Here is a 56566-nt window from a genome sequence, read left to right on the forward strand (position 1 = left end):
GATTTACTACGCTGGCCCGGCAAAAACACCGGAAGGTTATGCCTCGGGGTCGCTGGGCCCAACCACCGCAGGGCGTATGGACTCCTACGTCGACCAGCTTCAGTCGCAAGGCGGTAGCATGATCATGCTGGCGAAAGGTAACCGTAGCCAGCAGGTCACCGACGCGTGCCACAAGCACGGCGGTTTCTATCTGGGCAGCATCGGCGGCCCGGCGGCGGTGCTCGCGCAGAGCAGCATCAAAAGCCTGGAATGTGTGGAATATCCTGAACTCGGGATGGAAGCCATCTGGAAAATTGAAGTTGAAGACTTCCCGGCGTTTATTCTTGTCGATGACAAGGGGAATGACTTCTTCCAGCAGATTCAGGCCTCACAGTGCACCCGCTGCGTAAAATGAGTTAGCCGCCCTACGGGGCGGTTTTTTTATGCTTAAAGGCGTAAAACCTTCCATAATTAAAAATGGTTTGCATGAGCAATGTCACTTCACAATCACTTTGTTATCAAGGAGAAAGTAATGACAACGACACGCCGCGAGAACGATTCAATGGGCGCTATTGATGTCCCCGCCGAGAAACTATGGGGCGCACAAACCCAACGATCGCTGGAGCATTTTCGAATTTCCACGGAGAAAATGCCGGTCTCGCTGATCTCCGCTCTGGCGCTCACCAAGCGTGCGGCGGCGAAGGTAAACCAGGATTTAGGGCTGCTGCCGACGGAAAAAGCCGATGCCATAATCCGCGCAGCGGATGAAGTGCTGGCAGGCAAGCATGCCGATGAGTTTCCGCTGGCTATCTGGCAAACCGGTTCCGGTACGCAAACCAACATGAACATGAATGAGGTACTGGCTAACCGGGCAAGTGAACTCCTCGGCGGTGTTCGTGGCATGGAGCGTAAGGTTCACCCCAACGACGATGTGAACAAAAGCCAGAGCTCAAACGATGTATTCCCAACGGCAATGCATGTTGCGGCGCTGATTGGCCTGCGCGAACAGTTGATCCCGCAGCTAAACGAGCTGAAAGAGACGCTGAAGCAGAAGTCGGATGCTTTCCAGGATATCGTCAAAATTGGCCGTACTCATCTACAGGACGCCACGCCGTTGACGCTGGGGCAAGAATTCTCTGGCTGGGTGGCGATGCTGGAGCACAACCTGAAGCACATTGAACTCAGTTTGCCGCACGTCGGTGAACTTGCACTGGGCGGCACGGCGGTCGGTACGGGGCTAAATACCCATCCCGAATATGCGGTACGCGTGGCGAAAGAACTGGCGGAGTTTACCCATCAGCCGTTTATTACTGCGCCCAATAAATTCGAAGCGCTCGCGACCTGTGATGCGCTGGTTCACGCCCACGGGGCGCTGAAAGGCTTAGCGGCGTCGCTAATGAAAATCGCCAACGATGTGCGCTGGCTGGCCTCTGGCCCGCGTTGCGGCATTGGTGAAATTGCTATTCCTGAGAATGAGCCAGGCTCGTCCATCATGCCGGGCAAAGTCAACCCGACGCAGTGTGAAGCGATGACCATGCTCTGCTGTCAGGTGATGGGCAACGATGTCGCCATCAACATGGGCGGGGCATCGGGCAACTTTGAACTGAACGTCTACCGCCCGATGATTATCCATAATTTCCTGCAATCCATCCGTCTGCTGGCGGACGGCATGGAGAGTTTTAACGCGCATTGTGCGGTGGGCATTGAACCGAACCGCGAGCGTATTAATCAGTTGCTTAATGAGTCACTGATGCTCGTCACCGCGCTGAATACGCATATTGGCTACGATAAAGCCGCTGAAATTGCCAAAAAAGCCCATAAAGAGGGGCTGACGCTGAAAGCTTCCGCGCTGTCGCTGGGTTACCTCACAGAAACTGAGTTTGATAGCTGGGTGCGTCCGGAGTCGATGGTCGGAAGTATGACCGCAAAAGGTTAATCGGTCGCCAGCCATAAGTGCAGCCGCGGAATAATCAATTGCAGCGGCTGTGCTTGCGGTTTGTGACGATACTGCACGTTATCGGCATCGTAATTTAGCAACTCACCTAAATCGGGGACGCTGACCGCTCCCTGACCGGAAACCAGCGCAATCAGCGATGCAGGGCAGGCGTACTGTACTTGCTTTTGTTCTCCGGCATACCACACCCGCGCGATAGGTTGCACTTTCACCGGGCGCTTAATCTTTAGCCGCGCTTTTTGCGGTAACGCAGCAACGTCCTGATACTCACGTTCCAGCTTCGCCTGCCACTGCTCGCGCGTCCACGGTGGCACCGCGCGTGGCGATTGCAGGCTTTTTTCTAACTGCGCCAGTACTTCGTCGCGAGTTAAATTCTTGATGATATGTTTATTTGCCCAGCCGAATCGAATGGTACTGGGGTCATCAAGCAATGTCAGCGTGCGATAGGCATTGAGTGTGATAAGCCCCGGAAGATGGCGATGAACCCAGTCGAAGCGGGCGACGGACGGGAGCCCGGAATCAACCGTAATAATCTTTTCAAACGCGCCCTTCAGGGTATTTACGCGCAAAATGCGTTCACGCAGTGCTTCATGTTGTGACGTTGTCACGTTAAGGCAGATGGCACCAGGCAGGCGCACCGCGGCTTTACTGCTGCGGGTTTCCGACTGCTGCTGAATAAACAGATGCCCGAAATGCGACAGCGCCATGGCCAGCGCAGTTTTACCGATATGCTGTACCACCTGAATTTCCGACAAAGGGGCGTGCTCGTCTTCTTTACGGATCTCCGGCAGTTCAAAAATGCGGGCAGCCAGCAAGCGGCATTCGGCGAGTTGCTCGCGCACCGCGAGCAATTCGCGCTCAAGCTGACGAAATGTGCTGGTCAGGCGTTCAACAAGATCATAGTCAGCCATTTTACCACCTTAGTTACAACATACTTTTTAATTATTGCACTATAGCCCGGCATCGGGCTACGTGCAAATCTGCGTCAGGCAGCGGGGGGAAAGGTGATGTGGTGATAAACGGGCCAGTGAAGGCTGAAGTTCGCGCCGCCCAGTTCGCTATCGTCGCAACGGACTTCACCGCCCATCGCCACCGCAATGGAGTGTACAATTGCCAGACCCAGCCCACATCCACCGGTGGCGCGATCGCGGCTGGGATCAAGGCGCACAAACGGCTCGAAAACCCGTTCCCGTTCGGACGGCGCGATGCCGGGGCCATCATCCTCTACGCGTAAACAGGCGCGGCTGCCGTCAAGCGTCAGGCTAATTTGAATCTGCTTCTGGCTGTAACGCAGGGCATTATTAACAAGATTATCCAGTACACGTTCCATCAGGCGCATATCCAGCGCACCATAGTCACCTGGCATCAACTGCTTCAGCGAAAGCGTTCGCTCGGGCGTGACGGCCTGAACGTCTTCCACGTGCGATGCAATCCAGACGGCCAGGTTAGGCGTAGTGAGCGAAAGCTCCGTTTTAGGGCGGTCGAGACGGGCGTAAGTAAGCAGTTCTTCAATCAGCGCTTCCAGTTGACTGATATCACGGTTCAGCGCCTGGGATTCGGCGTCGCTCAGATTTTCGCTCATCTCCAGACGATAACGCAGTCGCACCAGCGGCGTACGCAGTTCGTGGGCGATCCCGTCGATAAGCTGTTTCTTACTGGCAATCAGCGCGTTGATGTTATCGGCCATCTGATTAAAGGCCACGCCCAGGCGCTCAAAGCTGGACATACTGTCAAAATGGATGCGTTCGCCAAGATGGCCCTCGCCAAAACGTTGCGCGGCGCTCTCAAGGCGCAACATATCCTGCCAGTGCGGACGCATCCAGATGAACACCGGAAAGGCCAGTGAGATGGCGATAAAGGCCATCAGCGCCACATCGAACAGACGCATCTCATGCAGGAAATAGAGATAGGGCACCGGGCCGACCGCCAGAACATAATGGCTGCGCGGAATTCGCTGAATAAAGGTGTACTGATCGTCGAGCGCGACGATATCGCCTTCTCGCAAGTGTTTCATCGACACCTCAGCGAGGTGGAATTTATTCAGTGGCTCAATGCGCAAATCAAAGGAGAGATTAAGATCCAGCTCTTTTAACGTTTTGCTCCAGTCACGCGGCGGGATTTCGCGCAGTTCGCTGCGCATCAGATAAAGCGAGCTTTTCATCAAATCGTCCAGCGACTGTCGGCCTGCACGTTCGGCGGTGAATTTATACACCAGCCCAACCAGCATGGTCATCACCAGAAAGCAGACAAACAGCAGCAGGTAAAACTGCACGAACAGTTTTTTCACGATCAGTTATCCCAGGCGTGTGGTGCAAACAAATAGCCTTTATTGCGAACTGTTTTAATCCGATAAGGCTCGGTCGCACTATCCAGCAACTTTTTACGCAGCCGCGAAATCGCCACGTCAACGCTGCGATCCATGCCATCATAGCTGACGCCACGCAGATTTTTCAGCAGCGCGTCGCGGTCCATAATTTGCCCCGCATGGGTCGCAAGCTCCCACAGCAGGTCAAAATCGGCGGTAGAAAGGGCAATGGTATCACCGCTCAGTTCCACCTGACGGTTTACCGGGTCGATGAACAGCGTGCCAAAGCGAATCGCTTTATGCGGCGTCATGGCGGGTTGTGGGGCAATTCCGGCCGAGGAAGGTGCGTGCTGACGCAGATGCAGACGTACACGCGCGAGCAACACAGCGGGCGGGGTGGTTTTCAGGATGTAATCGCTGGCACCCATTTCAAGCGCCAGAATATGGTTCATGTCGCTGTCGAGCGAGGTGAGCAAAACGATCGGGCCCGGAAACTGACCACGCAGGTCGCGGCACAGAGTCATGCCATCTTTACCGGGTAGCATGATATCCAGCAGAACGAGATCGGGTTGCTCTCGGGCAATGGCTGCTTCGGCAGTATCACCGCGGGGTTCGACCACAACATCCATATCGTGCTTTGCCAGATACGCGGCGATCAGCGCGCCAACGTCTGGATCATCCTCTACGAAAACGATCTTATTCATGTGCTCAGATGTACTTAAAAGAATTAACATACACCTGCAGTGCGTAGCCTTCCATTAATCATTCATAAACAACATAAATTCAGCTATGCTGCGAACACATCTTGTTGGTTGGCTGAAGAAAAATGGCACTGCTGATTAAGGCGCTATTGGGTGCGCTGGTGGTCTTGCTGATAGGGATTTTGGCAAAAACAAAAAATTACTATATTGCCGGGTTAATCCCGCTGTTTCCTACTTTTGCGATGATCGCGCACTACATTGTCGCCAGCGAGCGCGGCACGGAAGCGTTACGTGCCACTATCGTTTTCGGCATGTGGTCGATTATTCCTTATTTTCTCTATCTGCTGTCGCTGTGGTATTTCACCGGCTTTCTGCGACTGCCCCTGGCGCTGGCAGGAGCGGTAGTTTGCTGGAGCGTGAGCGCCTGGCTGCTAATTCTGGTCTGGAGCCGCTTTCATTAAGCGAGCGGTCGCCCGCCATCGACGGCAAAGGTTCGTCCGGTCACGTAGCAACTGGTGAGCAGGTAATCGACCAGATCGATAATCTCTTTCTCGCCTGGGGCAATTTTCATCAGTGATTTATTCAGTGCCTGCTGACGATAGGCCGCGTCATCGCTTTCATTGAACAGGATCAGCGATGGCGCGATGGCATTCACTTTGACTTCTGGCGCCAGTTTTTTGGCAAAAGAACGGGTCATATTGTCGAGCGCCGCTTTGCTGGCTGCGTAAGCGATGTGCTTTTCGCTGCCGCGTTCCACCACGTAATCAGTAAAGTGGATAATATCGCTGGCTGCATGCCCATGGCCGCGCAGCAGGCTTTCCAGTGCGTGGTTCAACAGGTAAGGGGCATTGACGTGTACCTGCATCATGGCGTGCATCACGTCGCTCAGCGGCTGACGTGGATTTTCCGGTATCCATGCGCTGGCATTATGAATCACCGCGCGCAGGCCTCTACAGCGACTTTTCACCTCTTCGGAGAACGCGATGATACCGCCATCGGTTGAAAAATCAGCCTGAATGCACTGTGCACCGGCTTTCTCCAGCACATCAATGGCGGGAAGATGGGTTCGATAACTGACAATCACCGGTTGCTGTTGATTAAGCAAGTGGTGGGCCAGCGCCAGGCCAATGCGACGGCCTGCGCCGGTAATGAGGATTGGGCGCGAAAGCGTCTCTCCCATCGTCGTCTCCTTATCGTTTAACGATGGGGACATCTTTACCCCATCAACAGCCACGTTGCCGGGATGGCGGCAACCAGTAATAAGCCAATCAATGCCAGTTCGCGACGTTTTAGCAGCACATTATCGACATGAGTGCGACGCGCATAGAGAAACACCAACAGCCCGGGCGCGTAGAGCACAACGGATAACAGCAGATGCATCGGCCCGGACGCATACAGTAACCATAAGCCATAAATGCACGCACCGATACCCACGGCTTTATGCAGCGGTCGGGTGGCAATTTTCAGCAGAAACGCGCCTACGAGGAAATAGGGTACCAGAATCATCTCGGAGGCGATGGTCAGCAGTGTATTGTAATCCGAGCCCGTCATCCAGATAAGCACCAGGCTCACCTGCACGCTAATGTTAGTCAGCCAAAGCGATGCCGACGGCGCATTGTTGGCATTCTGGCGAGCAAACACGCGTGGAAAAGCTTTATGCGTCGCCGCCAGCAGCGGCACTTCCGCCGCCATAATCGTCCAGCTCAGATAAGCCCCGCACACGGAGACAATCAGCCCGGCGGCAATGACGATTTCACCCCAGGAGCCCATCATTTTGACCATCAATCCGGCCATCGATGGATTACGCATTTCCGCCAGTTCCGGACGCGCAACCACACCCAGCGACAGTAGCGTCACCAGCAGATAAACCCCGAGAGCGGAAAGCACCGCCAGCAGCGTAGCGCGGCCTACATCTTTCTTGTTACGTGCGCGTGCAGAAACCACCACCGCGCCTTCCACGCCGATGAACACCCACAGGGTAATGAGCATGGTGTTTTTCACCTGCTCCCATACCGGCACGCCCAGTTCAATGCCGCTAAAATCGAGCGAGAAGGTGTCCATTTTGAAGGCAATAGCCGCGAGAACGATGAACAGACCGAGCGGTACCAGTTTTGCCAGCGTCGCGACAAGATTAATACCCGCCGCCGTTTGTACGCCGCGCAATACCAGGAAGTGAACGATCCACAGCAGAACAGAGGCGCCGACAATCGATTGCCAGGTATTTCCGTCGCCAAACAGACGCAGTTCTGGCGTATCGGTAAAAAAGCTCAGCGCTGAGAAGACAATAACCAGATAGGAGACGTTGGCGATAACCGCACACAGCCAGTAGCCCCATGCAGAGCAGAAACCAATCAGTTCGCCGAAGCCTTCACGGGCGTAGGTAAAAATACCGCCGTCCAGGTCCGGGCGAATGCGGGTCAGGATTAACATCGCAATTGCCAGAAACAGGATCCCAACCCCGGTAATGGCCCAGCCAATAAGCAGCGCAACCGGGCTGGCGACAGCCGCCATATTCTGTGGAAGGCTGAAAACACCCGCGCCAAGCATGGAGCTCAAAACAAGGGCGGTCAGGGCGCTAAGGCCAAGTTTCTTTTCCATGAGGATCCTGTTGTAAACGACATCAAACCAGAATATTTATTTGGCGAAATCGCATAAACATGGAAGATTGCGCCAGGCGCGCGATTTTACGGAGTGTGGGGAGTGCATGCAATGAGTTCAGGCATAAAAGCGTAAAAAAGGCGGCAAGCGCCGCCTTTATGCACAACCTAAATTACTTATAGAGGTCGGCGCTGATGGTGACGTTCCCGCCACGTTCCTGCCACTGGCGCGTAATATGGTAGTACTTCGCACCTTTTTTGGCTGCGCGTTTGGCAACCTGGTAGGAGACTTCAGACATATTGCCGTAGTTGCCGGTGAACTTCACGCTGTCGAACGGAATCATCTGCGCGGCAGTGATTTTGTTCAACTCTTCAACTTTAGTGCCATCCGGCAGCGTGACAGTGTAACGTCCGCCTTTAGATGACTGTGTTTCGAAGAAACGACCTACACCGGTACCGGCGCCCACGGAAGCAGTGGTTGCCACGCCAGGGATCTCCACGGTTTTGGCTTCTTCGCCACCTTTCGCCAGTTTTGCACGACCTGCTTCGGAATCAGCCGGGATCGCATCCGGGCTTTGCAGCACGCGTTTTTTGGCATCTTCTTTATAGATGAAGGCGGTAATGCGCTGATTGCCGCCCTGGTTGGCATCAACCTGACGCACGATATAGAACGAATATGCTCCTTTAGCTTTTGCCGCTTTGGTGATGGCGTCGTTCACTTCCGGCTGGCTGCGGTAGAAGCCCTGGATAGTCACGGTATCGTACGGTTCGAGAGTCACGGCCTGATCTTTTGGCAGTTCCATCACGCCGTTAATGATGCGGTTATTCGGGGCATCGGCTTTGGCAGCATCCTCTTTGTAGAGATCGGCTGTCACGCGCCAGTTACCGCCATTGCCATAATCGGAGGTATCAACCACATAAAAAGAGGCAGCGCCTTCTTTATCTGCTTTACGGGAAACGGCCTGAACGGCATCGCCAATCGCATTAAAGCGGCCGGTAACCACGACACGGTCGTAAGGTTTCAGTGCGGCTGCTTGCTCCGGCGTCAATTCTGTCGCTGCGTGAGCGGACACAGCCGCGGCAGACAACAGAGCGGACACGAGGAGAGTGTTCTTAAGCTTCATAAAAATAATCCTTCGCCTTGCGCAAACCAGGTACTGGTGTTGTTGTTGACTGAAAACCCAATGATTATTGCATTTAATTCGACTCACTGTCTGCGTGATTTTTCACATCAGATGCGAAGCGGATAACTGTTTTGCATAACTTTTCGCGATATGTTGAAAAAACAGGCTCTTGACCGGAAAAGCGGGTCATCGATATCACTTTTTCAAGTTAATATATTGTTAAATCGCTTCATCACTCTGGCGAAAAATCATGTTTTGCCGCTTCGCTTAAGCGAATTATCAGGCCTGGCTATCAATTTCAGGTAAATATCCCTGACCTGCTTATGCAAAGTAATTTTTCCTGCATAAAATCAAAAATAGTGTTTTCAGGTTGTAGATCACAACGGGTATTTTCAGTAGGTTATAGAAAGTTTGTTACTGTTTTATTTTTGGGTTGATGAACGACTGTGCGTTTATTGCGCCAGCGGTTCTGACCTGGTATGACGGCAAACCATCATTAAAAACCGATGGAAGGGAAAACTATGCGTATTGGTGTACCAAAAGAGAGGTGGCCCCAGGAGACGCGAGTGGCGGCAACACCGAAAACGGTGGAACAACTGCTAAAACTTGGCTTCAGCGTGGCGGTGGAAAGCGGTGCGGGTAAACTGGCAAGTTTTGAGGACGACGCGTTTACTCAGGCGGGCGCAGAAATTGTCGACGGTGATAATGTCTGGCATGCCGACGTTATTTTGAAAGTTAATGCGCCGCTGGAGGAAGAAATTGCGCTGCTCAATCCGGGCACGACGCTGATTAGCTTTATCTGGCCGGCCCAGAATCCGGAATTAATGGAAAAACTGGCCGCGCGCAGTATTAACGTGATGGCGATGGACTCCGTGCCGCGTATTTCGCGTGCGCAGTCGCTTGATGCCCTGAGCTCCATGGCCAATATCGCCGGTTATCGGGCGATTGTCGAAGCGGCGCATGAATTTGGTCGTTTCTTCACCGGGCAGATTACTGCCGCAGGTAAAGTACCGCCGGCAAAAGTGATGGTCATTGGTGCTGGCGTAGCGGGTCTGGCGGCAATTGGCGCAGCTAATAGCCTTGGCGCGATTGTACGTGCCTTCGATACTCGTCCTGAAGTGAAAGAGCAGGTACAGAGTATGGGCGCGGAGTTCCTTGAGCTCGACTTCAAAGAAGAAGCGGGCAGTGGGGACGGCTATGCCAAAGTGATGTCTGATGCGTTTATCAAAGCGGAAATGGCACTCTTCGCTGCACAGGCAAAAGAGGTCGACATTATTGTCACCACGGCATTGATTCCGGGCAAACCGGCACCGAAGCTCATCACCCGCGAAATGGTTGACTCCATGACGCCGGGCAGTGTGATTGTTGACCTCGCGGCGCAAAATGGCGGTAACTGTGAATATACGGTCGCCAATGAAGTGGTCACCACCGCGGGCGGTGTGAAAGTGATTGGTTATACGGATTTACCCGGTCGTTTGCCGACGCAATCGTCCCAGCTTTACGGGACTAATCTGCTGAACTTGCTGAAACTGCTGTGCAAAGAGAAAGAGGGTTCTATTACCATCGATTTCGAAGACGTTGTTGTGCGTGGCGTGACGGTGGTACGTGAAGGAGAAGTCACCTGGCCTGCGCCGCCGATTCCCGTTTCCGCTCAGCCTCAGGCCGCTGCGAAGACTGTTGAAGCGCCAAAAGAGCCGGAGAAACCCGTCTCCCCGTGGCGTAAATACGCCATGATTGCCCTGGCGATAATTCTGTTTGGCTGGCTTGCCAACGTTGCGCCGAAAGAGTTCCTCGGTCACTTTACCGTCTTTGCGCTTTCCTGCGTGGTGGGTTACTACGTGGTGTGGAACGTCTCACATGCACTGCATACCCCGCTGATGTCGGTCACTAACGCCATCTCGGGGATTATCGTCGTCGGCGCGTTGCTGCAAATTGGCGACGGTGGTTGGGTAAGCTTCCTGAGCTTTATCGCGGTGCTGATCGCCAGCATTAATATTTTTGGTGGATTCACCGTCACTCAGCGCATGCTGAAAATGTTCCGGAAGAACTAAGGGGTAGCACATGTCTGGAGGATTAGTTACTGCTGCATACATTGTTGCCGCAATCCTGTTTATTTTCAGTCTTGCCGGGCTTTCAAAGCACGAGACATCTAAGCAGGGGAATACGTTTGGTATCACGGGGATGGCGATTGCGCTAATTGCCACTATCTTTGGGCCGGATACGCATAATGTGGTGTGGATTATTATCGCAATGGCGATCGGCGGCGCGATTGGTATCCGTCTGGCGAAGAAAGTCGAAATGACCGAAATGCCGGAACTGGTGGCGATTCTGCACAGCTTTGTCGGTCTCGCCGCGGTGCTGGTGGGCTTTAACAGTTACCTGCATCACGATGCTGGTCAGGAACAGATTCTGGTCAATATCCACCTGACGGAAGTGTTCTTAGGGATCTTTATCGGTGCGGTGACCTTCACCGGTTCGGTGGTGGCCTACGGTAAATTGTGCGGCAAAATCTCGTCTAAACCGTTGATGCTGCCGAACCGCCATAAACTGAATCTGGCGGCGCTGGTGGTTTCCTTCCTGCTGCTGGTGGTTTTCGTTCGCACGGATAGCGTCGGTCTGCAAGGGCTGGTGCTGGTTGTCATGACCGCTATCGCGCTGGCCTTTGGCTGGCATCTGGTGGCATCCATCGGTGGGGCGGATATGCCGGTGGTGGTGTCAATGCTGAACTCCTATTCTGGTTGGGCGGCAGCGGCAGCGGGCTTCATGCTCAGTAACGACCTGCTAATCGTAACAGGCGCGCTGGTCGGTTCTTCCGGTGCGATTCTGTCGTACATCATGTGTAAAGCGATGAACCGTTCATTCTTTAGCGTGATAGCGGGCGGCTTCGGCTCCGACGGTTCTTCGACCGGCGGCGATGAAGAGATGGGCGAATACCGCGAAATCACTGCGGAAGATACCGCGGAAATGCTGAAGAATTCGCATTCAGTTATCATCACCCCAGGCTACGGCATGGCGGTGGCGCAGGCGCAGTATCCGGTGGCGGAAATCACCGAGAAGCTGCGTGCACGCGGGGTTAACGTCCGTTTTGGTATTCACCCGGTTGCCGGGCGTTTACCGGGGCACATGAACGTACTGCTGGCGGAAGCCAAAGTGCCGTATGACATCGTGCTGGAAATGGACGAAATCAACGACGACTTCAGTGATACAGACACCGTGCTGGTCATTGGCGCTAACGACACCGTTAACCCGGCGGCGCAGGACGATCCGAAGAGTCCTATCGCGGGCATGCCGGTTCTGGAAGTCTGGAAGGCGCAGAATGTCATCGTCTTCAAACGTTCCATGAACACGGGTTATGCCGGCGTACAGAACCCGTTGTTCTTTAAAGAGAACACGCAGATGCTGTTCGGTGATGCGAAAGCCAGTGTCGATGCGATTCTGAAATCTCTGTAAGAGTCATGTCAGAGAAGCCGTCTCTTTCGAGAGACGGTTTTTTTTTGCACAGGATTGCTTTTGGTCAAAAAACAGACACTGCAATGTGATATACTTCACAGGTTCCTTCAAAAACAGAGGCTTTTATGGATACCGAATTGACCCCCGCACAGCTGGCTATTGAATATCTTCGTCGTGATACCACTGTGCTTACGCCCGCGCAATACCTCAAAAAACTGAAACAGCTGGAATTAGAATTCGCTGACCTGATGGCGCTTTCTTCTCTTGAGCTGAAAGAAGAGATCGACCTTGCCTGGCGCTACGGTATTCATTAATGCAGCGCGGCTGCAAAAAATAAACCCGCCGTAATGGCGGGTTTATTGTTTCTGACGTCAGTGTTATCCCTTAATCGTCTTCGTCGTCATCCAGTTCGACAGGTGTCTCATAGTCGTTCGGTTTAATGGCCAGCAAATCACAGCGCAGATGATCGATAACTTGTTCCGCTGTATTGCCCAGGAATGCCGCAGAAAGCCCGGTACGACCGACCGTACCCAACACGACAACCCCCGCTTCAAGATGCTCTGCGAGATCGGGGATCACTTCTTCAGGTAACCCCTTTTCGACGTGGGTAAACTTCTCATCGATACCATATTTCTGACGTAATGCTTTCATTGCCAGCAAATGCTGACCACGAATCGCATCGTTATAAACGCTTGGGTCAAAATCGGGCAGTTCAATGGCAATATTGATCGGCGTAACAGGGTAGGCACCCACCAAATGCACTTCTGTATGATTTACCAGTTGCGCCAGTTCCAGCGTTTCTTTAACCAGTCTGTCGTTTAACGCATTATGATAGGGCTCTTCGCTGGCGAGGTTGACCGCTACCAGCGCTTTCCCGCCTTCCGGCCACGGTTGGTCTTTCACCATCCACACCGGGCACGGGCATTTACGCAGCAGGTGCCAGTCGGTTGGGGTGAAAATAACGGATTCCAGTTTGTCGTGCTGATGCGCCATTTTCAGCAGTAAATCGTGACCGCCGCTAATGACTTCCTGAATGATGGCTTCGAAAGGACGGTTGTGCCAGACCACTTTGATTTCAATGGGCACGCCTGCTTCAATGTAATATTTCGCCTGCTCGCGGATCCATGCGGCACGTTGGCTAATGACCCCCTGGCGCATGGCTGTTCGCTCGTCGGGAGACAGCAGCGTCGTCATTTCATACGAAAAATCATAGATAGGCAAAAATGCCTTAATGGTGCCACCAATCCGTTGATGTAGATAAACGGCACGCCGCAATGCGGGCTGATCGTCCTGGTTAGGATCGATGGCTACCAGCATGTTTTGATACTTGGCCATACAGGGTCTCCTTACAACTGTAACCTCAGTTCGTCTTTAAAAGATAACTCATATGGAGTGAATGAAACAGGGGAGAACCTTCGCAAGATCAATAAATGAGGGAAATTTAATAAAGACGGGAGGATAAATCTGAAGGGAAATAAAACAGTGAGAAAAACGCGCTTATCCCGGAGAGGAAAGTCTAAACAAAAAGGCCGCATCGCTGCGACCCTGATATTTCCGCCCTTACGCGTGCAGAAACGCTCTCATCACCCATGCGACCGCGATGCAGCCCAGGGTCCATTGCACAACAAAACTCATACTCTCAACCAACTTATTCTTTTAACGGCCCGTTTGGCCAGATACTTCTTTCCACGTTAACGCGCAGATACTGACTCTTAAGGTACTGCTGACTGTGATCAAGATCCACTTTTTTGACATGTTTTAGGAAACTTAAACATGAATTTTCTTCAAGTTTACTGAAATTTTCTCGTTTGCATACGAACGTTTGTTGTGTGATTGTGGACGTATAGCCATCCAGAAGTCTTTATTCAAAAAACAAATAATCACGTTCAGCAATGGTTAACTGGACGTTATGGAGATCACATGCAAAGTCAACACGCTCCGTTCCGCGCCGATGTCGTGGGCAGTTTTTTACGACCGGACACCATTAAGCTCGCCCGCCAGCAATTTGCGCAGGGGGAGATCACTGCACAGCAACTGCGTGCGGTCGAAGATGAGGCGATTCGCCACGTAGTGGAACAACAATGCTCATGCGGTTTGCATATCGTTACCGACGGTGAATTCCGCCGCGCATGGTGGCACTTCGACTTCTTCGATGGCCTTCAGGGCGTCGAACGTTATGATTCAGAGCAGGGGATTCAGTTTAATGGCGTGCAAACCAAAGCGCACGGGGTTCGCGTGACGGGTAAGTTAGGCTTTGGTGAACACCCGATGCTCAATGACTTCCGTTATCTGAAGAGCATCAGCGGTAACGCGACGCCTAAAATGACCATTCCCAGCCCCAGCGTGCTGCATTTTCGCGGTGGTCGTAAAGATATTGATGCGGATGTCTATCCCGATCTTGAGGCTTATTTTGACGATCTGGCGACCACCTGGCGCGATGCGATTCAGGCGTTTTATGCAGCCGGCTGCCGTTATTTACAGCTTGATGACACCGTATGGGCCTATTTATGTTCAGATGCGCAACGTCAGCAAATTCGTGAGCGTGGGGACGATCCGGATCAGCTCGCGCGTATTTATGCTCGCGTGATTAATAAGGCGCTGGAGAATAAACCGGCAGACCTGATAATTGGCTTACATGTTTGCCGTGGTAATTTCCGTTCGACCTGGATTTCAGAGGGCGGCTATGAGCCTGTAGCGGAAATATTATTTGGCAGCGTCAATGTCGATGCTTTTTATCTGGAATATGACAATGACCGTTCCGGGGATTTCGCACCGCTACGCTTCGTTCGTCCCGGTCATCAGCAGGTCGTGCTTGGGCTGGTGACTACCAAAAATGGTGAGCTGGAAAACCCAGAAGGAATCAAGGCTCGTTTGGAGGAAGCTTCTCAGTTTGTGGCGAAAAATCAAATTTGCCTCAGCCCACAGTGTGGTTTCGCTTCAACAGAAGAAGGGAACAGCCTGACACCGGCACAGCAGTGGGACAAAATCAAATTAATTACCGAAATAGCTGAACAGTTCTGGTAATTCACTATCGTATCTCATGAAGCCGCACAATGCTGCGGCTTTTTTTTATTTTTAAGAAATACCCTGGAAAAATTATACGGCTGAAAGAACCATATCACTAATATAACAGGATTGGGTCGAGTTGATTAAAATGATTAATCCGATAGTTATTTACGAATATACATAATGGTGAGTGCGGCGTAATTTTACTCCTGACCCGCAGAGGTTGGCACATATAAAAAGGATGGCAGGAAATACATCAACGTTTTTCCCATCGACTATACTGCATCTGACCCAAACAGATTCCCAGTGCTTCAGGCAATGGGCTGGTGCGGTTTTAGCAGTACCTTCATCTACCTGCGTACCACTTTACGTTAACGGCATTTAATCGACACAAGGGGTTCATTCTATGGCATTCGTAACGACTAAAGATGGCGTCAATATTTTCTTCAAAGACTGGGGCCCGAAAGAGGCACAACCGATTGTTTTCCATCACGGTTGGCCGTTAAGCGCTGATGACTGGGACAACCAGATGCTGTTCTTCCTCGCTGAGGGGTTCCGGGTTATCGCTATCGACCGTCGTGGGCATGGCCGTTCCGATCAGGTGAGTGAAGGGCACGACATGGATCACTATGCTGCAGATGCTTCAGCCGTTGTTGAACATCTCGACCTGCACAATGCTGTGCATGTCGGGCACTCAACCGGGGGCGGTCAGGTGGCGCGTTATGTGGCGAAATTTGGTCAACCGCAGGGACGTGTAGCGAAAGCTGTACTGGTGAGTTCCGTTCCTCCGTTAATGGTTAAAACAGAGGCTAACCCTGGCGGTACGCCGGTTGAAGTATTTGATGGCTTCCGTAAAGCACTGGCGGCAAACCGCGCGCAGTTTTATCTCGACGTCGCGTCCGGCCCGTTCTACGGCTTTAACCGTGACGGCGCGGAAGTGTCTCAGGGGACGATTCAGAACTGGTGGCGTCAGGGGATGACGGGTAGTGCGAAGGCGCATTATGAAGGTATCAAAGCGTTTTCAGAAACCGATCAAACGGAAGATCTGAAAGCGATCACCGTACCGGTTCTGGTACTTCAGGGCGATGATGACCAGGTTGTGCCGTACAAAAATGCGGCCATTTTGCAGGATAAACTTCTAAGTAACAGCACGCTGCGTATTTATCCAGGCTACCCGCATGGTATGCATACCACGCATGCGGACGTGATTAACGCGGATATTCTGAAATTTATTCGTGGCTAATTGCCTGATAAGCTGAATAAAAAAGGGAAGCGAATAGCTTCCCTTTTTAATGTGTAAAACAGAAGGAAATCAGGCGACGTTACGCGTGTGCCCCGCGAGAACCGCCAGCGCATCGCTGTTCTCGATGGTGATGTATTTCCCTTTCACCGCCAGCATACCGCTTTTCTGGAAACGCCCCAGAAGACGGCTGATGGTTTCAACGGTCAGGCCAAGATAGTTACCAATATCGCCACGCGTCATGGTCAGACGGAATTCACGCGGAGAAAAACCACGCTGCGCAAAACGACGAGAAAGGTTATAGATAAACGCCGCCAGACGCTCTTCCGCATTCTTTTTGGAAAGCAGCAGGATCATGTCCTGATCGCCTTTGATCTCGCCGCTCATCAGACGCATCATCTGCTGACGCAGGTTAGGCATTTTCCCGGAAAGATCGTCAAGTGTCTCGAACGGAATTTCGCAGACCATTGAGGTTTCCAGCGCCTGCGCAAAACTCGGGTGGTGCCCGGTGCCGATGGCGTCGAAGCCAACCAGATCGCCCGCAAGATGGAAACCGGTAATCTGTTCATCGCCTTGTTCGGTGATGGTGTAGCTCTTGATTGTGCCTGAACGGATCGCGTACAGAGACTTCAGCTCGTCACCCGCTTTGAACAGGGTCTGACCCTTCTGGATGGGCTTTTTACGCTCGATAATGTTATCCAGCTGATCAAGCTCATGTTCATTAAGAGTGAACGGGATGCAAAGCTGGCTGATGCTGCAATCCTGACAGTGGATAGCACAACCGCCAGATTGAATGCGTCGTATAATTCGCTTTTCCGGGATCATAAGTCTGCTCAAGCCGTAATTGATATTGGTCAATTTTAACATCTTTTTGGAGAGCAGGTAAGTAGCGAAGTCCTGATTCACCCAATATTAAAAAGGTAAATAGTTTACGCATTTTATCTTATTGATAATTAATATATTATTTGGAGCCTTTAGGCTCTCTTGCAGTTAATGGTTCCGGAAAACGGCACATAACATCAAAGAAGAAGATAGCCTTCGTGGCGCAAAAGCCACTCTTTACGCTGAACACCCCCCGCATAACCGGTCATGGTGCCGTTTCGCCCAATGACCCGATGACAGGGAACCACAATACTGACCGGATTCGACCCGTTAGCAGCGCCAACTGCCCGCGCAGCGCCGGGGCGACCTAACTGCGCTGCCAGTTGACCATAGTGCATAACCTGACCGCAGGGAATGCTGCGCAACGCCTGCCACACTTCGCGCTGAAATGGGGTGCCTGCTGTGGTGGTGGGTAAGGTTTCGATAACGCTCAGGTCACCTTCAAAGTAGTCCGCCAGTTTTTGACTCAGCCCGCCAGGGTTTTGCGCCGCAACGCGTGCATAGCCCTCGACGCGATAGTGAATATCCAGCAACTGTTCCATCCGATCGCTGTGCTCTTCCCACTCAACGGCACGCAGGTGAAATGTTTCATCACAGAGTATCCACAGCGGCCCAAGCGGTGTGGCGATTTTATCTTCAAGCAAGGTTAGCATTAATTCTCTACCTGTTGTTAAAGCACAAGTTTTGTTCAGAATATCATGGGCCCTGGGCGAGAGGTATACTCCTGAATTGTCAATTGCGATGCATCGTTGGCGGGATAGAGACAGAGAAGAAAAACAGGGATTCGACGACATCCTCGAATCCCATAGTCAACAGCCGGGCGTTTCCAAACGGTTTCCGCATTTTTATCCGTCGTGCAGATAAAATATTTATAACGGTTTTTGGCGTGATTGCCAGAAAACCAAGGTGACATATTTCACATAATAGCAACAAAAACAAAACATTAGTGACGTTAACGTATTAGTTAAGCGCTGTTGAAATCTTCCACGGATGGGGCAGGGAATAATCAGTCAGGCGCGATGATACAGGTCTGATGGGAAAACGCATTGAGACGCGTGTTCTGCGTCGCTATAGTAGGACGTCCGATGCAAACTGGGAGATCCTCATGAACCTTGACGACAAATCGCTGTTTCTTGACGCCATGGAGGATGTTCAGCCACTAAAACGCGCGCAGGATGTGCACTGGCAGCCCGCCCACAATGCGCGTGCGCCACAGCGCATCGACACTCTGCAACTTGATAACTTTCTCACGACTGGTTTTCTTGACATCATCCCGCTCTCCACGCCGCTTGAATTTAAACGGGAAGGGCTACAAACCGGCGTGCTCGATAAACTCCGGCAGGGCAAATACAGCCAACAGGCGAGTCTGAATCTGCTGCGCCAACCGGTTGAACAGTGTCGACAGAATCTGTACGCGTTTATCCTGGAGGCGCAAAAAGAGGGGTTGCGTAACCTTTTGATTATCCACGGTAAAGGCAAGGCAGAAAATTCACATGCCAATATTGTACGTAGCTATCTGGCGCGCTGGCTGACGGAATTTGATGACGTCCAGGCCTTTTGTAGCGCGCTACCGCACCATGGCGGTAGCGGGGCGTGCTATGTGGCGCTGCGTAAATCGGAAGCCGCCAGGCAGGAAAACTGGGAGCGCCACGCCAAACGTAGCCGTTAACGCAGCAGCAAAGAGAGTTCTGTGGCGGCTTTTTGCAGTTCCGGCAGAATGCGCGACAATAATTCTTCCGCCGACACCTGGCCTGCATGCACGCCGACATTCAGTGCGGCTTCTACCTGGCCTTGCGGGTTAAACAGCGGAACCGCCAGAGAACGCAGCCCCATTTCAAGCTCCTGATCGTTTAACGCATAGCCCTGCTGGCGCACCCGTTTCAGCTCGCTTTTCAACTTACTCACTGAAGAAATCGTCTGCGGCGTATAGCGGATCATGGTGATGCGCGCCAGCATATCATTGAGTTTCTCTTCCGGTTGATAGCTCAGAAGGACGCGGCCCATGGAGGTCGACCAGGCGGGCAGGCGACTGCCGATATCCAGATCAATCGTCATAATCCGCGAACTGGACGCCCTGGCAATATAGAGAATATCGTCACCGTCCAGCGTGGCAATGGAGCACGATTCATTGAGCATGTCGCTTAAGTGTTTCAGCACCGGCTGCGCTGAGCGCGCGAGCGGCGTTGACGCCAGCCAGGCGTGGCCGAGCGACAAAATCCGCGGGCGAAGCTGAAAGTTTTTGCCATCTTCCGCGTAGACAAACCCCAGTTTGCCTAGCGTATACAAACAACGACGCACGGCAGCGCGTGGAATGCCGGTTTTCTGGCTAATCTGGGAAATGGACATCAAACGTCGTTGCGGGGTAAAGGCCTGAATCACTTCCAGGCCGCGCGCCAGCGACGCCATAAAATTCGGATCGCCCTTAAACGGATCGCTATCGCCCGTCAGAATATCGTCTGGATGTTTCTCCATTTTTCTCTCCCTATTTGCCATCGATCACATTCTTTCGCTAAAGATACATGATGTTCGATTATCGCACCATATTTCGATTATCGCCCTTGACCGACATCGTTAACCGGGTCACATTTTGTTCGAACAACGAATAAAAGTGCGATAACCGCACATCAAGGAGCAACCTTATGATTGATAAAAGTGTATCGACACTGATCGATGCCGTGGCGGGGATCCCCGATGGGGCGACCATCATGATTGGCGGTTTTGGCCCCGCCGGACAACCGACCTACCTGATTGACGCGCTGATTGAACAGGGCGCGAGCGATCTGACCATCATTAACAACAACGCGGGTAACGGTGAGATTGGCCTGGCGGCGCTGCTCAAAGCGGGCCGTGTGCGCAAAATGATCTGCTCATTCCCGCGCCAGGTCGACTCGCAGATTTTCGATGATCTCTATCGCCGTGGCAAAGTTGAACTGGAACTGGTGCCACAGGGTAACCTGGCGGCGCGCATTCAGGCGGCAGGTTCCGGTCTTGGGGCGGTGTTTACCCCAACCGGCTACGGTACTCCGCTGGCCGAAGGCAAAGAAACGCGTGAAATCGATGGGCGTCACTATGTCCTGGAATATCCGATTAAAGCGGACTACGCGCTGATAAAAGCCCATCAGGCGGATCGCTGGGGCAATCTGGTGTATCGCAAAGCGGCGCGGAATTTCGGGCCGATTATGGCTACGGCGGCAAAAACCACCGTAGCAGAAGTCTCGAATCTGGTCACGCTCGGTGAACTGGACCCGGAAAACATTATCACCCCGGGGATCTTCGTACAGCGCGTCTTCTCGCTGGAAAATCTCACCGCACACGCGCAGCGCGCATAAGGAGCCTCCAATGCAAAAATTGTCTCGTGACGATATGGCGAAACGCGTCGCTCAGGATATCCCGGAAGGGGCTTACGTGAATCTGGGCATTGGCCTGCCGACCCGCATTGCTAACTATCTGCCGACAGATAAAGAAATTTTCCTGCACAGCGAAAATGGCCTGCTGGGCATGGGGCCAAAACCACAGCCGGGCGAAGAAGATCCTGAATTGATTAATGCCGGCAAAGAGTATGTCACACTTTTGCAGGGCGGCTGCTTTTTCCATCACGGCGACTCATTTGCCATGATGCGCGGGGGGCATCTGGATATCTGCGTACTTGGCGCGTATCAGGTTTCTGCCAGCGGGGATCTCGCAAACTGGAGCACCGGCGCACCGGATGCCATCCCGGCAGTTGGCGGCGCGATGGATCTGGCTATCGGCGCGCGTCAGGTCTTTGTCATGATGGACCATCTCACGCGCGACGGTGAGTGCAAGCTGGTTCAGCACTGTACCTATCCGCTGACCGGCGTGGGCTGTGTTAGTCGTATCTATACCGATCTTGCCGTCATTGATATCACCGCAAAAGGCCCGGTGGTACGCGAAATTTTCAATGACCTCTCTTTTGACGAGTTACAACGCGTCACCCCGGTCAAACTGATCAACGAACAAGTGGCGGAAACCGCGTAAGGAACTATGATGAATCAAGCATTTATCTGCGATGCGGTGCGGACACCGTTTGGCCGTTTCGGCGGCACGTTATCCAGCGTTCGCGCGGACGATCTCGGTGCATTGCCCCTTAAAGCCCTGCTGGAACGCAACCGCGGCCTTGACCCGGCGCGTATCGACGATGTGATTTACGGCTGTGCTAACCAGGCGGGGGAAGATAACCGCAACGTGGCGCGTATGGCGCTGCTGCTGGCCGGTTACCCGGAAACGGTGCCGGGCAGCACCATTAACCGTCTGTGTGGTTCAAGCCTCGATGCCATCGGTGTGGCGGCGCGCGCCATTAAAAGCGGTGAAACGCAGCTGATGATTGCGGGTGGTGTAGAGAGCATGTCACGTGCGCCGTTTGTGATGGGCAAGGCGGAAAGTGCCTTCAGCCGCAGCATGAAAATGGAAGACACCACTATTGGCTGGCGATTCATCAATGCGCAGATGAAAGCACGCTACGGCGTCGATTCGATGCCGGAAACAGCGGAGAACGTGGCGACGGAATTTAATATTTCGCGGGCCGATCAGGATGCCTTTGCGTTACGCAGCCAGATGCGTACCGCACAGGCGCAGGCGAACGGCATGTTTAGCGACGAGCTCATTGCGGTTTCTATCCCGCAGCGTAAAGGCGAGCCGCTGAGTTTTACCCAGGATGAGCACCCGCGCAGTACTTCACTGGAGGCGCTGGCGAAGCTGAAAGGCGTAGTTCGCGTTGACGGTACCGTGACGGCGGGAAACGCCTCGGGCGTGAACGACGGTGCCTGTGCGCTCCTGCTGGCGAGCGAACAGGCGCTGGCGCAGAACGATTTACAGCCGCTGGCACGCGTGGTCGGCGTAGCGACGGCGGGCGTAGCGCCTCGCATTATGGGATTTGGCCCGGCACCAGCAGTGCGCAAAGTTTTGGCACAAACCGGGTTAACGCTCGGTCAGATGGATGTGATAGAACTGAATGAAGCTTTTGCCGCACAGGCGCTGGCGGTGCTGCGCGATTTAGGTCTGCCGGACGATGCGGCGCACGTTAACCCGCATGGCGGCGCGATTGCACTGGGTCACCCGCTGGGCGCATCCGGTGGTCGTCTGGCGATGACGGCGGCGTACCAGCTGCGCCGGACAGGCGGGCGTTACGCGCTGTGCACCATGTGTATTGGTGTGGGTCAGGGGATTGCGCTGATCATTGAACGCGTTTAAGGAGCTGGAATGAGTTTGTTGACCCCGTTATTGCGCGCTGGCGCACTAACGCATCTCTTCAGCGATGAACAGGTGGTTCAGGGGATGCTGGAGTTTGAGACTGCGCTGGCGCGGGCTCAGGCTCGGTGCGGTGTGATTCCGACCTCCGCGGTAGAGCCTATCGTTAATGCCTGTCAGTTCCACAACATTGACTTTCCGGCGCTGGCCGAGGCAGCCGCAAATGCTGGTAATCTGGCGATCCCGCTGGTTAAGCAGCTTACTCAGGTGGTGAAAGCGCAGGATGCTGAGGCCGCCCGCTACGTACACTGGGGTGCAACCAGTCAGGATGCCATTGATACAGGGCTGGTACTGCAATTACGCGCGGCGTTAACGCAAACCGACCGCGATCTCGCGGCGCTTACCGCCATACTGGCGCAGCAGGTTGAGCGCTATCGCACCACGATTATGCCGGGGCGTACCTGGATGCAGCACGCGCTGCCCATCACCTTCGGTCTGAAGCTCGCCGGAACCCTCGATGCGCTTTTGCGCTGGCAGGAACGGTTAACCCAGCTCCGATCACGTGTACTGGTGCTTCAGCTTGGCGGAGCGGCGGGCACGCTGGCATCGCTAAAAGCCGCGGGGCCGCAGGTGGGCGATGCGCTGGCGCAAACACTGGATCTGGCGCTTGCCGACACGCCGTGGCACAGCCAGCGCGACCGCTTGCTGGAAGTCGGCGCGTGGTACGCTGGGCTTTGCGGCACGCTGGCGAAATTTGCAAACGACTTCTCGTTATTAATGCAAACCGAAGTGGCGGAAGTCAGCGAGCCTATCGCCGAAGGGCGCGGCGGTTCATCGGCGATGCCCCATAAACGTAACCCGGTAAGCTGTGCGGCGATTCTTACGGCGGCACAGCGCACCCCAGGATTAATGGCGACGCTCTATGCCAGCCAGATACAGCAGCATGAACGTGCGCTTGGCGGCTGGCAGGCTGAGTGGGAAGTCCTTCCTGAACTGATTTCGCTAGTGGGCGGGGTCATCGCGCAAAGCGAATACCTGCTGCGCGGGATGCAGGTCAATGCAGCCAAAATGCGTGCTGACCTGGCGATTACCCACGGCCTGATTATGGCGGAAGCCGTCACGCTGGCACTAGCGGAATTTATCGGTAAAGCCGATGCCCATCATCTTGTGGAACAGCATTGTCATCAGGCTATCGATCAGGATCGTGCGTTGATTGAACTATTACAAAATGATCCCCGGATAAACCAACATCTCTCGGCGTCGACGCTGGCGCAACTGCTTGACCCGGCTACCGCGCTGGGCAGCAGTGACCATTTTGTGCGCCAGGTACTGGCGCGTTACAAGGAGCAGTGTCATGAACCTTCACTATCAAATTGACGGGCCACAAGACGCGCCTGTGATTGTCCTGTCGAACTCCCTTGGCACGTCGCTTTCTATGTGGGAGCCACAGGTTGCGGCGCTCACGAAACAGTTTCGCGTCCTGCGTTACGACACTCACGGCCATGGTCAGACAACGAAACGAGGAAAAGTGACTCTCGCCCAACTGGGCGAAGATGTCATTTCGCTGCTCGATCACCTGAATATTGCGAAAGCCCATTTTTGCGGCATCTCAATGGGCGGCCTGACGGGTATCTGGCTGGCGCGTTTTGCGCCGGAGCGCTTCATCTCCATTACAGTGGCCAATACCGCGGCGAAAATTGGCGAACAGTCAGCCTGGCTTTCGCGTGCACGTACGGTGCGGGAAGAGGGCATGGAGGTGGTGGCGGCAGGTTCAGCAGAGCGCTGGTTTACGCGCGCCTTCCGCCAGCATGAACCTGAAACGGTCGAGCAACTGGTGCATCAACTCGCCCGATCGGAAGCCGAAGGTTACGCTGAGTGCTGTGAAGCGTTGGCTGCGGCCGATTTACGCGGTGAAGTGGCAGCGATTCGTGTCCCCATGCTGATCATTGCCGGTGAGCACGATCCGGTAACGACCGTAGCCGATGCGGATTTCCTGCATCAACATATTTCTGGCTCACAGGAAATAACCCTTGCGGCATCACATCTCTCTAACGTCGAAGCGGCTGCTGCGTTTACAGAAGCCTTAACGGCCTTTGTTCGGGGGCAGAATGGACGATAAATCACATTATGAACTGGGTATGAACGTGCGGCGCAAGGTGCTGGGCGATTCTCACGTGAACCGTACGCTGGATAACCTTAATCCGTTCAACAGCGAGTTTCAGGATTTCATCAGCCGCTACGCATGGGGCGAAATCTGGACGCGTCCCGGCCTGGATCACCCTATGCGCAGCATGATAACCATCGCTATGCTGATTGCGCTTAATCGTGAGGCAGAGCTCAAAATGCACCTTCGCGCCGCGTTCAATAACGGTGTGACCCGTGACGAACTCAAAGAGTTGATTATGCATTCGGCGCTGTACTGCGGACTGCCCGCGGCCAATGCCACGATGCATCTGGCGCAGCAGGTCTTTGATGAACTTGACGCAGAATCTCCCTAAGCGCGCGTAAAAAAGCCAGCCCGTAGGGGCTGGCATTATCATGGCGCGACAGGTTATTCCCTGTTATCGACGTGCAACTGATGATGCGCCGTAGCGCTTTCGCTATCAGTGGCGATGGTCAGATAGTGGTCCGCAACGCCCGCTACTACAATCAATAGCAATAACACGATGGATGCTAATTTTAACCGCCTTCTCTCCCTGATTCGGCGCTGATCTGTCGTGTTAATAACCGGTTCCGCCAGGCGTTCGTGAAGCGACGCTCCACAGGTTGGCAGATAACCGAGTGCTCATGCTCATCATGACTTCATTAAACCCAGTTCGTAACGCGATGGGGCAGGTTTGCTCTACGGCAATTCATTAGTTTGGTGAATGCTCCACGAAAACGACGGCGATGTCCATATTTAGCTTAAGTATCATTCCCGCTACCCTTTTAATTGCACATCAAACAGGCACTTTTCCTGGTTATTGCGCGTGTCACCGTTTTGTGATCGTCCGGGAGTTGCAGGGTAAAGGAATAACGCATAGTACGCGCGACGGTCAGCACGGAGGCATGAACAAAAATGACGATGTTTGAAAAAATGATGGTGATATATCTGATAATTGGCGTCGTAAGTGGCCTGATTACCTGGCATCTGGCCCGCGATAAGCCGGGGATACGTTTAATTTGCGCACTGCTTATTGGTGCTACATGGCCGTTGAGCTTCCCCGTGGCGTTGCTGTTTGCACTCTTTTAATCCTGAACCGCCGTTTTGACATATCAGGAACAACGTGCGAGGATCCGCGCCGTTATTCAATTTGGTATTGAAATTAGTTATGAATAAGACGGTATTTTGCGCCATTGCATTAATGGCAGTTATCGGTGTCGGAACCCATGTTTCCGCTCAACGCGCGGTGGAATGTACACAACAGGGTGGCGCGGAAGCAGCATGCGTCGCCTCCGCATGGGATATGGAAAAGGTGAATCCTCTGCCGCAGTACAATCCGGATAATGGCGCACTGGAACCTGCGTCAAACACCGTATATCGCGCAGACTTTTCAGGACGCTAAGTAGCAAAAATCAAAAGCAGACAGCACACTGCTTTTGATTTTTTGCCGCTAAACCTTAAGAGAGCCAGCTAAAGCGCGCGAGCAGCAACGATGCCAGACCCACTGCTGCGACGACATTAATCAAGACAACGGTTTTGCTTGAGACGTCCATTATGATGCCCTTTGTGAGTTAACCAGAGGATTTATAGTTCGCATTTATCAGTTTCGCAATACTATTAAATGATGGTTATGATTATTAAGCGGGGAACGAAACGGTGAATACTCCTTTCGTACTCCGTTAGTCGAACTTGATCTACATCAAAAAAAATAGCATATTGCGCGCGGTTGTTAATTTATTATGCGGGCAATTTGGATGACGCTGTACCAGAATATGCTGATTTTCTACGCCGTGATGGCGACGCTATGTGCTTTTATTACCTGGTTCCTGACCAAAGAAACCCCCACCGTTCGCCTGATGGCGACCGTTTTGATCGGCGCGACCTGGCCGTTCAGTTTTCCCGTTGCCCTGATGCTTTCACTGTTCTGATTTCGGACAATTCGCTGGTAAACTCATGAGGAGAGCTGTATAAAAATACAGTTGTTCATCAGGAGATTACCTATGAAGCATTTTAACTCGATGATTGCCGGTGCCACGGTACGCTTTCATGACTTACCGGGTCAGGGCATCCCTGTTGTTTTTATTCACGGCCTCGGCTGCGCTTCTTCTTACGAATACCCCCGCATTGTTGCTGACGACGCCTTCCGTAACCGTCGGGCGTTGCTGATTGATCTCCCCGGTAGTGGTTACAGTGATAAACCTGCCGATTACTCATTCACCGTCAGCGCGCAGGCTCAGGTCGTCGCGGAGCTTCTTACCGGTCTGCACATTGATTCCTGCTATCTGTATGGTCACAGCATGGGAGGTAGCATCGCCATTGAAGCAGCGCATCTCCTGGGGCATCGTGTGCGCACTCTCGCGGTTTCCGAACCCAATTTTTATCCCGGTGGCGGTATGTTCAGCCGCAAGATTGCTGCACAAACAGAATCGGAATTTATTGCCAGCGGTTTTGCCCAGTTAATCGCGGCGGAAACGACACCGTGGAAGGGGTGTGTGCAGAATACGGCACCCTGGGCATTGTGGCGTGCCGCGAAGAGTCTGGTCGACGGCGTATCGCCAGACTGGATGTCACGTTTCCTGGCGCTGAGGTGTGAAAAAGCGCTGATTTACGGTGCGTATTCACTTCCCGCTTCGGATGCGGATGAAGTGGCCGCCGCGGGTATACCCTTGCGCATTATTTCTGATGCCGGGCACTGTATGTCCTGGGAAAATCCGTCCCAGTTGGCGAAATCGCTGGATGCCATCTTCTCAGGAACCCGGAACAAACACGCCATGTCGTTCGGCGTGTGAGCAGACTCGGCAACACGTTTTCTCTCTAAAAAAAGGGTTCATTCCGCCTGAAGAATCTGCTGCAGCGCCACCCGCTCGGCGGAAGGGACGTCAAAAATATCGTTCCGACATTCACCCGCACGGGTGTAAAGCGCCACCAGCCAGTCGTAAACGTAGCGGCTGGCGGCGTGTACAGGTTTCTCGTCGAGCTGTGTCAGGCGCTGCAAAGTACGGGCAGGCGGGTTGGCAAAAATGGCGTGACCGATAGCCACCCGGCTGGTGGGTCTTTCGCTGGGGTTGAGTTCGTTATAACCGAGCCAGCAGATAAAATTGCCTATCATGGCGCGAAGCTGCGCAGGGCTCGCCTGATGCTGAGTGGCCGCGAGGCGTAATTGCTCTGCCAGCCTGAGTGAGTGACTGATGGCGATCAGCGTATCGCAAAGCTGTTGCAGGGTTTCTGAGGATAATCCCAGCCTCGAAGCACTGGCTGGCTGACGGCTCCAGTGGCGAAGATGCTGGCACCACACACGATAAGCCTGTATGCCAACGTCGTGCGTTCGCTGCTGTGGCAATGTCCGCGATTCAGGGGGGGCAAACAGATCGACATCGACATGGATCTGAGAGGTAACGCGGGCTTCACGGGAATGCTGTACTTCACCAATGCCAGCGAAATGTTCGAGAGAAGGGAGTAACCCCTCCAGCAATTCGCCATGATGCGCCGCCTGGCGTTGAAGCGCGCGGATCAGTGATTCGCTTTGTACCGAATGATATTTCGGCCCGTTTACGATTGGGCTAATCAGCAGTTGGATCGCTTGCTGGTGTTGTAAGGCCAAGGTATCAAAACGCTGCTTTCGCGTTGCCGTTGACGTGGCGCGTGCAAGCCAATCAATCAGGCGCGCCAGACTATTGCTGTCAAAGGCGTGTAGCGTACCCCAGCGCTGGCCTGGTTTACCCACTAAATGCTGAATAGCTTCATCATGCTGCACAGTATGCGCGTCACGGTCATCTTGAGGGGTGATGGCCCATACCAGCCCCGGCATGCCGCTGTCCTGTTGTGGCTGAGTCGCCTCGATCCACTGGCTCAGGTCTCTGGCAATACGCGGGATGGCGCTTCGCTGGCGGGTAGCGTGACAGATGACCAACACATCAGGCTGCCTTTGTTGGCGATAGGCTTCAATCAACCAGCGACACTTGCTGGCCTGCAATGTGCCTGACTCGTCGAACGGCGGTACAGGTATATCGAGGATATCGACATCGCCTAGCACCCCGGATGGGCTGGATAAAACCAACTCGAAGGTCAGGAGCGCCAGCGTAGCACGAGAAAGATTGACGGTTTGTGGGCCGGGTAGTTGTACAAGAACCGAGGGATCGTCTTCGTTTCCAACGAATAAAAAACCTTCTGCTGGCAGCAAGAACGTATCGACCAGCAGACTTAGCGGTGCAAAAATTTCGTCCGCGTGACCCAATAAATGCAAGGCATGTGACAGCGTTTGCCACTGATGCGTAAGCTCAGGACGATCCCCCCACAGCAGTGACCACGCGCGAGTTCTGGCGTTAGGATCCAGTGACGGCAGCAGTTCGACAAAACTATACCACTCGCTATCGCTAACCTCCTGCTGCGCGGCGGGCACCAGCGACTGCCAGTAACGTACCGCACTTACAATTTCTTCAGCGCTAACCGCAGCGGTCATCTGCGGCTGGCGCAGGTTTTGCAGTAAGGCCAGACGCTGGCGAAACGTCTCTGCCCGTAAGGGATGGCTTTCTGCATGGGCAATAAGTACCTGCGCCAGCTGTGCCTCCCGCAGTATGCGCAAACGCAGCGGAAAAGCATCGTCGGCAGAGGAATTATCATGCGTAAAACGCAGCGCCATCTGGCAATGTTGATGACCCGGATTCATGTGGTTGAAGTAGTCGAGGCGTTTCTCGCCCAGTGTTACCGGCAAGCGACCATCACCATCGCCGCACAGGGCGTTCAACAGCCAGGCTTTGGATGCCTGTGAATGACCGAACAACGCCAATGTGCCTTGTTGCTGCCGGGCTGCCTCCAGCGCATGCTTTTGTGCGCTAAGCCCCAGCAGATGAATCAACAATGCATCCGCTTCCATGTCCAGACCGGGAGCCTTTTTGCGCGTCGTGGAAATCCATGCCATTACCGCCTGTTCTGTATTCATGCTAAGTACACGCTCCCGCTATCGATCCAGTAATGGCTCCCGCGATGTCGGCGGTCGGCCAGGGTATTAAGTTTCAACGTCAGAGCCTCAGGTGATACCGGCGTGCCGTCGGCAAGCCAGGCATCGCTGAGGCTAAATGAGAGAGCGCCTTGCGTAGTCGTGCCTCCCTGAAGCGTTAGCCGCACGTGTAATACGCCATCACCGGCGATGGTTTTCGCAAGCTCCGGCGAGTTGATGCTCAGGGTATACAACGGGGTAGCAGGCCAGCGTGCGTTGGCAAGCTGGCGAAAGCCCAGCGTAACGCTGCCGCGCAGCGGGAAATGAAGACGCGCATCAAGCGTCGCGCCAGGCTTGTCGAGATCCAGTTCCCGATACCAGATATTCTCATCGCGCAGGGTATTCACCGTTTTATCCAGTACGCCAAGATAGCGGACGGTGGAATAGGCCTCGATATCTGCCGCTTTAAAGTTAAAGTGCGGCAGGCGTAAATCGAGCGCCAGGCTGCACAGCATCGCACCCACCGCGGCGGTGGATTTAGGATTGCCAATGCGTCCCTGTTGGTTAAAGGGATACCATTCATGAACCGGGTAACGGTCGAGCCAAACCATGCGGCTAACCGGCACCGGCTGTAAATAGCGAATCAGCGCTTGTACACCGGGCAAACACCCCGGTCGCCCGGTAATGAGCAGGACATCGCAGGTATAGTGGGTGATGGCTTCACACAGGGCGTGCAGCGGCGAGGCGAGGGTAAACTCCCCTGCAAGCATGGCCTCGTGCAGATCGCGGAACGTTACCGCCAGCGGTACTGACATTACATCAAAGGTTTTGCTTTCAGCGGGTAACGCGTGCTCTACGGCCTGATTGATGTAATTCAACACATTGCGGGTGAGCGGTTGGTCGAGCAATTCGCCAAAGGTGGCGTGTAGTCCCGCTAACGGATCGGCGCTATCGCTCTGCTCCCATGCAGCGAGAATGGCATGCCCGATGGGGATAAACAGTTGCAGTGTGGTCTGCTGGCGCAGGACAGCCAGCGCATCCAGACGTCCTGAATCGCCAAAAAGTGTCGCCATTAGCGCGGCGGCATCATTCACGCCTGCGTGTTGCAGATGCATTTGCAACGCAGGGAGGACGCAACGCTGAATGATATCCAGCAGGACGTCGTCGCCTGCCACTTTGAAGCCTTCGCGAAACAGCAACCGAGGCGTAATCTTGACGTTGCCGGCCGAACCATCATCCAGTTGGTACTGGGTAATGGCCATGTCGGTGGTTCCCCCGCCCAAATCAATTGAAGCGACGCGTAGCGTGCGCTTGCGAGCAATCTCAGGATCTTCAGGGCGATCCGGACGGGCGAGCGCAGCAAACAGCGCCTCTGTTTGCCCGGAATAATGGGCAATCGCTTCGTTGTACAGCCAAACCAGCTGGCCGCAGCTGGCTTCATCCCACGCCATTTGAATCTGCGGCAACGGTACCCGGCACTGGCGAGCATCAAACTCATCATTCTGCGGATGCCAGTCTAACGCTTTCCACACCAGCGCCAGCGCGTCAGACATCCTGCGGCGGAAGATTTCACGCTCCTGCTTTGGCATCGCCGAAGGCAGGGTAAGGATCAGGGTTCGCAACTGGCGGGGCGATGCCGGAAAGCCGAGGCGTAGCCGGGTGGCGACGCTATTGATTTGCCCCAGCGACTGCGCCAGTAATTCACACAACATATGCGTCATCAGCGTGCTGCGGCTGTAATGCGGCGTAAATACGGGCATCCGTTCATCCTGAGGTAGGTTGAACAGCGGTTCGCCGTCGTCGTTCAGCAAATTCATCAGCGGGAAGGCAGTCGCCAGCGGTTCACGTTGTGATTTAGCGTTTAATTGACTGAAGCGCCAGCTGTGTACGGTTGGCGTTTCATCCCAAAGATAACGCCGGGGACTGGAAATCCCGCTGTAGCCTTCTGTTCCGCTACGCTGCATCGCCAGCATGCGTGCTTCATCACCAACGCGAACTAATGATGGCCAGATAAATGCGTTTTCACGGCCGCTTTCAACGGAAAAGTGCTGTTTGCCAAACCGCGTTTGCGCAAACTCCACCCGGCTGGTAAACATCGGTGCATTTAAGAATTGCGGCTGACTCAGCGAGCGTACCTGAACTTCAGCTGTCTGCCGCAGTCCATCATTGGCATCGCCATGATCTTCAATCAGTACACCGCAGGTGTGTGTATTGCCGACATCCAGAATCAGATCAACAGGAATAGCAGGGGTGCTAAGTGTCGTGGTGACTAACTTGACCTCCGGAACGACCAGTTGTTCGCCGAGCAACGCAACAATATTCAACCAGTGTCCCTGGTATTCAAACAATCGCATGGCTTGCGCCAGATCCTGCTCACTGCGCGCTTCATGCTGATTGATCGCCTGAATAAAGGCCTCGCGCAGCCAGCCATCGATCCACGTCTGATCGAGAAAATCGGCCAGTTCGTCATCCTGCCAGGCCAGCGCAAAGCGCGTGCCGTTCAGTACGTCGTTCTCTACTGGCGCGAGTGCCGCAGCGTCGTGGCTGCACGTCTGGGTATCGAAAGCTAACGTCACGCGATGGCTATTACCGGCGCTATCGGGCGTCGCAAGCTTGCGAATTTGCACGCGAGCCCAGTTGTCTGGCCCCTCAACGAAGGTGCGTGGCGGGTTAAAACGTAAAAAAGCCAGGGGCAGCCATACGCCATTCAGCAGGTCTAGCGAGTGGTGTAAATCCAGTGTGCTCTCCGGTTTAACCACTTCGGGTTGATGCAGGGCATCACCCGCCAGCGTATAGCGCAGATGGGCGGCATCCCAGTTCAATCGCAGCAACGGGCCATTGGCGGTTTTACGCACAAAGCGGCCGACACCCGGCGAGCTTTGCGGCGTTAAGCCAAAATCAAGAAACTGCACGCCGCTGTCGGCAATCAGCGTAACGCTTTGTTTATAGTCGCAAAGAGTGACCAGCATCGTCAGGCTCCGGTTTTCTTAAAGGTGACAGGCACAACTTTGTCCGCGCTATAACGCGCGATACAGGCGGCCACATCAAAGCTGTCCGCTTTGCAGCTAATCTCTGGCATCGGGAAACGCGTTCCATCGCTACAGCGTGCCGTACCCCGGCTTTTAATCAGCAGCTCGCCGTTCTGGTGCAGCCCGGCGAACAGTGCCACCCGGCAGATAACATTGTCGCCGTGCACCAGACGGGCGGTACCTTTGTTGTTTTCAATCTGATAGCGCAACGACGGGGCATTTTTCATGTCAAGTAAAAGCCGCCAGTTGCCATTCAGGAAACGTGTAGTGCCGGCGCGAACCTGGTTGGACTCCATGACCAGCGCATCTTTAGCAATCGGAGCCAGCACAATGTCTTTAACAGGGGCAGGCTGTTCCGTATGGCTGGCTAGCTGTAAGGGCAGAGTGGGGGTTAGCGTCGGCAATGGCGGGATTACGGATGCGGGGGTGTGCGCCAGTGCAGGCGTTGGCGCTGATGGCCAGAATAGCGATGCAACGGCTGCCACGATGATTGCCGCCGCGAGGGGCAGCGCCCAGCGCCAGCGGCCACGCGGCGCGGTAGGGCGATGAGACGTGGGGGCCTCTTCGCAGGCCGACGCGGGGTCGTCAAGCAGCGGAATATCGGCCTGTGCAAAGGCTGGCTTCGGTTCTGTTGGCGCTTCTTCGGCAGGAATATGTTCAATGAGCGGCTCACACTCAGCGATACGCAGGCAGGCGAATGCATCGTCACGCGCGCTTTCGTTAAGGTTTACAAAGCCCCAGAAGCAAATCACCGGTTTGTCATTTACCAGAAAAAGGTGATTCTCACCCGGAAACTGTAATGTGTTTTCCAGCAGTGCGCCGAAGAGTTGTTGCGCAGGTTTGCCTGATTGCTGACAGTTGCCAGAGAGTGTCCACACCGTTTGTTGAAGAGCATCAAGATAACGCAGGGCACCTTCGCGCTGCGCCGTGCTGGCGGCCTTCCAGCTTACAATTGTACCCTCAACAGGCGAATACCAGTCAACGCGGTCGCCATCATCATTTAACTGGGGGATTGCCAGACTGTCGCATACGGCGAATTGTTTACGCAGGCGCAGGGCTTCGCGCACCTGATTCGCCGAATCAAACACGACCTGTCCGCCGCCGCCCACCGCCTGAAAATCATCGAGATTCCCGCTGCGTAAAAGAGTTTTTGCCACATTATTGCCCTTTAGACTTCTTCACACCGTTACTCTACGCAATAGGGCATGGCCACAAAGGGTGAAAGAGAGGGGTAAAATGGGTATTTCTCGGCGTATTAAGTGAAATTGAATCGCGGTGGTGAAGAAAGCGGCAATCTCCACGACTTTTGCATATCCTGAGATAAATTGGTTATTTGCCAGTCCTGACACCCTGTGCTGTTATTAAACCCCATATAATAAAATCGAAAGGCTTATAACCATGTCTACAGGGAAAACACTTCTCGCGCTGGCGCTAAGTGCATTATTACCGGCAAGCGCGGCGTGGTCCGCGAACAACGACACGCTGATCTATTGTTCAGAAGCGTCGCCAGAATCTTTTAACCCGCAAATCGCCAGTTCTGGCCCGTCCTTTGTTGCCAGTTCACAGGTGCTGTATAACCGTTTAATCAATTTTGATCCGGTGAAAAATACGCCGATTCCGTCGCTGGCAACTGAGTGGAAAATTTCACCGGACGGGCTGACCTATACGTTTACCCTGCGTCAGGGGGTGAAATTCAACAGTAATAAATTCTTCAAACCCACCCGCGACTTTAACGCTGATGATGTGGTGTTCTCCGTACTGCGCCAGAAAGACGCCGATCATCCGTACCATAACGTCTCGCAGGGCAGTTATGAATACTTCCATGATGTGGGCCTGGATTCACTGATTAAAGAGGTGAAAAAGGTCGATGATTATCACGTTCAGTTTGTTCTTAATGAACCTAATGCCGCGTTTCTCGCTGACTGGGGCATGGATTTCGCGTCAATTCTTTCCGCTGAATATGCCGATGCGATGCTGAAAAAAGGCACGCCGGAAAACGTTGATAACTGGCCGATTGGCACCGGGCCTTATGCGCTGCAACAGTATAAAGTGGATTCGCTCATTCGCTACGTTGCCAATCCGAACTACTGGGATGGTGAAGTCCCGACCAAACATCTTATTTTCTCAATTACGCCAAATGTCCAAACGCGCCTGGCGAAACTGCAAACCAACGAGTGCCAGATTATCCCAGCGCCATCGCCAGTCCAGTTCGACGAAATTAACAAAAATAAAGATCTGACCCTGCATAAAGTCGATGCGCTGAACGTGGGTTATCTGGCATTTAATACCGAAAAAAAACCGTTTGATAATGTGCTGGTGCGCCAGGCGCTAAACTACGCCACCGATAAGCAGGCCATTATTAAAGCCGTATTTTTGGATTCCGGTACGGTCGCGAAGTCACCGATTCCACCAAATATGCTGGGCTTTGACAAAAATCTGAAGGACTACAATTACGACCCGGAAAAAGCGAAAGCGCTGCTGAAGCAGGCGGGGCTGGAGAAAGGCTTTGAGGCCACCTTATGGTCGATGCCGGTGCAGCGCCCTTATAATCCGAACTCGCGTCGTATCGCGGAGATGATCCAAAGCGATTGGGCGAAAGTGGGGGTAAAAGCCAAAATTGTGTCGTATGAGTGGGGCGAATATCTCTCCGGAATGCGCAAAGGCGAGCACGATACGGCGCTGTTTGGCTGGATGTCGGACAATGGCGATCCGGATAACTTTGCCGGTACGCTGCTGGGGTGTAGCAGTATTAAATCCGGTTCCAATGCCGCGCGCTGGTGTAATAAAGAGTATGATGGCATCGTGAAAAAAGCACTGCTCGCAAGCGATCCGGCCAAGCGCGCCGCGCTCTATGGTCAGGCGCAGGAGATTTATTACCAGCAAGCGCCGTGGATTGCGCTGGCGAATGGTAAAACGTTCTACGCGACACGCAGTAACGTGACGGGCTACAGCGTCAGCCTGATGGGCAGTGATTTTTCGAAAACGAAAATCAATTAAGGAGTGTGTATGTCACATCTGGATGAAGTCATTGCGCGGGTTGACGCCGCGATTGATGAGAGTGTGATCGCTCATATGAATGAACTGCTGGTGGTGCTCAGCGATGATGCAAAGCTTAGCCGGGACGATCGCTATACGCAGCAGCAGCGCTTGCGTACAGCGATTGCGCATCATGGTCGTCAGCATAAAGAGGACGAAGAGGCTCGTCGCGACCAACTCACCCGAAGCGGTACTATTCTGTAACGCTCAAAACTGGCGTCTGGCCACCAGCCAGGCGCCGACCACCAGCATTATCGCACCGCATACCGGGCCGATGAGCGCGCGCCAGGGAATGCCCTGACTTTTCACAATATCCATCACCAGCCCGCCAATCAATTGACTGGCGACCAGCACCGCAATCGTGGTTGCGGCGCCCAGATACTGATAACCGCTGATACTGGCAAAAACAAAAAAGGATCCCAGCAGGCCGGGGATCAATGTCCACCACTTCACCGCTGAAACCAACTCACTCGCGCCCGCCAGCCCGTACTTCACCAGCAGAATGCTGACAAACAGCACGATGCCGACCAGCGAGTTCAGCAGCATGGCGATCAGAATGGTTGAGGAGGTCTGAGTGATGCGCACCATGAGGGTATTCTGAATGACCAGGCCAATGCCTGCGGCAACCAGAAACGCTAAGGTGAGGGTGCTGTTCATGCTTTTCCGTCCGGATCCATGCGGTTATCCAGTTGCAGTTGCATGAAGGTGAGATCCAGCCAGCGGCCAAATTTGGTGCCCACCTGTGGCATCTGCCCGGTCGTAACGAAACCTAAGGTTTCATGCAAATGCAAAGAGGCAGCATTTTGCGCTTCGATACCCGCCACCATCACATGCTTTCCGCGACGACGCGCTTCCTCGATCAGTTCCGCCAGCAGCGCGCGGCCAAGGCCTTTACCTTGATGATCCGGATGAACGTACACTGAATGCTCCACCGTATGACGAAAACCATCAAATGCCCGCCAGTCGCCGTAGGAGGCGTAGCCTGTTACCACGCCGTTTTCTTCGCTCACCAGCACCGGGAAATGAGCAAACTGGCGGGCCTCAAACCAGGCGATTCGGTTATCGGTGTCCACGGTTTTGTCGTTCCATATCGCCGCGGTATGCACTACCGCATGGTTATAGATTTCGGCGATTGCCGCACAATCTTCTTTCGTTGCAAAACGAATGCTCATGACTTGAACCTCAGAGAATGTTCACTATAGTATTACGATATGAATACTATTGAAGACAATTTAAATCAACGGATCGGTGCAAGAATTCGTATCGAACGCGAATCCCGCGGCTGGTCTTTAAGCGATCTGACCGAGCGCGCGGGCGTCTCTCGCGGCATGATCCATAAAATCGAACGCGGCGAGAGTAGCCCGACAGCGGCGCTGCTGGCGCGTCTGTCCGGTGCTTTTGGTATTAGCATGTCAACGCTTATCGCGCGAGCCGAAATGCAGGAGGGCAAACTGCTGCGCTTTGCCGATCAGCCCGTGTGGCACGATCCGCAAACGGATTATCTGCGCCGTCATGTGTCACCACGCAGCGATATGCCGATTGATCTCGTTCAAATTGAACTGCCAGCGGGCAGCGATATCCCGATGCCAGCCTCGGCTTATGCGCTGGCGCGACAATTAATCTGGCTGACGCAAGGCGAGCTGGTTTTTGTCGAGGGCGATACGCGCCACGAGATGAAAGCGGGGGATTGTCTGGAGCTGGGCCCACCGAACGACTGCCGGTTTATTAATGAGACGAAAGAAGCCTGTACCTATCTGGTGGTCAGGCTTAACACGCCTCCGACCTGATGCGCCGCATATTGTTAAACGTAAAGTGTGAATCAACGCTACGCTCTTAACTGGTTTTTCAAAAAAGGCACAGGTTATGACCAAAGACACATTACGCCAGCGTCGCTGGGTTCTGGCTTCACGTCCGCACGGTGAGCCGGTGGCTGATAATTTCCGTCTCGAAGAGACGAATGTTCCTGAACCCGCAGAGGGCGAAGTGCTGCTACGCACAATCTATCTTTCACTCGATCCTTATATGCGTGGGCGAATGAGCGATGCGCCGTCTTACTCACCGCCGGTCGAACTGGGTGCGGTGATGGTGGGCGGCACCGTCAGCCGGGTAGAAGAGTCGCGTCATCCGAACTTTAAAACGGGCGAATGGGTACTGGGTTACAGCGGCTGGCAAAGTTATGATGTATCCAACGGTGATGGGCTGGTGAAACTGGGTGATGCGCCGGAACATCCTTCCTGGTCACTCGGTATTCTCGGCATGCCGGGCTTTACCGCCTATATGGGGCTGCTGGATATCGGCCAGCCTAAGGCGGGTGAAACGCTGGTGGTGGCTGCCGCCACGGGCCCGGTTGGGGCGACTGTGGGGCAAATCGGTAAACTTAAAGGCTGCCGCGTGGTGGGTATCGCGGGCGGGCCAGAGAAATGCCGTCATGCGGTTGAGGTATTAGGGTTTGATCTCTGTATCGATCACCGGGCGGCGGATTTTGCTGAACAGCTTGCCAGTGCGTGTCCGTCAGGGATTGATGTGTACTACGAAAACGTCGGTGGAAAGGTGTTTGATGCCGTATTGCCGCTACTGAATACCTCGGCCCGCGTACCGATTTGCGGCCTGGTAAGTGGCTATAACGCGACCGATCTTCCTGACGGCCCCGACAGACTGCCACTGCTGATGGGCACCTTGTTGAAAAAACGGATCCGCATGCAGGGGTTTATCATCGCGCAGGATTATGGTCATCGGATCGGCGAGTTTCAGGAAGAGATGGGGCGCTGGGTTCAGGAAGGAAAAATAAAATACCGTGAACAAATTATTGATGGCCTGGAGAATGCGCCTGCAGCGTTAATCGGGTTGTTAAAAGGTGAAAATTTCGGCAAGGTCGTTATTCGACTTTCTGACGAGAAGTAAAGATTGAAACGGCGTAATCATTACGCCGTTTTTTTTCGTGCAAAAATATCATAAACCGCTTTAATATAGTGTAACAGAAGCGTTTATATAAAACGCTCAGCAAAAAGCATGATTTTTACGTAATTGATTCTCTCGCCATCATCAGGAAATGCAACACCGTCAGTTAGTCAATAACCGTATTTGTGATATGGCCCTATGCGGGGTCATGACGATGAGAGCGACCATTATTATGTTAGATTTTGCCAAAGCGCAAAGATTGAGTCTGACTCAACAGGTAGAACAAAACTTAAAAAATGCATTAATTATTGGTGCGCTAAAACCCGGTGCGCGCCTGGTGACTAAAGATATTGCAGAAAGTCAGGGGATCAGCATTACGCCCGTACGAGAGGCTTTGCTGCGGCTGGTCTCGTCCGGTGCTTTGTATGCCGCTCCGGCACAGGCATTTTTAGTCCCGGAGCTGAATCTGCAACGTTATAATGAAATTCAGACTATCCGTAAAAGGCTTGAAGGTATGGCCGCTGCGGTGGCATCTGAAAAAATGACCACGGAAAAGATGTGGCAATTACAGCGATTAGTTGAAGAGTTTCACTTTATTAAAAGGAGCGGCGACATCGCTAAAACGCTACAGTCAAATTATCAGTTTCGTTTTTGCCTCTATGAATATGCTGAGATGCCAACATTAACAGCGCTAATTGAGCAGTTGTGGGTACGAATTGGCCCAAGCTTCAATTATCTGTACCCGCACGCGGATGAACAATTCTTCCACCGTGAGTTTTATCGCTCATTGTTATTGGCGTTATCGAAAGGCGCCCAGGCAGAAAGCTACGATGCCATGTGTGAAATTATTGATGAAAGCGGGGCGTTATTGCAGCAACAATACATTAATTAATTTCAGACATTAATTAGTCTTGATTAATATCGTGGTGTCAACTTTAGCAAATATTAAATATTATTTGAGAATACCCTCATCCCAATGGGACGAGGGTAGGGATTTTTTACTCGAAGGACCAGCCTACGTTTAAGCCAATGCCGTAGTTACGCCCCGGAGCGGGTTCGTAGTAGCGGCCATTGGATTCGTTTACGATGACTGAGCCGACATAGTCGCGGTCAAACAGGTTATCTACGCGACCAAAGACATCCATGTTCACCTTGCCAATGTTGAATTTATAGCCGGTGTTCAGGCCGACAACCGTCCACGATGGCGCTTTGGCGGTGTTTTCATCATTGGCCATGATATCGCTCAGATAACGGATATCGCCCCCGGCATACCAACCGCTTTCGGGTTCATAGCCCAGTGAAGCAAAGCCCATATTACGCGCGATTCCCGGCATACGGTTGCCATTACAGTTGCTGTCGTCGCATACGTTGGTGCGATAGGTTGCATCCAGATAGGTCCACGCGGCTTTCGCACGCCAGTTCTCCGCAAAGCGTTGATCAAGCGACAATTCTGCACCCTGACGACGTGTTTTACCGGCATTTTTATAGCTGGTACGCCCGCCGCTGCTGGCATCGGTGACAATCTCGTTATCAGTGTTGGTCTGGAAGAGGGCAACCGAGAGCAACCCATTGCCAATACGGGTTTTACTGCCAATTTCTACGGTGTCATTGGTCGACGGTTTCAGATCGAAGTTCAGGCCACTTTTCCCATCTGAACGATAAGAAAGCTCATTGATGGTTGGCGTTTCGAAACCGCGCCCGGCAGAAAGATAGACGTTCCACGCGTCGGTGATAGCGTACTTCAGAGAACCAGCGGGCAACCATTTGTGATAGTTCGCATCGCCACTGTCGTTGCCGTTAGCTGGCGTAATGTAGTGATCGTTGGAATCAAACCATACGGAGCTGTAGCGAACCCCGGCATCCAGACTCAGTTTATCGGTCAATTGCCACTGGGTTTGCAAGTAGGGGTCGAGGTTCCACATCAGGTTACGTTCGTTGCGGCGCAAATCGCCTTTCTGACCGTATTCCGGCGTAGTGCCGTTCATCACAAAGTTTTCATACCCTTTGCGCTGTTCGCTCATGTTTTCGTAATCCAGCCCGGTGGTGAAGGTCACCGGTACCAGCAGTTCGCCACGGTGCGTCCAACGGGTATCAATGCCCTGATAATGACGGGTGAGTTCTATGACGCCACCCGCGTGGGTAGGATTGAGCTGCGGCGCGCGAGGAATCGACTGGTACTGCGTGGTTTCGCGTTCGCCGGCGTAGAACATCATACTCAGATCATCGTTTTCGGTTAACTGACGATCGTAACGTAACCCCGCCTGAGTTTGCTTGATGGTTTTGCGGGTATGGTACTGCTCGGCGCGAGGCGACTGTTGCGGGTTATCGCGCCATTCGCTTTCGGTGAGACCGCCTGCATCATCGGCTTTAATATCGACGCTGTTAAACAGTAGCGTCAGTTTGCTGGCGTCATCTATGCGCACGCCCAGTTTAGCGTTGGCGAGATTTTTCTGCGCACCGCTACGATCGCGGTAGCCATGCGTCGAAAAACGGCTGGTGGAAACGGTGTAATCGACGTCGCCCGCCTGCGTGCCATCGCCCACGGCACCGGAGGCCTTCAGTCCATATCGCCAGCTACCAAAACTCCCGTAATAGCTGCTGGCTTCAATCGTGCCAGGCTGCTGCCCGGTTTGCGTATTGACGTTAATTACGCCGCCGGAAGAGTTCCCGTACAGTGCTGAAAAGGGGCCACGCAGGACATCAATGCTTTCAACGCTGTTGATATCAATATTAGAGGTCTGCCCCTGACCATCCGGCATGGTGGCGGGAATACCGTCAACGTAGAGACGCAGCCCGCGCACGCCGAATGTCGACCGCGCGCCGAAGCCACGAATTGACAGTTGAAGATCCTGTGCGTAATTCTGGCGATTTTGTACTTGCAAACCCGGTACTGCGCCAAGGGATTCTGAGAGATTAACGCGTGGGGCAGCATGACGCATTTCCTCGCCATCGACCACGCTTACTGCAGCTGGGGTATCCAGCTCTGACAAGGTCTGTGGAGCTGCGGTGACGATTATGGTTTGCTCATCGGCTGCAAAAAGAGCAGGCGAGAAAATGAGCGGTAAGAGAAGCGCCGGAAACGATGCTGAATGTACATTTATGATTTTCATTAGAAACCCGCAAGACGAACCAAATGGAACATATCCTGGACATGTTAATACTTATGTAAACATATTGAAAACTTTAGTGGCACTTTGCGTTAAACATGATGTCCAAAGGTGAAATTTTTTGCCTGGGGTAGGGAATTAAGACTCCACTTTCCGTTGATTAATGATTACTATTCGCATCTATAAAACGTCGTGCAATGACGCGATGAAGTCAAGAAGCCTTGTGAAGCAGTAACATATTGGTCCATCAAAGGGAGTCGTCATGTCATTACGTCAATTGTCCGCACCGCGTCTGCGTCGTTCGTTATTACTGAGCACTCTGTTACTGGCGGGCAGCTTTAGCGCCCATGCCGCCGACGAGATGCTGCGCAAAGCGGTCGGCAAAGGGGCTTATGAAATGGCCTATAGCCAGCAGGAAAATGCGCTCTGGCTGGCCACATCACAGAGCCGTAAACTCGATAAGGGCGGCATCGTTTACCGTCTTGACCCGGTGACGCTGGAAGTTACCCAGATCATTCATAACGATTTAAAACCGTTCGGCGCCACGATTAATAATCAGACCCAGACCCTGTGGTTTGGCAATACCACTAACAGCACCGTGACGGCGATTGACGCCAAAACAGGTGACGTCAAAGGCCGTCTGGTTCTGGATACCCGCAAACGTAGCGAAACCGTACGCCCGCTGGCGACCCGTGAACTGGCGGTCGATGAGAAAACCAACACCGTTTACGTGACCGGTTTAGGTAAAGAGAGCGTTGTTTGGGTGATTGACGGCGAGAAACTGGCGCTGAAAGCGACCATCGAAAATACCGGTAAAATGGGCACCGGCCTGGCGGTGGACGCAGACAAGCAGCGTCTGTACGTGACCAACGGTGACGGCGAGCTGGTGACTATCGACACCGCGAGCAACAAAGTGCTGGCGCGTAAGAAACTTCAGGATGATGGCAAAGATCATTTCTATATTAACATCAGCCTGGATACCGCCGGTCAGCGTGCGTTTATCACCGACTCCAAAGCACCGCAGGTGCTGGCGGTCGATCTGAAATCCGGTAAAGTCCTGGCGACTATCGATACGCCGGAATCCCTGGGTGTACTTTACAACCCAACGCGCGATGAAGTGTATGTGACTCAGCGTAAAGCGGGTACCGTGACGGTGATTGACGCGAAAACCTATAAGGTGACCAAAACCATTAAAACGCCAACCTTCCCGAACAGCCTGGCGCTTTCTGGCGACGGTAAAACGCTGTACGTGAGCGTGAAGCAGGAATCGACGCGCGAGAAGGAAGCAACACAGCCGGACGATGTGATTCGTATCGCGCTGTAATATAAAAAAAGCGGCTAATCAGCCGCTTTTTTTCACTCTATCGCCAATTACGGCGCCGAGCGATGAATCTCGTGTACACGCTTACGCACGCCAAACCAGCCCGCAATCAGCAGCACTGCAATCACCGGAATTGAGCCGATGGTGTAGGTACCATTTGGATAGTCGAACGCCATCAGCACCAGCACGCTGAACAGGAACAGCAGCGTCAGCCAGGAGGTGAACGGTGCGCCCGGTAGTTTAAAGCTGATATCCGCCGCTTTTCCTTCTTTAATCGCTTTACGCAGACGCATCTGGCAAACCACGATAAAGGCCCAGGAGGCGATAATCCCCAACGATGCGACGTTCAGGACAATTTCAAACACCTGAGATGGCACCAGATAGTTCAGGAATACGCCAACCACATAGACGCCCAGCGTCGCGAGAATCCCGGCGTAAGGTACGTGCTGGCGACTCATTTTGGACATGAACTTCGGTGCGGAACCGCCCATCGACATCGAACGCAGAATACGCCCGGTCGAATAGAGGCCGGAATTCAGGCTGGAGAGTGCCGCCGTCAGAACGACAACGTTCATCACATCGCCCATATAAGGCACGCCGAGTTTTGAGAAGAAGGTGACAAACGGGCTCTGGCCTGCCTGATAAGCATTCCACGGCAGCAGCAGTACCAGCAGCACAACGGAACCCACATAGAACAGGCCGATACGCCAGATAACGCTATTGATCGCGCGCGGCACGGTGTTTTCCGGATCTTTCGCTTCACCGGCAGCGGTGCCGACCAGTTCAATAGAGGCAAAGGCGAAAACCACGCCCTGAACCAGTACCAGCGCAGGCAGCAGACCGTGCGGGAAGAAGCCGCCATTATCGGTGATGAGATGGAAGCCGGTGGCGTTCCCGTCAAGCGGTTTGCCGCTGCCGAGGAAAATCGTGCCGACAACCAGGAAGGCGACAATGGCCAGCACTTTCACCAGGGCAAACCAGAACTCCATTTCGGCGAACCATTTCACGCCGATCATGTTCATGGTGCCGACGATCGCCAACGCGCCCAGCGCGAAGACCCATTGCGGCACATCGCCAAACGCCCCCCAGTAGTGCATATAGAGCGCGACGGCGGTGATGTCGACGATCCCGGTCATCGCCCAGTTGACGAAATACATCCAGCCCGCAACATAGGCGGCTTTTTCACCCAAAAATTCGCGGGCGTAAGAAACAAAACTGCCGCTGGAAGGGCGGTGTAAGACCAGTTCACCCAGCGCGCGGAGTATAAAGAAAGAGAAGATCCCGCACACCAGATAGACGATAGCCAGCGACGGCCCCGCCATCTGCAAACGTGCGCCTGCGCCAAGAAACAGGCCGGTACCAATCGCGCCGCCGATAGCAATCATCTGGATCTGACGATTGCCCATCGCTTTGTGATAACCCTCTTCGTGCGAGTTCAGCCAACGGCGTTTCGCCGCGCGCTGCTCCGCGGTGGTGTTGTGCTTTGTATTCATTAATTTTATACCTGCTTACCTGTCAAAATCCTTTACGGATGTCCTGTTACCCCGCGCAATAACAAACGATTGCGTGGATAGCAAATTATGCTGCCTTTCTCACTATTCTGATGCAGAGATAAGACAAGCATGGCGCTGCATCCTACACAAAACGCCAAATTGACGCAAAATATAGATGAAGGATCTCAGACCCGTCTACAGCACGATTGTCGTCGATTCAGCACGCATCGCGATTGATGAATTCTGTTCATAACTCCATTCACATTTGCCTGACTAATACTTATCGCCAGGATGCGCTACGGTATTAAGCACAATATAAGGAGAGACCAATGAAAATTATTCGTAGTGGATCGCTGCCGTCAGTCAAAGGCCCGGACAGTTGGTTTACCGGTACGGTCAGAATCGATGCGCCGTTCCAGGCTGAAGCCCCCGCGAAAGTGGGCGGTGCGACGGTAACGTTTGAACCCGGTGCACGTACCGCATGGCATACACATCCTTTGGGACAGACGTTAATTGTGACCCAGGGGCGCGGCTGGTTACAGGAGTGGGGGAAAGCCCCGGAAGTGCTGAACCAGGGGGATATCGCGTGGATCCCGCCAGAGGTAAAACACTGGCATGGCGCGTGTGCCGAAACGGCAATGACCCATATCGCCATTGCCGAAGCCGAAAACGGCAGCCCGGTCACCTGGCTTGAGCAGGTGACCGAGGAACAGTATCAAGAGTGTTAACGTTAGCCTGAACATTTCAGATTGCTGACGTAGTGTGCTTTGTTCTTGCCGGATGCGCTACGCTCATCCGGCCTACAAAATGTTGCCTGTTCAATATATTGCAGGAATCTGTAGGCCTGAAAAGCGTAGCGCATCAGGTAATGTTCTTACCAGAAAAGCCATTAAGGAAGAAGATGAAGAAGGGCAGAACGTTGAATCTGCGATTAAAAAACGCCACTCCGGCGGAGTACAATCATACCGGAGTAGCGGTGGCGATATATCGCCAGGTTCGGTTACGCCGCAGACGGCGTCAGGGTAATTCGATCCAATGGCCCGACTATAAACAGATAAGAGGCAAGGCCAATAAGCCCCATTGAGCCGACGTACAGAATTGCATAGTCAAAAGATTGGGTATTCGCGAGGATCACACCAATCACCAGCGGCGTAACAATACTTGCAAGATTGCCGCACATATTGAACACCCCACCCGCAATGCCTAACATCTCTTTTGGTGAGGTATCGCTCAACACACACCAGCCCAGATTACCGAATCCTTTGGCGAAGAATGCCAGACTCATGGCCGCAATGACTACAAATTCAGAAGACGTGTAGTTGGCGACAATAATGACGCACGAAAGCAACATGCCGCAGATTACCGGGAATTTCCGTGCGGTCGTCAGGCTGTAACCGCGTTTAAGTAGCCAGTCAGAGAAAACGCCACCCATTAATCCGCCGATGAAACCTGCGATAGCGGGAATGCTGGCAACAAACCCAACTTTAAGAATCGACATTCCCTTAGCCTGATACAAATAAGTCGGAAACCAGGTCAGGAAAAACCAGGTGATAGATGTCACGCAGAACTGGCCGATGTACACGCCAATCATCATTCGGTTTACGCACACACTTTTGATTTGCGCCAGCGTCAGTTTATGCTGATCTTTTTTACTACCAAGAGTCGGCTCACCGCCGCCCTCGCGAATATAATCAAGTTCCTGCTGATTTACCTTTGGATGTTGCAGCGGATCTTTTACTTTTACCAGCCAGAATATGCCCAGCAAAACGCCAATCGCGCCAATGTAATAGAAAACATAATGCCAGCTCAGGTTGTGCAGAATGATGGTCATTAACGGCGTAATAATGCCCAATGAAATATACTGCGCCGCCTGATATACCGAGGTGACGAACCCGCGTTCGTTGTTTGGGAACCACTGCACGCTTAAACGGCTGTTTGCCGGGAAGGCCGGTGCTTCAATCGCCCCCATCAGCAAACGCAGTACAACCAGTACAATAAGTGGGCTGGCATAAAGATAAATGGTGCCCTGAAACATCGTTACCAAAGACCAGCCGATTAATGCACAACCATAAACCAGACGTGAGCCGTAACGATCTAACAGCCAGCCGCCGGGTAGTTGCATGATGACGTAAGAAATTCCAAATACGGAAAAAGCGAGACCCATGGCTTCCGGATCGAATCCCAGTTCTTTACTCATAATTGGCGCGACAACGGATAATGTCGCACGATCGGCATAATTAAATACGGTCGCTAAAAACAGAAATATAAGAATGCTGTAACGGACATTGGTACGTTTTATTATTGTATTCATCACCCACTCCTTTTTCAGGGTTGCGAGAGAATGTTGTAGGGTAAGAGGGCGGGAGAACCCGCCCGAAGACTACGGACGTTTGCCGAACTCGCAGGAAAGCTGCGTCCAGCGACGGGCCTGCTCGCTAAGGCTGAAGCCCAGACCGTGGCGATCGGAAATCCACATCCGGCCATCCCGCAGTTCTAGTTGTTCGTTAAACAGCGGGTTCAACCACTCGAAATGCTCCAGCCACGGCTCCAGCGGATAGGCAGCGGAAAGATGTAAATGCACTTCCATCGCGAAATGGGGTGCCAGCTTGCGACCATGTTTTGCGGCGAGATCCATAATCTTCAGGAACGGAGATATCCCGCCTACACGTGGCGCATCGGGCTGAACAAAATCACTGGCGTTGCCCAGAATCAGCTGTTCATGCTCGCGGAAGCTGGTCAACATTTCGCCGGTGGCGATTGGCGTATCCAGCGCGGCGGCAAGCTGTGCGTGGCCCTCAACATCGTAGGCGTCGAGCGGCTCTTCAATCCAGATTAAATTGAATTGCTCCATTTTGCGGCCCATACGAATGGCGGTTTCGCGATCCCACTGCTGATTGGCATCGACCATTAACGGGAAATCATCACCCAGCGCTTCACGTACGGCGGTCAGGCGGCGAATATCCTCCGCGCAGTTTGGCTGGCCAACTTTCAGCTTGATGCCGCCAATGCCGTTTTCACGTGAAATCACCACGTTTTTAAGCACCTGATCCAGCGGCGTATGCAGGAACCCCCCCGAGGTGTTGTAGCACTGTACAGAATCGCGATGCGCGCCCAAAAGTTTCGCCAGCGGTAGGCCTGCACGCTTCGCTTTCATATCCCATAGCGCAATATCGATAGGGGAGATAGCCTGAACGGCCATGCCACTTCGGCCAACGGAAGCCCCGGCCCACAATAGTTTGGTATAAATCTTGTCGATATCGTTGGGATCTTCACCCAACAGGTTGTCGGCAATTTCTTTGGCATGCGCGTAAATACCCTGGCCGCCTGCGCGTTTGGAATAGCTAAAACCGACGCCTTCGAAACCATCACGACTACGAATTTCGGCGATGATGATTGCTACCTCTGTCAGTGGTTTTTGACGTCCGGTAAGTACTTTTGCATCGCTCACTGGTGTGGCAAGTGGCAGAAAAGCCAGTGAAAGCTTCACCCATTCAATACGGTCGCCGGTTTCTGCAGCGGTTTTGCTGTTGGCCGCTTTGGCGTAGGTCACAGCATCGGAATTAGCGCTCGAGGTCATGATTAGCTCCTTATGGAAAATGTTTGCGCTAACATTTGTATCCTAGCCATTTTTAATAGACCAGAGGAATGGGTTAAATTTGAACAAACGATCACAATAGTTTGACTAAAAAGCGAATATCGTGGAGTTTATGTCACATTCCAGTCAGCTTTGGGTAACTGCACAATGCAGAATGATATCGCTAACATTGCGTGGTTAATGTTATTTTCTAAGCGGTTGTTTTTGCTAAGATAGCGATGAGGGCGTCTGGTAAAAGCTGGGAACATCATGAATAATGCATATTCATCATAATTCGCTGAGGCAGGGCTAACCACATTGAAACGTCCCGAAACACCCCGTGCGCCAACGCTCGAAGACGTCGCGCGTGCTGCCGGACTGTCCTCAATGACGGTCAGCCGGGCGCTGAATACGCCGCAGTTGGTGAGGCCAAAAACGGTTGAAAAAGTGATGCAGGCGGTGCGTGCGACGGGGTATATCCCCAATGCACTTGCTGGCGGGCTGGCATCACGGCGTAGCAAACTCATTGCCGTTGTGGTGCCGCAAATCAATAACAATATGTTTGTTGATACCATCCAATCGTTAAGCGATACGTTAGCCCATCGCGGCTATCACATTCTGCTGTGTGTCGCGGGTTATACGCAGCAAACGGAAGCTGAACTGGTGGCAACGCTGCTTTCTCGTCGCCCGGATGGCGTGGTGCTCACCGGTATCCATCACACCACGGAACTTAAGAAGGTGATTCTTAATGCCGCTATCCCGGTGGTGGAAATCTGGGATCTCACACCCACGCCGCTGGATATGCTGGTAGGTTTTTCCCATGAAAAGGTCGGTCAGGCGACGGGGGAATATCTCATAAAGAAAGGCTATCGACGTCCTGGATTACTGTGGACCGCCGATCGCCGTGCCGCACAACGTAAGCACGGTTTATGCGAGGTATTGAAGCGTTATGACATCGACGAACCGCCGCAAGTCGATGTGCCGCTTCCCGCTTCACTGGCGCTCGGGCGCAGTGGACTTAGTCAGCTTTTGGCCGATAGCGAATGCGATATCATTGTTTGTAGTTCTGACACTCTGGCGCAGGGTGCCATCATGGAAGCGGAATCTCGCGGGGTTCGTATACCTCAGGATATCGCGGTAATGGGGTTCGGCGATCTTGATTTTGCCGCGTTTAATCGTCCGTCAATCACCACGGTAAGCGTTGACCGACGCGGGATCGGTGAACGTGCGGCGATGATGTTGGCCGATCGTATCGAGCATGTCACGCGTGATGAAACGATTTTGGATTTAGGGTTTGAGCTCATTGAGCGAGAGTCGGCGTAGACACCGTTCATCATCACTTTCACCTGTTGCACTACACTTACCACTTCCCATAAGAGTGGAGGCAACATGATAACGCTCTACGGTGTACCGGGCTGGGGTTCAGCCATCAGCGAACTGATGTTAACGCTCGCGAAAATACCTTATACGTTTATTGATGTAGACGGTTTCGATCAGCCGGGGCCGACGCGCGAGTTACTGAAAGCGCGCAATCCGCTTTGCCAGGTGCCGACGCTGGAACTGGAAAATGGCGACATCTTGACCGAAACGGCGGCTATCGCCCTGATGGTTCTCGATCGTTGCCCTGATATCGCGCCGCCAATTGGGCGAGTTGAAAGGCAACAGTTTCAGCGTCTGCTTATCTGGCTGGTTGCCAATGTGTATCCCACCTTTACGTATGCTGATTATCCCGAACGTTGGGCTCCCGATGCCCCTGGTCAGCTTAAAGAAAAGTGTATTGAATATCGCCAGTCTCTTTATCGTTGGCTGGAAACACAACTTAACGCACAGCCTTATGCACTCGGCAGTAAAATCACAGTGCTTGATTGCTATATCGCGGTGATGGTGACGTGGGGCCCGCGACGCCCTTGGTTTGACGTGAATACGCCAGGGCTGGTGTTAGTGGCAGATGCGGTCTACCAGCGAGAAGAACTTCAGCAGGTGCTGCGTGATAATAAGTTAATTTAAATCGCAAACGTTCAAGGGAGTGCGGTAAAGGTGGGAGTTTACAGGCACGCTTAGATCGCCGAATTTGCGATTGTTAACGCACAATTTAACAACCCACCCGCCGCACCTGTGGTAGCTTTAAACCTCTTATAATAAGGAGCCTGCTATGCCACACGTTGATATCAAAAGTTTTCCTCATGAATTGAACGCCGAAGAGACCGAAGCGCTGGCTGCGGATATTACCGAGGTGATCATTCGTCATCTGCACAGCAAAAACAGTTCCGTGAGTGTCGCCTGGACGCAGGTTCAGCCGGAAGCGTGGAAAGACGTCTGGGACAGCCAGATTGGCCCGCACATGAATGAACTGATTAAAAAGCCGGGTTACAGCATGTAATGTTACGCCGGGTGGTAGTGACTACCCGGCGTAACGTTCTGAATTTAATCCAGCGCGCGCACCAGCTTTCCGCTGGTGACGAACGTTCCCGCTCCAAGGTGATGCAGCGTATTACGCTTATCATCGTCAAACAGCCAGCGACCCTCAATAAACGCGTTGCCATCAGCGGCGGCAGAGACCACTTCGCCAAATAATGTGTCGTATTTTTCGGCGGCATTGATTTCTGGCAGCAGGCGACACTCCATCCACGCCAGACACTTCTCCTCAATCATCGGCAAACCGAGAACCGGGCCGTTAACGGTTGGGATGCCGTAGCTGTTAAATTTATCCTCATCGCGCCCGGACGTACTGCCAACGGCATACGTCCAGTTGGTGGCCGCAACCCCCGGCACTACGATACCGAAGGTGCCGTTACGCTCGATAAGCTCGCGTGACCAGGCGCTTTTATCCACCACGATCGCGATGCGCGGCGGATCAAACTCCACAGGCATTGACCAGGCGGCGGCCATCACATTACGGCGGCCACTTTTTTCGTCCCGACTGGTGATAAGGATTGTCGGGCCATGATTCAGTAAACGGCTGGCATGTCTTAACTCAACAGGGCGGAAATGGCTCATAGGGTGTCCAATAAAAGGTTAAACATCATAATAGTAATGTCGTATCTCCCACATAAAGCAAGTACGTCGCGGGTGAATCGCCACAGCCGATAAAAATGACTCACTACCATCGATGTTTATCAATCAGGCCGGTTTTGCCTGCCAGGTACGATTGCATTTTGCTCACACCTTCGCCACCGCACAAAAACGCCAATAGGAGGGAAAAAATGGGTTATAAGTACTGCACTGAATAATAAGGAATGACTTATGACGCCATTTTTGCACGCTTATTTCACCCGACTTGGCTGGGAAGGAACGCCTGAGACCACCGTCGAGACGTTGCGTAAACTGCATCTTCTGCACAACTGCACCATTCCTTTTGAAAATATTGACGTCCTGTTGCCGCGTGAAATGCAGTTAGACGATCAATCATTACAGGACAAACTGATTACCGCCCGCCGTGGCGGGTATTGCTTTGAGCAGAATGGCCTGCTTGAGCGCGCGCTGCATGAACTCGGCTTTACCGTTCGCAGCTTGCTGGGGCGCGTTGTCTTGGCTAATCCGCCGCAGCTTCCGCCGCGAACGCATCGCTTATTGCTGGTTGATGTGGAAGGCGAGCGCTGGATTGCCGATGTCGGGTTTGGCGGCCAGACGCTAACTGCGCCGATTCGTTTGCAGGCCGACCTTGAGCAAGTCACGCCGCACGGCGATTATCGCTTGTTGCGCGAAGGGGTGAACTGGACGCTCCAGTTTCGCCATCATGAACACTGGCAGTCGATGTATATTTTCACGCTGGACAAGCAGTATTTCGCCGATCATGTGATGGGCAATTTCTGGTCTGCGCACTGGCCGCAGTCGCATTTCCGTCACCATCTGCTGATGTGTCGTCACCTGCCTGAGGGCGGAAAACTGACTTTAACTAACTTCAATTTCACGCATTGGGATAAAGGACATGCGGTCGAGAAGACGCGACTTGCCGACGTGTCTGCGCTTTATGAAACGCTGCAAACTCGTTTTGGATTAGGCCTCGACGATCCGCGGCATGGGTTCAGCGAAGCCGAACTGGCGGCGGTGATGGCAGCGTTTGATACCCATCCGGAGGCGGGGAAGTAAGGTTATGCGGCTTCTCGTCGCGGCGTCTGGCGCACCGCGCCCGGCGCTTTCCCGGTGATACGCTTGAACGCGCGGCTGAATGCGGCGAGGGAACTGTAGCCAAGCCGAAAAGCAACTTGCTCCAGGGCAACGCCTTCATTGGCGATATACTGTATTGCCAGCCGCATTCGCAGTTCTGTCAGATAGCGGGCGGGCGTGACTCCGGTAGCGGCCAGAAAGCGCTCGGCAAAAATTGAGCGTGAAATGCCCGCTTCCCGCGCCAAATCTTCTACTTTCCAGTTGTTACCCGGCTGCGTATGCATCGCATGGATCGCGCGCCCCAGCTTTGGATCGCGTAGCACCTGCACCCATCCCGTTGCATTTCCACAGCCGCTTTCCACCCAACCGCGCACGATAAGCGCGGCCACCACATCGGCAAGACGCGCAAGGATGCCGGCATATCCCGCCTGACGCGTCAGGGATTCGCGCTCCATGGCGGTGAGCAAGGGGTGAATTTCCGGCCATGTCGTCAGCAGGCGGCTTACCAGCATCACTTCCGGCATGGCTTTTACCAGCGGTTGCATGCCGCCAAGTTCGAAATCCATGCAGCCGCTGAAGATTATCGCGCTTTCATCCGCCGCCGTTTCACAGCTATTTTTGACACAGCATACGGTGGAGCAGACGGGCGTTGTCGGCAGATCCAGCACATTCATTGATGTTGCGCGCTCATCTGAGAGCAGGAAATGACCGGAACCATTCGGAATAAACAGCGCATCGCCGCTTTCCAGATTAAATTGTTGCCCGCTTGCGGTGCGTAGCAGCACCGGACCACGACTGATGAAATGAAATTGAGCTTTACCCGCGACGGCGCTGAACTCTACGCCAAACGGTCGGCCGCTCTCAATACGGCGGTAGCTCACGCCAGAGAGCCGCATGCCTGCCAGCAGTTCACTGGTGAGATCGAGATGCTGAAGCGTCATAACACCACTCCCGGACGAATTATCAAGAGTAAAGGGGTTTCCATCATAGATCGTCTGATGAGGATTTCCTAATCTTGTCGAAAATTTGTTAATTATTCTGGAGAGATGTTTATGAGCACATGCATTGCAGCGGAAGCCGGTCTGGACAAAACCAAACCGGCCTGGCGGGCGGTCTATGCACTGGCGCTGGGTGTCTTTGGCTTGATCGTGGCGGAGTTTCTGCCCGCCAGCCTGTTAACACCCATGGCGGCAAGCCTGAATGTGAGCGAGGGGATGGCCGGGCAAGCAGTGACGGCGACGGCTTTAATTGCGCTGGTAACGGGCTTATTGATTACGCCTGCGACTAAAAATATCGACCGCCGCTGGGTGTTAATGTTCTTCTCTGTTTTACAAATACTCTCCAGCCTGATGGTGGCCTTTGCTCCATCGCTTAACGTGTTGTTATTAGGGCGTTTACTGCTGGGAATTGCGATTGGTGGCTTCTGGTCAATGTCGACGGCCACCGCGATGCGACTGGTGCCTGCAGCGAGGGTGCCGAAGGCACTGGCGATCATTTTTAGCGCGGTCTCTATCGCTACCGTCGTGGCTGCACCGCTGGGCAGCTATCTTGGCGGACTGATTGGCTGGCGTAATGTATTCATCCTCTGTGCGGCCCCGAGCGTTGTGGCGCTGTTCTGGCAACTTTGGGTGTTGCCCTCCATGCGTCCGCAAAGCGTGGGCAGCTTTGCCACGCTGTTTAAAGTGTTGGCTCGCCCCGGCATGTTAGGCGGAATGTTCGCCACTATTTTAATTTTTAGCGGTCATTTTGCCTTTTTCACCTATCTACGACCGTTTCTGGAAACCGTAGCGCAAACCAGCGTAGAGGGCGTTTCGTTGATATTACTTGGCTTTGGCGTGGCGAATTTTATCGGTACGTCCGTTGCCGGTTATCTGCTGAGCCGCAACTTACATTTAACGCTCGCGCTGGTACCGTTTGTGATGAGCGTCCTGGCGTTGTTAATGGTGCTGTTCGGGCATGTGGTACTGCTGGATGCCGCACTTGTGGCGATGTGGGGCTTTGCCTTTGGCCTGGTGCCGGTAGGCTGGTCAACCTGGCTTGCTACGACCGTACCGGATGAAGCTGAGAGCGCAGGCGGGTTACTGGTGGCTTCCATTCAACTGGCGATTAGCGCGGGCGCGGCGGGCGGCGGCCTGGTGTTTGATCTTAACGGGGCCAGCGGTGTATTCCTGGGGAGTGGGGTATTACTGTTGAGCGCGATGGTGATTGTTTTTGCACGGGTAAGGGTGAACGCGGTAGCGAAATAAGCGTGCAATTACAAAAACAGGCCCGGTAAGCGCAAGCGCCACCGGGCATTTCTATGATTAGCGACGTGACCTTACCACCTGATAGCGCCGCGTTACATACTCAATTGGCGCACTCCACACATGCACCAGACGGGTGAACGGGAAGAGCAGGAAGATGCTCATCCCCAACACCAGATGGACGCGGTAAATGATTGCCACACCGTCCAGATGCGTGGATGCGCCGCCCTGGAAGGTGACGACCGATTGCGCCCAGCCAACCAGTTTCAGCATTTCGCTGCCGTCCGGGTGTTGTGCCGAGAACGGAATGGTGGTCAGCCCGAGAATACACTGAATCAGCAAAATAGTGAGGATCAGGATATCGGCGGTACTGGAGGTGGCGCGCACGCGTGGATTGGTCAGACGACGCACCAGCAGGCCTGCGCCACCCACCAGCGTCAGCACGCCGCACACGCCGCCGAGGATCATCGCCATTTGCTGTTTTACCGCAATCGGCAGGAACCAGGCGTACATCCAGTGGGGCGTTAGCATGCCGAACAGGTGACCGAAGAAGATCCCCAGAATGCCGACGTGGAACAGATTCGACCACAACACCATCCCGCGCTTGTCGAGCATCTGGCTGGACGAGGCGCGCCACGTATACTGACCGTAGTCGTAACGCACCCAGCTACCGAGTAAAAATACCGTGCCGCAAATATAGGGGTAGATGTCATAAAAGAAGACGTTGAGAAACTGCATCATTTCGGGCCTCCGGCACGGACGTCGACGTACTGCGGCGCAACGTCCTGGCTAAAGCGTCGTTGATAGCTTTGCAGCGGGGAACTGTCACAGCTGGTGGCATTATCTTCGATAAATTTCACCTGCTCCTCTTCCCAGACTGCATCAAGCGCCTGTCGGGTGTCGTCACGCGGTTCACCCGCTACCTGTTTTGTGACACTGTCACTCGATAGTGAGGTGTTGGCGATAATCAGCAGGGCATCAAAAATTTGATACCACGGTGCCTCACGCTGTTTCAGCCGCCCGCCCAGCAGCGCAAGGATCGGCGCGACGTTCTGTAAACCATCCTGCGCGTCGTGAGGCGGAAGAATGCTGAGATATTCCAGATACAGCGGCAGATAATCCGGCAGTTCGCGACAGTCGATCTGCAGTCCGGCTTTTTCATACTGAGCCATTAAATCGACCATCGCCTGACCGCGATCGCGCGATTCCGCATGAACGTGCTCAAACAGCAGCAGCGACGTGGCGCGACCGCGTTCAAAAAACTCGCACCATTCCGCCTGTTTATCGAGCAGCGGTACGCTGAGATGTTTCACCACAAACGGCAGCAGCATCGGTGCATCGCGTTCCACCAGGTTAATCAGCTCGTCACGATTCTCCCAGCACACCTCATCCGGATACTCCAGCAGCAGGCCGATCACCTTCAGTATTTGCATTATTCTCCCTCCGCTTTTTCACGCACTTCCGTGATATTAATGGCGTCGATGCGCTGGCTGTTGAACAGGTTGAATTTGGTATCTGAGCCATGACAGCCGTCGCCAAAGGTAAAACCACAACCGTTGCGTTCCGGGAAAGCATCTTCCGCCAGCTCGCGGTGGCTGGTGGGGATCACAAAGCGGTCTTCGTAGTTGGCGATCGCCAGATAACGGTACATCTCTTCGACCTGTTCCACGCTGAGGCCAACTTCTTCAATCGCGCGGGTATCGGTAACGCCTTCGACGGTTTGCGAACGTTTGTAATGGCGCATCGCCATCATGCGTTTCAGCGCGCGCAGCACCGGGCCGGTATCGCCCGCGCTCAGCATATTGGCGAGGTATTGCACCGGAATACGCAGGGTTTCTACGGCAGGCAGCACGCCGCCATTGCGGGGAAGGCCACCGGCATCGGCAACGGACTGAATCGGTGACAGTGGCGGCACGTACCAGACCATCGGCAGGGTACGGTATTCCGGATGCAGTGGCAGGGCCAGCTTCCAGTCCATCGCCATTTTGTAGACCGGCGATTTCTGTGCGGCATCAATGACGTTTTGTGGAATACCTTGCTTCAGCGCTTCTTCAATCACCGCCGGGTCGTTAGGATTGAGGAATACGTCGCACTGACGCTCATAGAGATCCGTTTCATGTTCGGTACTGGCCGCTTCTTCGATACGATCCGCATCATAGAGCAGCACGCCAAGGTAACGAATACGCCCGACGCAGGTTTCTGAACAGACGGTCGGCTGGCCGGACTCAATGCGCGG

The 56566-nt window shown here is 53.5% G+C and carries 56 protein-coding genes (2 of these 56 cut by a window edge); 31 read left to right on the forward strand and 25 right to left on the reverse strand.

The window, feature by feature from the left end:
- Both fumA and fumC read left to right on the forward strand, forming a co-directional pair.
- Positions 1–394, forward strand: the 3' end of a protein-coding gene (gene fumA / locus DBY68_RS02750; RefSeq protein ID WP_108474350.1) for a class I fumarate hydratase FumA. Its footprint begins 1253 nt before the window's first position; the window shows 394 of its 1647 coding nt (coding positions 1254–1647); its start codon lies off the left edge, out of view; it ends in the stop codon at positions 392–394.
- 117 nt (positions 395–511) lie between these two features.
- On the forward strand, positions 512–1915 hold the full coding sequence (fumC, locus tag DBY68_RS02755) for a class II fumarate hydratase (RefSeq protein ID WP_108474349.1): 1404 nt from the start codon (positions 512–514) through the stop codon (positions 1913–1915).
- Here the strand turns inward: fumC and tus are convergent.
- From tus to rstA, 3 genes are all read right to left on the reverse strand, one after another.
- Complete coding sequence (gene tus / locus DBY68_RS02760) at positions 1912–2844, reverse strand: DNA replication terminus site-binding protein (protein WP_108474348.1); 933 nt, start codon at positions 2842–2844, stop codon at positions 1912–1914. The genes fumC and tus overlap by 4 nt on opposite strands.
- A gap of 74 nt (positions 2845–2918) precedes the next feature.
- Complete coding sequence (gene rstB / locus DBY68_RS02765; RefSeq protein WP_108474347.1) at positions 2919–4220, reverse strand: two-component system sensor histidine kinase RstB; 1302 nt, start codon at positions 4218–4220, stop codon at positions 2919–2921.
- A 2-nt stretch (positions 4221–4222) separates the two neighbouring features.
- A complete protein-coding gene (gene rstA, locus DBY68_RS02770; protein WP_108474346.1) occupies positions 4223–4942 on the reverse strand; it encodes a two-component system response regulator RstA in 720 nt (239 codons plus the stop codon).
- A 122-nt stretch (positions 4943–5064) separates the two neighbouring features.
- On the opposite strand from rstA, the gene DBY68_RS02775 reads away from it, so the two are divergent.
- The gene (locus tag DBY68_RS02775; protein WP_108474345.1) at positions 5065–5400 is read left to right on the forward strand and encodes a GlpM family protein; all 336 of its coding nucleotides are present in this window, start codon (positions 5065–5067) and stop codon (positions 5398–5400) included.
- On the opposite strand, the gene folM is transcribed toward DBY68_RS02775, so the two are convergent.
- The 3 genes from folM to ydgH all read right to left on the reverse strand — a co-directional run bounded on the left by folM (position 5397) and on the right by ydgH (position 8660).
- The gene (gene folM / locus DBY68_RS02780; protein ID WP_108474344.1) at positions 5397–6119 is read right to left on the reverse strand and encodes a dihydromonapterin reductase; all 723 of its coding nucleotides are present in this window, start codon (positions 6117–6119) and stop codon (positions 5397–5399) included. The two genes, DBY68_RS02775 and folM, sit on opposite strands and share 4 nt — an antisense overlap.
- Before the next feature lie 35 nt (positions 6120–6154).
- Positions 6155–7537 (reverse strand): amino acid permease, encoded by a 1383-nt coding sequence (locus tag DBY68_RS02785; protein WP_108474343.1) that lies wholly within the window; start codon positions 7535–7537, stop codon positions 6155–6157.
- Between the two features lie 172 nt (positions 7538–7709).
- Positions 7710–8660 carry a DUF1471 family protein YdgH gene (ydgH, locus tag DBY68_RS02790; RefSeq protein ID WP_108474342.1) on the reverse strand — a complete coding sequence of 317 codons (951 nt, stop codon included), beginning with the start codon at positions 8658–8660 and terminating at the stop codon, positions 7710–7712.
- Between the two features lie 521 nt (positions 8661–9181).
- On the opposite strand from ydgH, the gene pntA reads away from it, so the two are divergent.
- The 3 genes from pntA (at position 9182) to DBY68_RS02805 (ending at position 12424) form a co-directional block, all read left to right on the forward strand.
- Positions 9182–10711 carry a Re/Si-specific NAD(P)(+) transhydrogenase subunit alpha gene (gene pntA, locus DBY68_RS02795; protein ID WP_108474341.1) on the forward strand — a complete coding sequence of 510 codons (1530 nt, stop codon included), beginning with the start codon at positions 9182–9184 and terminating at the stop codon, positions 10709–10711.
- 10 nt (positions 10712–10721) lie between these two features.
- Entirely contained in the window at positions 10722–12110 is a 1389-nt protein-coding gene (gene pntB, locus DBY68_RS02800) for a Re/Si-specific NAD(P)(+) transhydrogenase subunit beta (RefSeq protein ID WP_108474340.1), read from the forward strand.
- A gap of 125 nt (positions 12111–12235) precedes the next feature.
- The gene (locus DBY68_RS02805) at positions 12236–12424 is read left to right on the forward strand and encodes a YdiH family protein (RefSeq protein WP_108474339.1); all 189 of its coding nucleotides are present in this window, start codon (positions 12236–12238) and stop codon (positions 12422–12424) included.
- A 70-nt stretch (positions 12425–12494) separates the two neighbouring features.
- Here DBY68_RS02805 and uspE read toward each other — a convergent pair whose 3' ends face one another.
- Positions 12495–13445: a universal stress protein UspE gene (gene uspE, locus DBY68_RS02810; RefSeq protein WP_108474338.1), complete on the reverse strand. Its 951-nt coding sequence runs from the start codon at positions 13443–13445 to the stop codon at positions 12495–12497.
- A gap of 585 nt (positions 13446–14030) precedes the next feature.
- Between uspE and DBY68_RS02815 the strand changes: the two genes are divergently transcribed.
- Positions 14031–15134 (forward strand): cobalamin-independent methionine synthase II family protein, encoded by a 1104-nt coding sequence (locus DBY68_RS02815; protein WP_108474337.1) that lies wholly within the window; start codon positions 14031–14033, stop codon positions 15132–15134.
- Positions 15135–15522: 388 nt separating this feature from the next.
- Complete coding sequence (locus DBY68_RS02820; protein ID WP_108474336.1) at positions 15523–16359, forward strand: alpha/beta hydrolase; 837 nt, start codon at positions 15523–15525, stop codon at positions 16357–16359.
- Between the two features lie 69 nt (positions 16360–16428).
- Here DBY68_RS02820 and fnr read toward each other — a convergent pair whose 3' ends face one another.
- Complete coding sequence (gene fnr / locus DBY68_RS02825) at positions 16429–17181, reverse strand: fumarate/nitrate reduction transcriptional regulator Fnr (protein ID WP_015964308.1); 753 nt, start codon at positions 17179–17181, stop codon at positions 16429–16431.
- Between the two features lie 194 nt (positions 17182–17375).
- Positions 17376–17891: a methylated-DNA--[protein]-cysteine S-methyltransferase gene (gene ogt, locus DBY68_RS02830; RefSeq protein ID WP_108474335.1), complete on the reverse strand. Its 516-nt coding sequence runs from the start codon at positions 17889–17891 to the stop codon at positions 17376–17378.
- A 452-nt stretch (positions 17892–18343) separates the two neighbouring features.
- Between ogt and smrA the strand changes: the two genes are divergently transcribed.
- The gene (gene smrA / locus DBY68_RS02835; RefSeq protein WP_108474334.1) at positions 18344–18907 is read left to right on the forward strand and encodes a DNA endonuclease SmrA; all 564 of its coding nucleotides are present in this window, start codon (positions 18344–18346) and stop codon (positions 18905–18907) included.
- On the opposite strand, the gene DBY68_RS02840 is transcribed toward smrA, so the two are convergent.
- Positions 18904–19710: an IclR family transcriptional regulator C-terminal domain-containing protein gene (locus tag DBY68_RS02840; RefSeq protein ID WP_108474333.1), complete on the reverse strand. Its 807-nt coding sequence runs from the start codon at positions 19708–19710 to the stop codon at positions 18904–18906. The two genes, smrA and DBY68_RS02840, sit on opposite strands and share 4 nt — an antisense overlap.
- Positions 19711–19877: 167 nt before the next feature.
- Between DBY68_RS02840 and DBY68_RS02845 the strand changes: the two genes are divergently transcribed.
- The 8 genes from DBY68_RS02845 (at position 19878) to DBY68_RS02880 (ending at position 25988) form a co-directional block, all read left to right on the forward strand.
- Positions 19878–20567: a 3-oxoacid CoA-transferase subunit A gene (locus DBY68_RS02845; RefSeq protein WP_108474332.1), complete on the forward strand. Its 690-nt coding sequence runs from the start codon at positions 19878–19880 to the stop codon at positions 20565–20567.
- Positions 20568–20577: 10 nt separating this feature from the next.
- A complete protein-coding gene (locus DBY68_RS02850; protein WP_108474331.1) occupies positions 20578–21234 on the forward strand; it encodes a 3-oxoacid CoA-transferase subunit B in 657 nt (218 codons plus the stop codon).
- A gap of 9 nt (positions 21235–21243) precedes the next feature.
- A complete protein-coding gene (pcaF, locus tag DBY68_RS02855; RefSeq protein WP_108474330.1) occupies positions 21244–22446 on the forward strand; it encodes a 3-oxoadipyl-CoA thiolase in 1203 nt (400 codons plus the stop codon).
- A 9-nt stretch (positions 22447–22455) separates the two neighbouring features.
- Positions 22456–23820, forward strand: coding sequence for a 3-carboxy-cis,cis-muconate cycloisomerase (locus tag DBY68_RS02860; protein WP_108474329.1), 1365 nt, complete (start codon positions 22456–22458; stop codon positions 23818–23820).
- Positions 23798–24562, forward strand: coding sequence for a 3-oxoadipate enol-lactonase (pcaD, locus tag DBY68_RS02865; protein WP_108474328.1), 765 nt, complete (start codon positions 23798–23800; stop codon positions 24560–24562). Before DBY68_RS02860 ends, pcaD begins: the two co-directional genes overlap by 23 nt.
- Positions 24552–24941 (forward strand): 4-carboxymuconolactone decarboxylase, encoded by a 390-nt coding sequence (pcaC, locus tag DBY68_RS02870; RefSeq protein ID WP_108474327.1) that lies wholly within the window; start codon positions 24552–24554, stop codon positions 24939–24941. The genes pcaD and pcaC overlap by 11 nt, the downstream gene beginning before the upstream one ends.
- A 560-nt stretch (positions 24942–25501) precedes the next feature.
- Positions 25502–25675: a GhoT/OrtT family toxin gene (locus tag DBY68_RS02875; protein ID WP_108474326.1), complete on the forward strand. Its 174-nt coding sequence runs from the start codon at positions 25502–25504 to the stop codon at positions 25673–25675.
- A 79-nt stretch (positions 25676–25754) separates the two neighbouring features.
- Positions 25755–25988 carry a hypothetical protein gene (locus tag DBY68_RS02880; protein ID WP_108474325.1) on the forward strand — a complete coding sequence of 78 codons (234 nt, stop codon included), beginning with the start codon at positions 25755–25757 and terminating at the stop codon, positions 25986–25988.
- Positions 25989–26043: 55 nt separating this feature from the next.
- Here the strand turns inward: DBY68_RS02880 and yncL are convergent, their stop codons facing one another.
- The gene (gene yncL, locus DBY68_RS02885) at positions 26044–26139 is read right to left on the reverse strand and encodes a stress response membrane protein YncL (RefSeq protein ID WP_015964321.1); all 96 of its coding nucleotides are present in this window, start codon (positions 26137–26139) and stop codon (positions 26044–26046) included.
- Positions 26140–26340: 201 nt separating this feature from the next.
- Here yncL and DBY68_RS02890 point away from each other — a divergent pair, with 201 nt between their 5' ends.
- Together DBY68_RS02890 and DBY68_RS02895 are read left to right on the forward strand one after the other, a co-directional pair.
- Complete coding sequence (locus DBY68_RS02890) at positions 26341–26514, forward strand: GhoT/OrtT family toxin (RefSeq protein WP_071843511.1); 174 nt, start codon at positions 26341–26343, stop codon at positions 26512–26514.
- Positions 26515–26586: 72 nt separating this feature from the next.
- On the forward strand, positions 26587–27375 hold the full coding sequence (locus DBY68_RS02895; RefSeq protein WP_108474324.1) for an alpha/beta hydrolase: 789 nt from the start codon (positions 26587–26589) through the stop codon (positions 27373–27375).
- 38 nt (positions 27376–27413) lie between these two features.
- Here DBY68_RS02895 and DBY68_RS02900 read toward each other — a convergent pair whose 3' ends face one another.
- From DBY68_RS02900 to DBY68_RS02910, 3 genes are read right to left on the reverse strand one after another with little or no spacing between them, the layout of a single operon-like run.
- On the reverse strand, positions 27414–29525 hold the full coding sequence (locus DBY68_RS02900) for a virulence factor SrfC family protein (protein ID WP_108474323.1): 2112 nt from the start codon (positions 29523–29525) through the stop codon (positions 27414–27416).
- Positions 29522–32491: a virulence factor SrfB gene (locus DBY68_RS02905; protein WP_108474322.1), complete on the reverse strand. Its 2970-nt coding sequence runs from the start codon at positions 32489–32491 to the stop codon at positions 29522–29524. The genes DBY68_RS02900 and DBY68_RS02905 overlap by 4 nt, the downstream gene beginning before the upstream one ends.
- A 2-nt stretch (positions 32492–32493) precedes the next feature.
- Positions 32494–33708, reverse strand: coding sequence for an SrfA family protein (locus DBY68_RS02910; protein WP_108474321.1), 1215 nt, complete (start codon positions 33706–33708; stop codon positions 32494–32496).
- Between the two features lie 241 nt (positions 33709–33949).
- Here DBY68_RS02910 and DBY68_RS02915 point away from each other — a divergent pair, with 241 nt between their 5' ends.
- Together DBY68_RS02915 and DBY68_RS02920 are read left to right on the forward strand one after the other, a co-directional pair.
- Positions 33950–35548 carry an ABC transporter substrate-binding protein gene (locus DBY68_RS02915; protein WP_108474320.1) on the forward strand — a complete coding sequence of 533 codons (1599 nt, stop codon included), beginning with the start codon at positions 33950–33952 and terminating at the stop codon, positions 35546–35548.
- Between the two features lie 9 nt (positions 35549–35557).
- The gene (locus tag DBY68_RS02920; RefSeq protein ID WP_108474319.1) at positions 35558–35791 is read left to right on the forward strand and encodes a YdcY family protein; all 234 of its coding nucleotides are present in this window, start codon (positions 35558–35560) and stop codon (positions 35789–35791) included.
- Between the two features lie 3 nt (positions 35792–35794).
- Here the strand turns inward: DBY68_RS02920 and DBY68_RS02925 are convergent, their stop codons facing one another.
- Positions 35795–36244: a DMT family transporter gene (locus tag DBY68_RS02925; protein ID WP_108474318.1), complete on the reverse strand. Its 450-nt coding sequence runs from the start codon at positions 36242–36244 to the stop codon at positions 35795–35797.
- Positions 36241–36759, reverse strand: coding sequence for a GNAT family N-acetyltransferase (locus DBY68_RS02930; protein WP_108474317.1), 519 nt, complete (start codon positions 36757–36759; stop codon positions 36241–36243). The genes DBY68_RS02925 and DBY68_RS02930 overlap by 4 nt, the downstream gene beginning before the upstream one ends.
- A 39-nt stretch (positions 36760–36798) precedes the next feature.
- Between DBY68_RS02930 and DBY68_RS02935 the strand changes: the two genes are divergently transcribed.
- The 3 genes from DBY68_RS02935 to DBY68_RS02945 all read left to right on the forward strand — a co-directional run bounded on the left by DBY68_RS02935 (position 36799) and on the right by DBY68_RS02945 (position 39377).
- Positions 36799–37374: an XRE family transcriptional regulator gene (locus DBY68_RS02935; protein WP_108474316.1), complete on the forward strand. Its 576-nt coding sequence runs from the start codon at positions 36799–36801 to the stop codon at positions 37372–37374.
- Between the two features lie 76 nt (positions 37375–37450).
- Complete coding sequence (locus tag DBY68_RS02940) at positions 37451–38488, forward strand: NADP-dependent oxidoreductase (RefSeq protein ID WP_108474315.1); 1038 nt, start codon at positions 37451–37453, stop codon at positions 38486–38488.
- A 229-nt stretch (positions 38489–38717) separates the two neighbouring features.
- Positions 38718–39377 (forward strand): GntR family transcriptional regulator, encoded by a 660-nt coding sequence (locus DBY68_RS02945; protein WP_108474410.1) that lies wholly within the window; start codon positions 38718–38720, stop codon positions 39375–39377.
- 106 nt (positions 39378–39483) lie between these two features.
- Here the strand turns inward: DBY68_RS02945 and pqqU are convergent, their stop codons facing one another.
- Positions 39484–41595: a TonB-dependent receptor PqqU gene (gene pqqU / locus DBY68_RS02950; protein ID WP_108474314.1), complete on the reverse strand. Its 2112-nt coding sequence runs from the start codon at positions 41593–41595 to the stop codon at positions 39484–39486.
- 259 nt (positions 41596–41854) lie between these two features.
- On the opposite strand from pqqU, the gene DBY68_RS02955 reads away from it, so the two are divergent.
- Positions 41855–42916 (forward strand): YncE family protein, encoded by a 1062-nt coding sequence (locus DBY68_RS02955; protein ID WP_108474313.1) that lies wholly within the window; start codon positions 41855–41857, stop codon positions 42914–42916.
- 47 nt (positions 42917–42963) lie between these two features.
- Here DBY68_RS02955 and ansP read toward each other — a convergent pair whose 3' ends face one another.
- On the reverse strand, positions 42964–44406 hold the full coding sequence (gene ansP / locus DBY68_RS02960; protein WP_108474312.1) for an L-asparagine permease: 1443 nt from the start codon (positions 44404–44406) through the stop codon (positions 42964–42966).
- A gap of 329 nt (positions 44407–44735) precedes the next feature.
- Here ansP and DBY68_RS02965 point away from each other — a divergent pair, with 329 nt between their 5' ends.
- Positions 44736–45134: a cupin domain-containing protein gene (locus tag DBY68_RS02965; protein ID WP_108474311.1), complete on the forward strand. Its 399-nt coding sequence runs from the start codon at positions 44736–44738 to the stop codon at positions 45132–45134.
- 272 nt (positions 45135–45406) lie between these two features.
- Here the strand turns inward: DBY68_RS02965 and DBY68_RS02970 are convergent, their stop codons facing one another.
- Complete coding sequence (locus tag DBY68_RS02970) at positions 45407–46717, reverse strand: MFS transporter (protein ID WP_108474310.1); 1311 nt, start codon at positions 46715–46717, stop codon at positions 45407–45409.
- 69 nt (positions 46718–46786) lie between these two features.
- On the reverse strand, positions 46787–47983 hold the full coding sequence (locus tag DBY68_RS02975) for an L-talarate/galactarate dehydratase (RefSeq protein WP_108474309.1): 1197 nt from the start codon (positions 47981–47983) through the stop codon (positions 46787–46789).
- A gap of 315 nt (positions 47984–48298) precedes the next feature.
- Between DBY68_RS02975 and DBY68_RS02980 the strand changes: the two genes are divergently transcribed.
- The 3 genes from DBY68_RS02980 (at position 48299) to pptA (ending at position 50360) form a co-directional block, all read left to right on the forward strand.
- A complete protein-coding gene (locus tag DBY68_RS02980; RefSeq protein ID WP_108474308.1) occupies positions 48299–49303 on the forward strand; it encodes a LacI family DNA-binding transcriptional regulator in 1005 nt (334 codons plus the stop codon).
- A gap of 66 nt (positions 49304–49369) precedes the next feature.
- Positions 49370–49987: a glutathione S-transferase family protein gene (locus tag DBY68_RS02985; RefSeq protein ID WP_108474307.1), complete on the forward strand. Its 618-nt coding sequence runs from the start codon at positions 49370–49372 to the stop codon at positions 49985–49987.
- Positions 49988–50132: 145 nt separating this feature from the next.
- Positions 50133–50360, forward strand: coding sequence for a tautomerase PptA (gene pptA / locus DBY68_RS02990; RefSeq protein WP_108474306.1), 228 nt, complete (start codon positions 50133–50135; stop codon positions 50358–50360).
- Between the two features lie 44 nt (positions 50361–50404).
- Here the strand turns inward: pptA and DBY68_RS02995 are convergent, their stop codons facing one another.
- Entirely contained in the window at positions 50405–50977 is a 573-nt protein-coding gene (locus DBY68_RS02995; protein ID WP_108474305.1) for a flavin reductase family protein, read from the reverse strand.
- Positions 50978–51223: 246 nt separating this feature from the next.
- On the opposite strand from DBY68_RS02995, the gene nhoA reads away from it, so the two are divergent.
- The gene (gene nhoA / locus DBY68_RS03000) at positions 51224–52069 is read left to right on the forward strand and encodes an N-hydroxyarylamine O-acetyltransferase (RefSeq protein ID WP_108474304.1); all 846 of its coding nucleotides are present in this window, start codon (positions 51224–51226) and stop codon (positions 52067–52069) included.
- 2 nt (positions 52070–52071) lie between these two features.
- Here nhoA and DBY68_RS03005 read toward each other — a convergent pair whose 3' ends face one another.
- On the reverse strand, positions 52072–53028 hold the full coding sequence (locus DBY68_RS03005) for an AraC family transcriptional regulator (RefSeq protein ID WP_108474303.1): 957 nt from the start codon (positions 53026–53028) through the stop codon (positions 52072–52074).
- 111 nt (positions 53029–53139) lie between these two features.
- Between DBY68_RS03005 and DBY68_RS03010 the strand changes: the two genes are divergently transcribed.
- Positions 53140–54333, forward strand: a complete 1194-nt coding sequence (locus tag DBY68_RS03010) for an MFS transporter (protein ID WP_108474302.1) — start codon at positions 53140–53142, stop codon at positions 54331–54333.
- Between the two features lie 57 nt (positions 54334–54390).
- Here DBY68_RS03010 and narI read toward each other — a convergent pair whose 3' ends face one another.
- The 3 genes in view from narI to narH are tightly spaced (each overlapping or abutting the next) and all read right to left on the reverse strand, a layout consistent with a single transcriptional unit that may run on beyond the window.
- Positions 54391–55071, reverse strand: a complete 681-nt coding sequence (gene narI, locus DBY68_RS03015; protein WP_108474301.1) for a respiratory nitrate reductase subunit gamma — start codon at positions 55069–55071, stop codon at positions 54391–54393.
- Entirely contained in the window at positions 55068–55763 is a 696-nt protein-coding gene (gene narW / locus DBY68_RS03020; RefSeq protein ID WP_108474300.1) for a nitrate reductase molybdenum cofactor assembly chaperone, read from the reverse strand. The genes narI and narW overlap by 4 nt, the downstream gene beginning before the upstream one ends.
- Positions 55763–56566: the 3' portion of a nitrate reductase subunit beta gene (gene narH, locus DBY68_RS03025; RefSeq protein ID WP_108474299.1), read on the reverse strand. The gene runs 741 nt beyond the window's last position; only the last 804 of its 1545 coding nucleotides appear in the window; the start codon falls outside the window, past its right edge — the gene reads right to left on this strand; it ends in the stop codon at positions 55763–55765. Before narH ends, narW begins: the two co-directional genes overlap by 1 nt.

The sequence above is a fragment of the Pseudocitrobacter sp. RIT415 genome, from assembly GCF_003057695.2.
In the GTDB taxonomy this organism is placed as follows: Bacteria; Pseudomonadota; Gammaproteobacteria; order Enterobacterales; family Enterobacteriaceae; genus Pseudocitrobacter; species Pseudocitrobacter faecalis.

Excerpts from the sequence above, each read along its gene's own strand:
- fumC (WP_108474349.1), top strand. The coding sequence starts at position 512 with ATGACAACGACACGCCGCGAGAACGATTCAATGGGCGCTATTGATGTC.
- tus (WP_108474348.1), bottom strand. The coding sequence starts at position 2,844 with ATGGCTGACTATGATCTTGTTGAACGCCTGACCAGCACATTTCGTCAG.
- rstA (WP_108474346.1), bottom strand. The coding sequence starts at position 4,942 with ATGAATAAGATCGTTTTCGTAGAGGATGATCCAGACGTTGGCGCGCTG.
- DBY68_RS02775 (WP_108474345.1), top strand. The coding sequence starts at position 5,065 with ATGGCACTGCTGATTAAGGCGCTATTGGGTGCGCTGGTGGTCTTGCTG.
- folM (WP_108474344.1), bottom strand. The coding sequence starts at position 6,119 with ATGGGAGAGACGCTTTCGCGCCCAATCCTCATTACCGGCGCAGGCCGT.
- DBY68_RS02785 (WP_108474343.1), bottom strand. The coding sequence starts at position 7,537 with ATGGAAAAGAAACTTGGCCTTAGCGCCCTGACCGCCCTTGTTTTGAGC.
- ydgH (WP_108474342.1), bottom strand. The coding sequence starts at position 8,660 with ATGAAGCTTAAGAACACTCTCCTCGTGTCCGCTCTGTTGTCTGCCGCG.
- pntA (WP_108474341.1), top strand. The coding sequence starts at position 9,182 with ATGCGTATTGGTGTACCAAAAGAGAGGTGGCCCCAGGAGACGCGAGTG.
- pntB (WP_108474340.1), top strand. The coding sequence starts at position 10,722 with ATGTCTGGAGGATTAGTTACTGCTGCATACATTGTTGCCGCAATCCTG.
- DBY68_RS02805 (WP_108474339.1), top strand. The coding sequence starts at position 12,236 with ATGGATACCGAATTGACCCCCGCACAGCTGGCTATTGAATATCTTCGT.
- uspE (WP_108474338.1), bottom strand. The coding sequence starts at position 13,445 with ATGGCCAAGTATCAAAACATGCTGGTAGCCATCGATCCTAACCAGGAC.
- DBY68_RS02815 (WP_108474337.1), top strand. The coding sequence starts at position 14,031 with ATGCAAAGTCAACACGCTCCGTTCCGCGCCGATGTCGTGGGCAGTTTT.
- DBY68_RS02820 (WP_108474336.1), top strand. The coding sequence starts at position 15,523 with ATGGCATTCGTAACGACTAAAGATGGCGTCAATATTTTCTTCAAAGAC.
- fnr (WP_015964308.1), bottom strand. The coding sequence starts at position 17,181 with ATGATCCCGGAAAAGCGAATTATACGACGCATTCAATCTGGCGGTTGT.
- ogt (WP_108474335.1), bottom strand. The coding sequence starts at position 17,891 with ATGCTAACCTTGCTTGAAGATAAAATCGCCACACCGCTTGGGCCGCTG.
- smrA (WP_108474334.1), top strand. The coding sequence starts at position 18,344 with ATGAACCTTGACGACAAATCGCTGTTTCTTGACGCCATGGAGGATGTT.
- DBY68_RS02840 (WP_108474333.1), bottom strand. The coding sequence starts at position 19,710 with ATGGAGAAACATCCAGACGATATTCTGACGGGCGATAGCGATCCGTTT.
- DBY68_RS02845 (WP_108474332.1), top strand. The coding sequence starts at position 19,878 with ATGATTGATAAAAGTGTATCGACACTGATCGATGCCGTGGCGGGGATC.
- DBY68_RS02850 (WP_108474331.1), top strand. The coding sequence starts at position 20,578 with ATGCAAAAATTGTCTCGTGACGATATGGCGAAACGCGTCGCTCAGGAT.
- pcaF (WP_108474330.1), top strand. The coding sequence starts at position 21,244 with ATGAATCAAGCATTTATCTGCGATGCGGTGCGGACACCGTTTGGCCGT.
- DBY68_RS02860 (WP_108474329.1), top strand. The coding sequence starts at position 22,456 with ATGAGTTTGTTGACCCCGTTATTGCGCGCTGGCGCACTAACGCATCTC.
- pcaD (WP_108474328.1), top strand. The coding sequence starts at position 23,798 with ATGAACCTTCACTATCAAATTGACGGGCCACAAGACGCGCCTGTGATT.
- pcaC (WP_108474327.1), top strand. The coding sequence starts at position 24,552 with ATGGACGATAAATCACATTATGAACTGGGTATGAACGTGCGGCGCAAG.
- DBY68_RS02875 (WP_108474326.1), top strand. The coding sequence starts at position 25,502 with ATGACGATGTTTGAAAAAATGATGGTGATATATCTGATAATTGGCGTC.
- DBY68_RS02880 (WP_108474325.1), top strand. The coding sequence starts at position 25,755 with ATGAATAAGACGGTATTTTGCGCCATTGCATTAATGGCAGTTATCGGT.
- yncL (WP_015964321.1), bottom strand. The coding sequence starts at position 26,139 with ATGGACGTCTCAAGCAAAACCGTTGTCTTGATTAATGTCGTCGCAGCA.
- DBY68_RS02890 (WP_071843511.1), top strand. The coding sequence starts at position 26,341 with ATGACGCTGTACCAGAATATGCTGATTTTCTACGCCGTGATGGCGACG.
- DBY68_RS02895 (WP_108474324.1), top strand. The coding sequence starts at position 26,587 with ATGAAGCATTTTAACTCGATGATTGCCGGTGCCACGGTACGCTTTCAT.
- DBY68_RS02900 (WP_108474323.1), bottom strand. The coding sequence starts at position 29,525 with ATGAATACAGAACAGGCGGTAATGGCATGGATTTCCACGACGCGCAAA.
- DBY68_RS02905 (WP_108474322.1), bottom strand. The coding sequence starts at position 32,491 with ATGCTGGTCACTCTTTGCGACTATAAACAAAGCGTTACGCTGATTGCC.
- DBY68_RS02915 (WP_108474320.1), top strand. The coding sequence starts at position 33,950 with ATGTCTACAGGGAAAACACTTCTCGCGCTGGCGCTAAGTGCATTATTA.
- DBY68_RS02920 (WP_108474319.1), top strand. The coding sequence starts at position 35,558 with ATGTCACATCTGGATGAAGTCATTGCGCGGGTTGACGCCGCGATTGAT.
- DBY68_RS02925 (WP_108474318.1), bottom strand. The coding sequence starts at position 36,244 with ATGAACAGCACCCTCACCTTAGCGTTTCTGGTTGCCGCAGGCATTGGC.
- DBY68_RS02930 (WP_108474317.1), bottom strand. The coding sequence starts at position 36,759 with ATGAGCATTCGTTTTGCAACGAAAGAAGATTGTGCGGCAATCGCCGAA.
- DBY68_RS02935 (WP_108474316.1), top strand. The coding sequence starts at position 36,799 with ATGAATACTATTGAAGACAATTTAAATCAACGGATCGGTGCAAGAATT.
- DBY68_RS02940 (WP_108474315.1), top strand. The coding sequence starts at position 37,451 with ATGACCAAAGACACATTACGCCAGCGTCGCTGGGTTCTGGCTTCACGT.
- DBY68_RS02945 (WP_108474410.1), top strand. The coding sequence starts at position 38,718 with ATGTTAGATTTTGCCAAAGCGCAAAGATTGAGTCTGACTCAACAGGTA.
- pqqU (WP_108474314.1), bottom strand. The coding sequence starts at position 41,595 with ATGAAAATCATAAATGTACATTCAGCATCGTTTCCGGCGCTTCTCTTA.
- DBY68_RS02955 (WP_108474313.1), top strand. The coding sequence starts at position 41,855 with ATGTCATTACGTCAATTGTCCGCACCGCGTCTGCGTCGTTCGTTATTA.
- ansP (WP_108474312.1), bottom strand. The coding sequence starts at position 44,406 with ATGAATACAAAGCACAACACCACCGCGGAGCAGCGCGCGGCGAAACGC.
- DBY68_RS02965 (WP_108474311.1), top strand. The coding sequence starts at position 44,736 with ATGAAAATTATTCGTAGTGGATCGCTGCCGTCAGTCAAAGGCCCGGAC.
- DBY68_RS02970 (WP_108474310.1), bottom strand. The coding sequence starts at position 46,717 with ATGAATACAATAATAAAACGTACCAATGTCCGTTACAGCATTCTTATA.
- DBY68_RS02975 (WP_108474309.1), bottom strand. The coding sequence starts at position 47,983 with ATGACCTCGAGCGCTAATTCCGATGCTGTGACCTACGCCAAAGCGGCC.
- DBY68_RS02985 (WP_108474307.1), top strand. The coding sequence starts at position 49,370 with ATGATAACGCTCTACGGTGTACCGGGCTGGGGTTCAGCCATCAGCGAA.
- pptA (WP_108474306.1), top strand. The coding sequence starts at position 50,133 with ATGCCACACGTTGATATCAAAAGTTTTCCTCATGAATTGAACGCCGAA.
- DBY68_RS02995 (WP_108474305.1), bottom strand. The coding sequence starts at position 50,977 with ATGAGCCATTTCCGCCCTGTTGAGTTAAGACATGCCAGCCGTTTACTG.
- nhoA (WP_108474304.1), top strand. The coding sequence starts at position 51,224 with ATGACGCCATTTTTGCACGCTTATTTCACCCGACTTGGCTGGGAAGGA.
- DBY68_RS03005 (WP_108474303.1), bottom strand. The coding sequence starts at position 53,028 with ATGACGCTTCAGCATCTCGATCTCACCAGTGAACTGCTGGCAGGCATG.
- DBY68_RS03010 (WP_108474302.1), top strand. The coding sequence starts at position 53,140 with ATGAGCACATGCATTGCAGCGGAAGCCGGTCTGGACAAAACCAAACCG.
- narI (WP_108474301.1), bottom strand. The coding sequence starts at position 55,071 with ATGATGCAGTTTCTCAACGTCTTCTTTTATGACATCTACCCCTATATT.
- narW (WP_108474300.1), bottom strand. The coding sequence starts at position 55,763 with ATGCAAATACTGAAGGTGATCGGCCTGCTGCTGGAGTATCCGGATGAG.